This window comes from Enterobacter sp. RCC_40, assembly GCF_041360735.1.
Taxonomy (GTDB): domain Bacteria; phylum Pseudomonadota; class Gammaproteobacteria; order Enterobacterales; family Enterobacteriaceae; genus Enterobacter; species Enterobacter ludwigii.
Map to the genome: position 1 here is coordinate 114889 of NZ_JBFUPR010000008.1, position 57671 is coordinate 172559.

Sequence of the window (57671 nt, forward strand, 5' to 3'; positions counted from 1 at the left end):
ACGCCGCAGGAGACGGTGCAGATTAAGGCGCTGACGACGCTGGAGCTGGCGGTCTGTGTCGCACCCGGCAAAGGGACCTTCCCGACACGGCTTATCGCTCCGCAGGATATCGACGCGCAGGCGCGTGGCAAAGGCCATAACCAGCGCTACGTGCACAACATTCTGCCGGAAGATCAACCCGCCGACAGCCTGCTGGTGGTTGAGGTCTGGACCCACGAAGGCTGCACCAGTTCATACCCGAGCCATAAGCACGATACGGATAATCCACCGCAGGAAACCTACCTGGAGGAGACCTACTATCACCGCCTCAATCCCGGGCAGGGGTTCTGCATGCAGCGGGTCTATACCGACGACAGGTCGCTGGATGAGTGTATGGCCGTTTATAACCGCGACGTGGTGATGGTGCCGAAGGGGTACCATCCGGTGGCGACGCTGGCTGGTTATGACAGCTACTATCTCAACGTGATGGCCGGTCCGGTGCGAAAATGGATGTTCACCTGGGAAGACGATCACGCGTGGATCAACCGCGACTATCCACGTTGACGTTGCAGAAGCCCGCACCCCGCGGGCTTTTTTATCACCCTTATCCTGTCTTGCGCGTTACCCACCAGAACACCAGCGCCACCAGGCTCACCGCTGCGCCAGTCAGGCAGACGCCCTGCCAGCCCGCGATGGCATACGTCATCGTGGTGCTCAGCGCGCCCAGACCGCTGCCGACGGCATAAAACAGCATGTAAAGCCCGACCAGCCGGCTATGCGCCTCGGGGCGGGTACGAAAGATCAGGCTCTGGTTGGTGACATGCAGCGCCTGCCCGCCCAAATCGAGCAGCACGATGCCAATGAGCAAAATGCCGAGCGAACGATCCATCAGTGAAATCGGCCACCACGCCAGGAGTAACATGACCAGTGCAGCCGCGCTGGTGTGCCGGGCATATCCTCGATCGGCCCACTCTCCGGCCCGGGTTGCCGCTAACGCGCCTGCCATTCCGGCCAGGCCAAAAGCACCAATGGCGGTATGCGATAAGTTATAGGGTGGGGCACTTAACGGCAGCACCAGAGCGCTCCAGAAAATATTGAACGCCGCGAACATCAGTAAAGCCAGTACGCCGCGCACCTGCAGGACTTTTTCTTCCCGCAGCAGGGTCAGCATTGAGTGAATCAGGCGCGGGTAACTCATCGTTTCAGGCACCGCAGGCAAGCGGGGCAGCCTCCACCACAGCGGAAACGCAATAATGACCATCAGCCCGGCGGCAGAGAGATACACGCCACGCCAGCCCGCGATATCACTGATGCCTCCGGAGACGACGCGGGCCACTAACAGGCCCATAAATACCCCGCCTTGTGCCGCACCAATAACGCGGCCTTGCTCATGCGGCGACGCGGCGTTGGCCGCATAGGCGATAAGCCCTTGCGTCATGGCCGTTCCTGCCATGCCGGTGGCGAGCATACCCGCCAGCAGCATCGTTGACGTCTGCGCCATGCCGACCGTGACCAGTGCGGCGATCAGTACGACAAGCTGTAGCGCCATCAGGCGCCGGCGATCCACTTTATCCCCCAGAGGAACCACGAACAGCAGAGCCAGAGCACAGCCAATCTGCGTGGCGGTGACCACGCCGCCAATGGCACCCTGGCTGATGCCAAAGTCTCTGGACAACGCGTCAAGCAACGGCTGTGCGTAATAGACGTTGGCCACGCTTAAGCCGCTGGCGAGGGCGAACAGCCACACCAGGCTACGCGGCATGTCGCCTGAGCGGACGTGCCCGGTTTTTCGATCTGACGGTAGTGGTGACGCGTGTGACATGTTCAAATCCTCGCCCTGGGTAAAGTGGTTTTAAAAAGAAACCAGTTGAAGGCTAGGCTATGCGGTTTTAAAATGCAACCAGTTATTGTTGACTGACCTGCCGGGGTAACGCTGTGCCGTCTCGTAAACCGATTGAACAGGAATTTTGTCCCGTTGCCCGCAGCGTCGATCTGATTGGCGATCGCTGGTCGCTTCTGATTGTGCGTAATGCTTTTGACGGCATGCGCCGTTTCGGGGATTTTCAGCGGGATCTCGGGGTTGCGCGTAACATTCTGGCTGACCGGCTGCGCAAGCTGGTCGACGCGGGCATTCTCGCGATGCAGGGGGCGTCAGACGGTACGTCGTATCAGGAATATGTCCTGACGGACAAAGGCGAAAGCCTGTTTCCCATCGTCGTTGCGCTTCGCCAGTGGGGAGAGCAGCATCTGTTTGAACGCGGGGAGCGCCACTCGCTGTTGATCGACAGGCGTACCGGCAAGCCGGTTCCCCTGATGGCGCCAGCAGCGCAGGATGGAACGGCGCTGAAGGCGCAAGATACTGACGTGCAGAAAGTGAAGTAACCCGACGCTCTGCAAGCCCGCGCTACGCGGGCTTTTGTTGCATTCTTAATGGTTTATTATTGCCTGCTCAATCGTGCGGGCAATATCATCCGGCTGACTCACCATCGACACGTGGCTTGCTGCCACTTCCGTGGTTTTCGCGTGGATCGTTTTCGCCATCGCACGTTCAAGCTCCGGGTTAATCATCCGGTCATTTTTGCTGACCACAAACCAGCTTGGCTTTTCATGCCAGGCCGCATGGCTCACTTTTTCCGCAAACGCGTCGGCCTTGATCGGCCCCTGAGTGGCTGCAATGGTCTGCTGTTCAACGGCGCCTACATCCGGTGCGAAGTCTTTCATCACGGCTTCTGGCGGGAGATACAAATACCCGTCTGCCGTTTTTGCGATATCCGCACTCCCCGCTGGCGGTGGGTAACTTCCCGCCAGGTCCGCCGTCGACTGGCCGGAATCAGGCGCAAAGGCCGCTACGTACACCAGGGATTTTACCCGTGCATCGTTGCCCGCTTCGCTGATCACCGTTCCGCCCCAGGAATGACCTACCAGCACCACATCGCCCTGCGCCCGTGCAATGGCGCGCCGGGTGGCGGCAACGTCATCTTTAAGCGACGTGAGCGGCAGCTGGACGGCAATCACCTCGGTATGCTGTTTTTGCAGCCAGGTAATGACCTTGTTCCAGCTGCTGCCATCGGCAAACGCGCCATGGACCAGCACCACGCTGGTTTTGCTCTCAGCAAAGGCGCTGGCTGAAAGCGCCAGCAGACCCGCCGTCAGTACAGAACGTGCTTTCATTGTCTGGCTCCTTAAAAATGATGGACCGTTGCGTGAGGCGGTACGGTGAATTCAATGGTTTTATGGTCGATGGGTTTATGCGTGGGGTCGGCCAGAATTATGGTCACTTTATGCTTCCCGGCGGGTAACCCAACCAGAATGATTGGCTCTCCGCTGGTATCGGCCCAGTGCCAGGGGGCGTCATCCACCACAACATGGATATGGCCGATACGTGGTGTGACCTTCAGCGCATCGGGCCCGAATACCGGCTCGATGCGCAGGTTTTCAGCCCGGTATTGAATAAAGACCGCCCCCTTGCTCAGCGGGCCGGCAAGCGGTGGATCGACAATCAGCTTAGCGGCCGCCTGTGGATGTTCCAGCGGGGCAACAGCGGCAGGGCCGTTGACGTCGGCAGCGCTGAGGTTATCCAGCGGTGCGGCCCAGGAGCAGGTTGCTGACGCCAGAACAAGTGCAGGGAGCAGTAAATAACGACGGATCATCTGAGTCTCTCCTCAATCGGTTTCAAATTCGGTTTCAAACAATGACAGACACAGAAAACCATTTTTATGTATCCGGGATGTTTGCGGGGAACGGCGTTTTGTACCGGCTTGTCAGCGTGGCGCTCCGGATACAGTGGGATACATTTCATCATTCCGCGCGGGGTCGGCACTGCGCACAATCGCTATCGCCAGCCCGGCAATCACCAGCGTCAGCGCGGTGGAAACCCACATTGCGCCGGCGATCCCCAGCGTTTTGTTTAGCCACGCATAGGCAAACGGCGATGCCGCGGCCATAAGCTGTGCGGGAATGAGCAGCATGCCGGTGCGGCGGGCATAGCTTTCGGTGCTGAAAAGCGTCAGTGGCAGGGTGGCTTTTACTATCGTCATCAGCCCGTTGATGGCGCCGTAGCCCAGCACAAAACCGGCGGCACACCCGACAAACAGCGAGCTGCTTAACCCGATAACAAAGCAGAGCGGCATGGCGAGGGCGGTCAGGAGCGTGAGGTTGAGTGGGGTTAAGCGTGCACCCGCCAGCACCTCCGTGGCGCGTGCGCCCGTCTGGCCAACGCCCCACAACATGCCGATGGCGACCGGCAGGCCAAAACTGGCAATAAACTCTGGCAGATGGGTGGACGTGCCGTTAGAGACAAAGGTCATGAGGGCAATAAACGTGGCATACCGCCAGCCGTTACGCCGTTCCTGGCGCACGGGCGGCGCGGTAACGTGCGGGGGGGCCGCCAGCCGCTGGTGGGGAAGCGTGCGAATCAGTACCGTACTCAGCAGGCCAAAGAGGGCGTAGATCTGCAATGCGTGTTGCCAGCTCATCACTTTCAGCAGCCCATCACCCAGCGGCCAAAAAACCGCTGAGGCCAGCCCGCCTGCAAGCGTGATGCGCGAGATCGTTCTGCGTGCCTGCTGGCCGTACAGGTTCACCAGCGCGGCGAACAGCGCATCATACAGCGAGAGCCGCATCCCGATACCGGCAACCAGCCAGGCACTGTACCAGCCGAACAGCGTCTGTGTATATGCCATGCCCGCGCAGCTTGCGGCAATCAGTAACGTTCCGCTCATCACCACGTTCTGCCCGCCAGCGTACGCCAGCAGTCGGGCGACAAAAGGGGAGACCATCGCCATTACCAGCATCGCCAGCGTCAGGCCGAGGTAGAGCTGCGGTGATGACCACCCCCTGTCGGCCACAATGGCCTGGGCAAAGGTCCCGGGCATATAAAACGAGATCCCCCAGTTGATAAGCTGATGACAACCTGCCCGGAGGGCGAGGTGACGGGGAAGGGCAGGTGTTTTCATTGTTTTTCATTCCGTTATGCAGTTGTCCTGAGCATAGCGAGCGCGCTATTGTGCTGGCAGGTCAGCCACCTTATGCGCTGTATAAGAGAAACTTTGAATGACAACGCTCAACCTGGGCTATCTCGCGACGTTCCGTCTGGTTATCCAGCGCGGCAGTTTTTCCGCGGCGGCGGACCTGCTGGGCATTTCCCAGCCGGCCGTCAGCCTGCAAATCCGCCAGCTGGAGCAGTTTCTGCAAACCCGGCTGGTAGAGCGTACCGGGCGGGGTATCAAACCCACGGCTGCCGGGCAGGCGTTGCTGGTGCACGGGGAGCGTATTCAGCAGGCGGTGGATGAAGCCATTCGGTCCGTGAGTGAGTTCAGCCACGACGTGAGTGGCACTATTACGCTTGGCACGGGCGCAACGGCCTGCATTCATCTTCTGCCGCCGCTGTTGCAGCAGCTCGGACGTGACTATCCGCTTCTCAAAGTGGGCGTGACGACCGGCAATACGCTTGACATCGTCCGGGCAATTGAAGAAAACCGTCTTGATATGGGGCTGGTGACGTTACCGGTGAGCGGAAGAGCGCTCGACGTTACGCCGGTGATGGACGAAGAGTTTGTTTTTATCGCGTCGCTGGACCAGCAGGACGGTTTTCAGCCGTTGACGCCGGCTGCGTTGCACGCGCAGCCATTCATTGCTTTTGAATCAGGCAGCGGCACCCGGGCGCTGATCGACGGCTGGTTTGCGGCCGAGGGGCGAATCCTCACGCCGGTGATGCAACTGGGCAGCATCGAGGCGATCAAGCGGATGGTACGTGCGGGGCTTGGCTACAGTATCGTGCCGCGTATGGCCGTAGACCTGGCGGCTGACCGCGAAGGGCTATGCGTGATGTCGCTCACGCCCGTGCTGCAGCGACAGCTGGCTGTGGTGATGCGCCAGGATAAAATCCTGAGCAAAGGAATAGCAGGGATAATTCGGATATTACAAAATCCTTCGACGCGTTAGCGATCGGCTGAATCAACGGTCAGGCTGGATTGCTGTGACTGGGCCTTGTCCTGATGGTGATACCAGGCGCCAATAGAGGAGTAAACGAAGCGGCCGAAGAAAAACAGGAAGCTGATAAGCAGTATGATGCGGGTCATCCGGGTGTTGAACTGATGTCGTTTTCGCATACGCGTGGCCTGACTCACTGTGTTTTTCCTGGGCATGCCCTTTTGGGCGACAGGGATATTAAGGCACAGCGGGAAGAGAGGGTCAATTCGCAAATGTGTAAATAACCGTCAATAGTTACATTAATTAATGTTATTGAAATTAATAATTGCATTTACCATATTGATAATATGAAGAAAACTATTTCAAAAAAAATGTAAGAAAGGATCGTTTGAGTAAATTAGTTTGATTTAAGTCAACGGTTTCCCTGGCCTGGTATTTAAAATCCCACCTCCATACTGTTCGCCCCGCACGTTGTCGGGCGGCAGGTACGTCAGGTTGGATGCCTGTCTTCATTTCCCTCTGGAGCGAAAGGGGTTTAAACGGGCATCTATGAACATTATTTCTTTCCTGAAAAACAATAAAGACCGCTGGTGGGCTTTACCGCTTATTTTACCGGTGGGTTTACTGCCTGTATTAAGCGTTGCCAATACCTTTACCCGATTGGGCGATGGTCTGGTGGCACTCTATTATTTACCTCTCTCCTTTCTGCTTTCGGTGATGATGTTTTTTGGTCTGGAAGCGCTGCCCGGCATCGTATTGTCACTGTTCATCCGCTACTACCCGTCGGTTGGGTTGTTCGAAACCATCGCCGGCATTTTTCATTTTATTGTCCCTGTTGTGCTCAGCTGGGGGGGGTATCGGGTGTTTGCGCCCAGACGCAGCATGACGGCTTACGGGGATGTCAGACTGATGGCGCAGCGTATCTTCTGGCAGGCCTTTTGCCCCGCGACGCTGTTTCTGGTGCTGTTTCAGTTTGCCCTCTATCTGGGGGTGTATGAGAGCCGTCAGAGCCTAGAGGGGTTGACCCCGCTTAATATTCGCACGCTGATTAACTATCAGGCGCTGCTGGTCAGTGGGCTGACGGGCGTGCCGTTAAGCTATTTATTGATCCGTCTGATTCGCCATCCGCGGTATATCAGAAGTCTTGTCTCGCAGGTGCGAATGCAGATAGACAAAAAGGTGACGGTCATTGAATTTCTGCTGTGGGCCATTGCGCTTGGCGGGCTGCTTACCCTCCTGCTGCTCCCGATGAATGAAAACAGCTCGATTTTCACCACCAACTACACCCTGTCGTTGCTGATGCCGGTGATGTTGTGGGGAGCGATGCGGTTTGGCTATAAGCTGATGTCGCTTATCTGGACCCCGGTGCTGCTGGTGTCCATCCACTATTTTTACCGCTATATCCCTCAACAGTCCGGGTATGACATTCAGCTGGCAATTACCTCTTCCAGCTATCTGGTCTTTTCGTTTGTGGTGATTTACATGTCGATGCTGGCCACCTGCCAGCGCGCCGCGAATAAACGTTCCCGCAGGCTGGCGCTACTCGACCCGGTTGTCCATATGCCGAACCTGCGGGCCTTGTCGCGCGATCTTGCTAAAAACCCGTGGTCGGCGCTCTGTTTGCTGCGCATTCCGGAGCTGGAGGTGCTGGGCCGAAATTACGGGGTGTTGTTGCGGATCCTGTATAAACAGCAGCTGGCGCAATGGGTCAATGGCACCTTGCAGCCCAGTGAGCGGGTCTATCATCTTACCGGCTGTGACCTGGCGGTTCGCCTTAACGCGGAATCGCACCAGCAACGCATTGAGGCGCTGGACGAGCATATTAAACAGTTCCGCTTTGTCTGGGATGGGATGCCGCTGCAGCCTCAGGTGGGCGTGAGCTACTGCTATGTGCGCTCACCGGTGACCCATCTCTATCTGGTCCTCGGTGAACTGGGGGTGATTGCCGATCTGTCGATTTCGACCAACCATCCGGAAAATCTGCAGCAGCGCGGTGCTGTCCATCTCCAGCGTAGCCTGAAGGACAAGGTTGCGATGATGAGCCGTCTGCAAAGTGCGCTCGACAGTAACGCGTTTACTCTGCTGGTCCAGCCGGTTTGCGGCGTGCGGGGCGATTGCTACCACGAAGTGTTGCTGCGGATGTCAGATGCAAACGGGGCGTTGCTCTCTCCCTTGCAATTCCTGCCCGTCGCCCAGGAGTTTGGTCTGTCGTCGCGGGTTGATTTGTGGGTACTGGAGAACACGCTACGCTTCCTGGCAGAGCATCGGGTACATCTGCCCGGCCAGCGTTTTGCCATTAATCTGGGCCCTTCCACCGTGTGCCGTGCGCAGTTCCCGGCTGAGGTGAGTCGTCTGCTGGCGAAATACGCCGTGGAACCCTGGCAGCTGATATTTGAAGTGACCGAGTGCAGCACCTTCGGCAGTGGAGAGCAGGCGCTCCATACCCTCAGGCAGTTGCAAAAAATGGGGGTACGCATTGCGATTGATGATTTCGGTACCGGCTATGCGAGCTATGCGCGGCTGAAAAGCGTGGACGCCGATATCCTTAAGATAGACGGAAGCTTTATCCGCAATATCGTCAATAACAGTCTGGACTATCAGATAGTGGCCTCGATTTGCCATCTGGCGCGAATGAAGAAAATGCTGGTAGTCGCGGAGTATGTCGAAACAGAAGAGATACGTAGCGCGGTTCACGCGCTAGGTATCGATTATGTGCAGGGTTATCTGATTGGCAGACCGGTGGCGCTTGAGTCACTGCTGGAAGCAGAGGCGTCGCCGGTCGAGACCTGAGCCGTTACGCCGCGACGTCTGAGCTCTCTTCTTCGATTTTGAGTAGCCAGCCGGTGACCGCTTCCCAGTACTGCTGCTCTTTTTCCAGATCCAGCAGCACCAGCGCATTCTGGCTAAACCAGTCTGGCGGGAAGCTCAGGGTCCAGTGGTTGTCATCCGTTTTGAGCTTCAGCGTGGGCGGGGTGGTCGTGGCCTGACGCTGGTTATTGAGCAGGACGCCGAGACGCAGCAGCTGGATAAGCGGCAGGAATTGCTTCTTCTTAAACAGCGTGAAACGCGGCAGATCGTCAAGCTTGATGGCTTTACGATGGTAGCGCACCAGGGTCGCCATCATGGTTTGCTGCTCCTGGTTGAAGCCAGGCAGATCGCTGTTTTGCAGGATATAGGCTGAGTGGCGGTGCATTCCGCTGTGGTTAATATTCAGTCCCACTTCGTGCAGCATCGCTGCCCATTTCAGCAGGGCGGCAAGCTGCGGATGCGCCAGCTTAGGGTTCTGCTCCTGCCACTGGTCGTATATCTGAACGGTTGTTTCCAGCACGCGCTTCGCCTGTTCACGGTCGATATTGTACTGGTTTGCCAGGCTTTGCGCGGTGCGGCTACGAATATCCTGATGGCGGAAACGGCCTTCCATTTCATACAGCACACCTTCACGCAGCGCGCCGTCGGAAAGACGCAGCTCTTTAATTGCCAGCGCATCAAATACGCCGCACAGGATAGCCAGCCCCGGTACGAATACCGCTTTGCGCTCGTCGGAAAGACCCGGCAGGCTTAAGGCGTCAAAGCTTTTATGTTTCAGCACCTCTTCGGTCAGCAAGGTGAGGCGCTCAGGGGTGATAAACCCATCTTTTTCACCCATCGCCAGCAGCACTTCATGTGCCGCTTTGATGGTGCCCGATGCGCCCAGCGCTACGTTCCAGCCCTGAATACGGTACTGCCAGGCCAGGTTCTCCAGTTTCTGGATAGCGGCCATGCGCGCGCGCTGGAAGTTTTCGCGGCTGATTGTGCCACCCGGGAAATACATCTGCGCAAAGCTGACGCAGCCCATACGACGGCTTTCGACCAGACGCGGCTCAAAATCTTCGCCGATCACCAGTTCCGTAGAGCCGCCGCCGATGTCGATGACCAGCTTGCGTCCTTTTTCCGGCTGAGTGTGTTCAACACCCATGAAAATCAGACGGGCTTCCTCGTTACCGGAGATGATCTCAATGGGGTAGGGGATCACTTTTTCGGCCCGCTTGAGGAATTCAGGCGCGTTCAGCGCCTGGCGCAACGTGTGGGTGCCCACAATGCATACGCTGGAGGGGGAGAAGCCCTGCAGGCGTTCAGCAAACAGCGACAGGCAGTTTAAGCCTCGCTCCATTGCCTCTTCGCTGAGCATGCTGCGCTCATCAAGACCATCCGCCAGGTGTACACGCTGCTTCAGACGACCGATGATCTGCAACGCGCCATCCACCTCACGGGCGATGACCATGTGGAAACTGTTAGAACCAAGATCGACCGCGGCGAATTCCTGCGGGCGTGGGGTCTTATCATTTATCGGCATAGGTTAATCGGGTTGCTCGAGTGATTTGATATAGTCGTAAATCGCCAGTTGCGACCGCACTTTACGGCGATTGCCGCGCGGTACATAGCGGTTACTGAGTTCTTTGTCGATATAGCGTGCTTTCACCGTATCGCTGAACAGAATCTCGATGATATCGAGGATCTGCTGCTTCAGCCGCGGATCCAGGAGCGGTGTCGCGACTTCAATTCGGTAGTCAATATTGCGCGTCATCCAGTCTGCAGAAGAGAGATAGACCTGTTTATCACCCGCATTATCGAAAATATAGACCCGATCGTGTTCCAGGTAGCGGTCAACAATGCTGATCACGCGAATATTGTCGCTGATGCCTTCGAGTTCAGGGATCAGTGAGCACATACCGCGTATCAACAGATTGACCGGAACGCCGGAGCTGGACGCCGCATACAGACGATCCACCAGTCCTTTGTCGACCAGGTTGTTGAGTTTCAGCGTAATGCCCGACGACAGCCCTTTCTGGGCATTGGCGATCTCTTTATCGATCATGTCGTACAGCAGGCGGCGTGAGTTCTGCGGCGAGACCAGCAGATAATCGAAGCTGACCGGGCGGTACGGGTTCTCAATAAAGTTGAACACCCGGCGAACCTCGTTAGTGATGCGCGCATCGGCAGTCAGCAGCGAGTAGTCGGTATAAATTCGCGCGGTTTTTTCGTTAAAGTTCCCGGTACCAATGTGGGCATAACGCACCACGTCCTCCCCCTCTTTACGGGAGATAAGGAACAGCTTGGCGTGAATTTTCAGCCCGGGCGCTGAGAAGATAACGTGGACACCGGCTTCCGTCAGACGGCGCGCCCAGTGAATGTTTGCCTCTTCGTCGAAGCGTGCCTGCAGCTCAACCACCACGGTCACTTTTTTGCCGTTGTGCGCGGCATGGATCATCGCGTCGATGATGCGGGAATCTTTTGCCACACGGTAGATGTTGATTTTGATCGCCAGTACGTTCGGGTCGAACGAAGCCTGACGCAGCAGTTCCAGCACGTGTTCAAACGTATGATACGGATAGTAGAGCAGGACATCGCGCTCGCGAATGGCGTCGAAACCGTTACGGAATTTATCGAACCAGAGATGGCGCAGACGCGGCAGCGGTTTGTTCACCAGATTGGCCTTGCCGACGTTCGGGAAGCCAATAAAGTCTTTAAAGTTATGGTAACGACCGCCCGGCACGATGGAGTCATAGCGAGAAATGGTCAGCTTGTCGCGCAGCATTTCCACCATGGCATCTGGCATATCGCGCTGATAAACAAAGCGCACCGGCTCCGCCGTCAGGCGCTGTTTCAGGCTGGATGACATCAGCTCCATCAGGCTGGCTTCCATCTCGTGCACCAGATCGTATTCGGCGTCACGGGTCATCTTCATAGAGTAGGCGTTTAACGCGTCGTAATCGAAGAAGCCCTTGAAGATGTCGTCCAGGCAGTAACGCAGGATGTTATCGAGCAGGATCATTGGCTTGCGTCTGCGCGGGGTTTCCGGCGGCAGGTTCACAAAGCGCGGCACCTTATCGGACGGGATCTCAAGCAATGCGTAACGAATCGTGTCGCCACGAATAATTTCCACCGCGAGGTAGGTGTAGTCATCTTTCAGGAACTGTACCAGATCGGTTTCGCGGTTGATCAGAATAGGGGTAATGTGCTGGCGCAAGTAATGTTTGAAATAGTGACGCAGCCAGGTTTGTTGGTTAACAGAAAGCTGACGTTCGTTAATCAGGAAGATTTGATTGCGTGCCATTTCCAGCAGCAGTTCGTTATACAGGCCGTCAAACTCCTGATCGGCTTTCAATACGCGCGACTGAATTTTGCCCAGCAGATGGCGCGAGTGAGAGTTTAAGCCCTGTTCTTCGCTGATGATGATTCGCCGTTTCAGTTCGGCAAAGCGAACCTTGTAGAACTCATCCAGGTTGTTGGAATAAATCCCCAGAAAACGCATACGCTCGATAAGCGGGTTACTTTTGTCTGCCGCTTCCTGGAGTACACGTTCGTTGAATGCTAACCAGCTTAGCTCTTTCTCGATATATAACTTTTCCTGACCCATTACAGCTCACACTCCAGTTCAATCACAGGACGTGGTAAATCCGTCTCGTCCTTATTATGGCGAGCATTTCCACGATATGTCCAACAGTGCCAGAAAAGTATGACAGTTATTTTTTTTCTGGGGGATTTTAGAGGGTTGGGGGAAGGGCATGTCGGGAAGCGCGGTGCTCACCCGACAGTGAAGACCACAGGCCCGTGCAGGCGTCGCGCCGCCGGGCACATCAAACAAACTACTCGTCAGCGGCATAACCCTGTGCAGGGAGCCTGACGCCGTCCAGCCAGGCGGCACCGTCGCGCATCTGAAGACGCCCGTCAACAAACCAGCTTACCACCAGAGGATAAATGGCGTGTTCCTGCGTCTGCACGCGTTCGGTAACATCGTCTTCGCTGTCACCTTCAAAGACCGGCACTTTTGCCTGCAGGATCACCGGCCCGCCGTCCAGCTCGTCGGTAACGAAATGCACGGAGGTACCGTGCTCTTCATCGCCGTTTTCCAGAACCTGACGATGGGTGTGCAGGCCGGGATACTTCGGCAGGAGGGAAGGGTGGATATTCAGCAGACGACCAGCGTAGTGCCCGACAAAGGCCGGGCTCAGGATACGCATATACCCCGCCAGCACGACAACGTCAGGCGCGTAGGCATCAATCTCCTGAACCAGTTCCCGGTCAAACGCTTCACGTCCGGAGAACTGGCTGGCTTCCAGCGCGTGCGCGGGAATGTTCTCTTCCCGGGCACGTTCAAGGCCGAACGCGTCGGCCTTATTGCTGAATACTGCCCGAATGGTGCCGTTGATTTTCTTCTGTTTGCAGGCGTCAATTATTGCCTGCAAATTGCTTCCGTTACCGGAAATGAGCACCACAATGTTTTTCATTCAATGACCACACGCTGTTCGGAATCGGATGCTTTGATAATACCGATTTTCCACGCGTTTTCACCTTTGTCGGTCAGCAGCGTAATCGCCTTATCCGCTTCGCTTGCTGGCAGCGCGATAACCATGCCCACGCCACAGTTAAAGGTGCGGTACATCTCGTGTGAACTCACGTTGCCCGCAGTCTGCAGCCAGTTAAAGACGGACGGCCACTGCCAGGACGATTCGTCAATCACCGCCTGGGTGTTGTCCGGCAGTACGCGCGGAATGTTTTCCCAGAAGCCGCCACCGGTCAGGTGGGCAATGGCGTGAACGTCAACCTTCTCAATCAGCTCCAGCACGTTTTTCACGTAGATGCGGGTCGGCGCCAGCAGATGGTCAGCCAGTGGCTTGCCATCAAGCTCGGTGGTCAGTGGATCGCTGCCGCTCACGTCGAGGATTTTACGCACCAGAGAGTAGCCGTTCGAGTGCGGGCCGCTGGAGGCCAACGCGATCAGCACATCACCATCAGCCACTTTACTGCCGTCGATAATTTCTGATTTTTCTACTACGCCAACGCAGAAGCCTGCGACGTCATAATCTTCGCCGTGATACATACCGGGCATTTCGGCGGTTTCACCACCGACCAGCGCACAGCCAGACTGCAGACACCCTTCGGCAATGCCGTTAATGACGCTTGCTGCGGTATCCACGTCCAGTTTTCCGGTCGCGTAGTAATCCAGGAAGAACAGCGGCTCTGCACCCTGAACCACCAGGTCGTTAACACACATCGCGACCAGATCGATACCGATCGTGTCGTGACGTTTTAAATCCATCGCCAGGCGCAGTTTCGTCCCTACACCATCAGTACCCGAGACCAGAACAGGTTCACGATATTTTTGCGGCAGTGCGCACAGTGCGCCGAATCCACCCAGACCACCCATCACTTCCGGGCGGCGGGTTTTTTTCACCACACCTTTGATTCGGTCAACCAGCGCATTACCTGCGTCAATATCAACACCGGCATCTTTGTAGCTGAGAGAAGTTTTGTTGGTCACGGCTCAAGTCCCCACGCGATTGCATAGCTAGTAAGAAAAATCGGCGCAATTCTAACAGTCCAGGCAAACGTTTGCGAGCCTATTCTCGGCGAGAGGATTTTTTTTTCAGCAGGCCCTGCGAATGCGCCCAAAGTTGAGTCTGTTCACGAAAATGAAACCGGTTTCGGTTTTCTCCTTGCAACAGAAAGCCCCTTTGCACATCATCAGGATGAAACCGGTTTCTGTAATTGTTTTTGCAGAAAATAACGCAGAATGAGGGAAAGTGTATGTCTGGATTCAAAGCAGATTTTCTGTGGGGCGGTGCGGTCGCAGCGCATCAGCTGGAAGGGGGCTGGAACGAGGGCGGTAAAGGGATCAGCGTTGCCGATGTGATGACCGCCGGCGCGCACGGCGTGCCGCGTGAAATCACCAACGGCGTGCTGCCAGGGAAAAATTACCCTAACCATGAAGCCATCGATTTCTACCATCGCTATAAAGAGGACATCAAACTCTTTGCCGAGATGGGCTTCAAATGCTTCCGTACCTCCATCGCCTGGACGCGTATCTTCCCGAAAGGGGACGAGCTGGAGCCTAACGAAGCTGGCCTGAAATTCTATGACGACCTGTTTGACGAGTGCCTGAAGTATGGCATCGAGCCGGTTATTACCCTTTCCCATTTCGAGATGCCGTTCCACCTTGTCACCGAATACGGTGGCTGGCGTAACCGTAAGCTGATCGACTTCTTTGTTCGCTTTGCGGAGGTTGTGTTCAGACGTTACCAGCATAAAGTGAAGTACTGGATGACCTTTAACGAGATCAATAACCAGGCCAACTTCCACGAAGACTTTGCACCGTTTACCAACTCCGGCCTGAAGTACGAGCCGGGCGAAGACCGCGAACCGGTAATGTTCCAGGCGGCACACTATGAGCTGGTGGCCAGCGCCCTGGCGGTGAAGGCCGGGCGCGACATTAACCCGTCGCTGCGGATCGGCTGCATGATTGCCATGTGTCCAATCTATCCGCTGACCTGTGCCCCAGACGATATGATGATGGCGATGAACGCCATGCACCGTCGCTACTGGTTCACCGATGTCCACGTGCGCGGCAAGTACCCGCAGCATCTGCTTAACTACTTTGCTCGTCGCGGTTTCACGCTGGATATCACAGAAGAAGATAACGCGGCGCTGACGCAGGGGTGTGTCGATTACATTGGCTTTAGCTATTACATGTCTTTCGCCACCAAAGCGACGGCGGATAACCCGGAGCTGGATTACGATGAAAGTAAGAGCCTGGTCTCCAACCCGTACGTGCAGAAATCTGACTGGGGCTGGCAGATTGATCCGGTGGGCCTGCGTTACTCCCTGAACTGGTTCTGGGATCACTATCAGCTGCCCCTGTTCATCGTGGAGAACGGCTTTGGCGCCATCGACGTGCAGGAGAGCGACGGTTCGGTGAATGACCAGTACCGTATTGATTACCTTGCCGCGCACATCCGCGAAATGAAAAAAGCGGTGGTCGAAGATGGCGTTGATCTGATGGGGTATACCCCGTGGGGCTGTATCGACCTGGTGTCTGCCGGAACGGGTGAAATGAAAAAACGCTACGGCTTTATCTTTGTCGACAAAGACAATGAAGGTAACGGCACCCTGAACCGCAGTAAGAAGAAGTCGTTTGACTGGTATAAGCAGGTGATAGCCAGCAACGGCGACACTCTTTAATTCCAGCAGAGTAAAAACGCAAAAAGCCGGAGCTTGCCCTCCGGCTTTTTTGCCTCTAAAACACTTTGCTTGATGTACGTCAAGCAAGTTGGGTATGGTGCAATCCGAAAAAAGCGGTATAATCCCGCGATTTTTTTGCGGTTGCCCCCTCAGAGGAGAAAGAGAATGAAGATTGTGGAAGTGAAGCACCCACTCGTTAAACACAAGCTGGGCCTGATGCGTGAGCATGACATCAGCACGAAGCGTTTTCGCGAACTGGCTTCTGAAGTCGGCAGCCTGCTGACCTATGAAGCGACCTCTGACCTGGAAACGGAAAAAGTGACCATCGAGGGCTGGAACGGCCCGGTTCAGGTTGAGCAGATCAAAGGTAAGAAAATTACCGTTGTGCCCATCCTGCGTGCCGGCCTCGGCATGATGGAAGGCGTGCTGGAGCACGTGCCAAGCGCGCGCATCAGCGTGGTCGGGGTTTACCGCGACGAAGAGACCCTGGAGCCGGTACCGTACTTCCAGAAGCTGGTGTCTAACATCGACGAGCGTATGGCCCTGGTGGTTGACCCGATGCTGGCGACCGGCGGTTCAATGATTGCCACCATCGACCTGCTGAAAAAAGCCGGTTGCAGCAGCATCAAAGTGCTGGTGCTGGTTGCCGCACCAGAAGGTATCGCGGCGCTGGAAAAAGCGCACCCGGACATCGAACTCTATACTGCGTCTATCGACCAGGGGCTGAATGAGCACGGGTACATCATCCCGGGGCTTGGCGATGCCGGCGATAAGATTTTTGGTACTAAATAATCGAATAACGATAATGAAGCCGACTTTGATAGTCGGCTTTTTTTTGAATAAAACGCCAACAACAATACTACTCAGAGGAAAACACTATGACGCGCCGTGCTATCGGGGTGAGTGAAAGACCGCCGCTTTTACAGACAATCCCGCTTAGTCTGCAGCACCTGTTCGCCATGTTTGGCGCAACCGTGCTGGTGCCAATCCTGTTTCACATTAACCCGGCTACCGTGCTGTTGTTCAACGGTGTGGGTACGCTGCTTTACCTCTTTATCTGTAAAGGCAAAATCCCTGCCTATCTCGGCTCAAGCTTCGCCTTTATTTCACCGGTTCTGCTGTTGCTGCCGCTGGGGTATGAAGTGGCGCTGGGCGGCTTCATTATGTGTGGCGTCCTCTTCTGCCTGGTCTCTTTCATTGTGAAGAAGGCCGGTACCGGCTGGCTGGACGTTATGTTCCCGCCTGCCGCAATGGGGGCCATTGTCGCCGTCATCGGTCTGGAGCTGGCGGGCGTGGCGGCCAATATGGCTGGCCTGCTGCCTGCTGACGGGCAGTCACCGGATTCCAAAACCATCATCATCTCGATGGTGACACTGGGCGTAACGGTATTTGGTTCCGTGCTGTTCCGCGGTTTTATGGCGATTATCCCGATCCTGATCGGTGTGCTGGCGGGGTACGCGCTCTCCTTCGTGATGGGCGTTGTTGATACCACGCCTATTGCTGAAGCGCACTGGTTCGCACTGCCAACCTTCTATACCCCGCGCTTTGAATGGTTTGCCATTTTCACGATCCTGCCCGCGGCGCTGGTGGTTATTGCTGAGCACGTAGGTCACCTGGTGGTGACGGCAAACATCGTTAAACGTGACCTGATCCGCGACCCGGGTCTGCACCGCTCGATGTTTGCCAACGGCCTCTCTACCATTATCTCCGGTTTCTTTGGTTCTACGCCTAACACCACCTACGGTGAGAACATCGGCGTGATGGCGATTACCCGTGTCTACAGTACCTGGGTCATTGGCGGCGCGGCAATCATCGCCATCCTGCTCTCCTGCGTGGGCAAACTGGCGGCGGCTATTCAGATCATTCCGGTACCGGTAATGGGAGGCGTCTCTCTGCTGCTGTACGGTGTGATCGGCGCATCCGGTATTCGCGTGCTGATTGAATCTAAAGTGGACTACAGCAAAGCGCAAAACCTGATCCTCACCTCCGTGATCCTGATCATCGGCGTGAGCGGCGCGAAGGTGCACATCGGTGCGGCTGAACTGAAAGGCATGGCGCTCGCGACCATCGTGGGTGTGGGCCTGAGCCTGATCTTCAAACTGATCTCCGTCCTGCGCCCGGAAGAAGTGGTGCTGGATGCCGAAGACAGCGAAAAAGCGTCACATTGATCGTAAAACCGGGCGGACGATCCGCCCGGTTCTCTCCTTGCACGTTCCGTGCTAAACTCACCGCCGATTTTATGTAAGATCTGGTTGAGGTACTTCTGAACGGACCGGCACAGCTCTCTCTGCCACTCTATCTCCCTGACGACGAAACTTTTGCGAGTTTCTGGCCGGGTGATAACCCCTCTTTACTGGCTGCACTGCAAAACGTGCTGCGTCAGGAACACAGCGGATACATCTATATCTGGTCACGCGAAGGCGCGGGGCGCAGCCACCTGTTGCATGCCGCCTGTGCGGAGCTTTCCGCGCGGGGTGATGCGGTAGGCTATGTGCCGCTGGATAAACGTACCTGGTTTGTGCCTGAAGTCATGGAGGGAATGGAACATCTCTCACTGGTCTGCATCGATAATATCGAATGTGTGGCGGGGGATGAGCCATGGGAAATGGCGATCTTTAACCTCTATAACCGCATTCTGGAGTCGGGGAAAACCCGGCTGCTGATCACCGGCGATCGTCCGCCGCGCCAGTTGAATCTGGGGCTGCCGGATCTGGCTTCCCGTCTGGACTGGGGGCAAATCTACAAGCTGCAGCCGCTGTCGGATGAAGACAAACTTCAGGCGTTACAGCTGCGCGCAAGATTGCGCGGCTTTGAACTCCCGGAAGACGTGGGGCGTTTCCTGCTCAAGCGCCTGGACCGGGAAATGCGCACGCTCTTTGATACGCTCGATCAGCTCGATCGCGCTTCGATTACCGCGCAGCGCAAGCTGACCATTCCTTTTGTGAAAGATATTCTGAAGCTGTGATGCGATTTTCTCCCTCTGCCTGGCGCAGAGGGAGAACCAGTGCCACTGGCCAAAACTCACCTGTCTTCCAGCAAATGCTCAACCAGAAGTGGAATGGGTCTGCCCGAGGCCACGCTTTTTCCGTTCTCACGCCACAGCGCCGTGCCGCTAATATCCAGATGGGCCCATGGAATGGTCGGCGGGCAAAAATGGTGTAACAGCCAGGCCGCCGATGCGCTGATCGCCGCATTATTGGGTGGGGTATTGCACAGGTCGGCGATGGCGCTGTCGGTCTGTTTTTTTAGCCGTGCATCCAGCGGCAGGGACCACACCTCATCACCGCTCCGTTTCCCCGCGTGGGTGAGCGCCTGACGCAGCGCTTCGTCCTGCGTCATTAACCCACTCAGCTCGTACCCCAGCGCCTTCACGACGGCACCGGTTAAGGTCGCCATATCAATAATATAGCGAGCCTGCGGATGACGCTGGCTGGCCCAGGCGATTGCATCCGCCAGTACCAGCCGGCCTTCGGCATCGGTATTGTTGATTTCAACCGTGATACCGTTACAGGCGCTGGCCACCGTGCCCGGCTGCATCGCATCCGGTCCTATGGCGTTTTCCGCCAGCGCCAGTACGCCCATAATACGAACCGGCAGGCCGAGTTCTGCCACGCTCAGCATCAACCCGAGCACGTTCGCTGCCCCGCACATGTCATATTTCATGGTGTACATGCCCGCGCCTTCCTTCAGCCACAGGCCACCGGTATCAAACGTTATGCCTTTGCCCACGTAGCAGCGTACCGGGCCATCAGCGATGCCGTTATAGTGAATGGCCAGCAGCCGCGGTGGACAGGTCGCGCCTTTACCGACGGCATGCAGAAGCCCCAGACCCTGTTCAATAATTTGCTTTTCATCAAGCACTTCACACCGCAGGGCGGGGAAGGCGGCGCACAGCTTTTGCGCTTCGTCGACGACATACTGCGGCGTACAGCGATCGGACGGCATATCCGCCAGACGTCGCGCGGCGACCATTCCTCGGGCAATAGCCTGCTGTTGCTGGAAGAGAGCGTCCAGCCTTTCACGCTGTTGCGGATGACACAGGGCGGTGACATGGCGAAGGCGAACGCTTTTGCCATCGGTTTTCTTAAGCTGCAGATCGCGAAGGTCATACGCCTGGTTAAAGAGAAAACGCAGAACCTGCGTCAGCACCACCTCGTCAATATCCGTGACATCCAGTACCACATCGGCGCTGACCGGGGCTGCCAGCAGTGGACGGAGGGCGGCGAGTAACCCTTCTGTCAGACTGTCCTGCCAGAGCGCATCCGGCAGCAGCGTGATTCTGGCAAACGGAGCACAGCCAAAGCGGGTATCCGCGACGGCGTTTTGTTCACGCATTTCAGCGATGAGTGCGGTGTCCGGCAGTAACGCGCAGGCGGCCCGGGCAATAAGATGACTCTGGGGCTTTGCGTCTGCAAGGTCGGTGATAAGCTTAAAGGTAATCATTATGACTCCTCAACTGGCGCGCGGATCCGCGCGGCATAGGCCTGCATCCATTCCTCATCCACGGGCTGATAGTGCGTTTTTTCCCGCAGGCGCTCGGCGCGAAATACGGTGAGAGGCTGGCGGGCCGTTGCCACCACAAATGAGAAGGTTTTGATGTTGGTTGCGGCGCCGAATTCGCCTTTATTATTCATGCACACCACCGAGAGATCGCCCGCGCGGCCAAAGCGCGACATCAGTTTGTCTTCCAGTTCGAAGACCACCGAGTCCGCCGCCTGCTGGGGTGACATGCCCTGTGCCATGCGGCGAACAATCTCGTAGCTGGTGCAGCCTTTCATCAGGTCTTCCCCCACGCCGGTGGCGGTGGCGGCACCGGTTTCACTGTCGCAGTAAAAGCCGGAGCCGATAATCGGCGAGTCGCCAATACGGCCGCGCTTTTTCATAAACAGACCGCTGGTGGAGGTCGCCACGCTCATTGACCCCCTTTTGTCGAGGCCAATAATCCCGACGGTGTCATGCCCATCGTACGGGCTTAAGCCTTTGTCCAGCGTCTCCCGGCAGCGCTTACGGTAATGCTGCATCGCGCGGTCGGTAAGCATGGTTTTGTTGGCAAAACCCTGACTCAGCGCCCATTCACGCGCGCCCTGGCCGACCAGCAGGCTGTTATAGCGCTGGCGGCTTAGCGCATGGGCGACACGCACCGGGTTCGCAATATCAACCAGATCTCCCACGGCCCCAAACGCAAGCGTATCGCCATCCATATACGCCGCGTCCAGTTCAACTTCGCCATTTTCGGTTGGCAGCCCGCCGTAGCCGACGGATTTATACAACGGGAAGTCCTCGACGGCAGCAACGGCATCGACCACCGCTTCTGCTACCGGTTTCCCCGCAGCCAGCGCAGACGCAGACTCCGTGACCCCTTCAAGCGCCATTCGCCAGGTTGCGATAATTCCCCACATGCTTTACTCCTGTTTTGCAAGGGTTGGGTCGGTTTGCGTCACGGTGGCAATCTCCGCGGCGCGGTATTGTTTATCCACGATACGCATGAAAGGCAGATACAGCATGGCGCCAATCAGCAGATTGATAAGCTGCATCACGCTGCCGCTGAGATGCCCCGTGACGATAAACCCGCTGATCACCGGCGGTAACGTCCAGGGGATAAACACCCCGGTGGTCACAGCCACGGCACCCATTTTCATCGCGGCATATTGCACGGTAACCAGGACCAGCGGCACCAGATTGAACGGGATCAGCATGATGGGGTTCATGATAACCGGCAGGCCAAACAGAATCGGCTCGTTGATGTTAAACACCGAGGCCCCCGCGCCGAGACGCGCCACCTCGCGCATATTTTTGCTGCGGGCAAAAATCAGCATCGCAATCACCAGCGAGAGCGTTGCCCCTGCGCCACCCATCCAGATCATGTCAAAAAACTGTTCGGTGATAATGTGCGGCGGCGTCGTACCCGCCTGAATGGCGGCGATGTTATCGGTCTGGTTCTCCATCCACAGCGGGCGAATGATGCCGTTGATCATTGAGCCGGAGTTAATGCCCACAGACCACAGAATGGTGATGCTGAACACCGTCATCAGCGCGCCGAAATAAGAGGTCCCGTAGTGGCGAACCGGCGTGGCGACCACTTCGTAAATAAACTGGTGAATGGTGTTGTAGTGAGTATTTTCGAAAATGATGCGGATAATAAGCACCAGAATCATTACCAGCAGGGCCGGGATCAGCGCGGCGAACGACTCCTGCACCGCCGGCGGCACGCCATCAGGCATTCTGATGACCAGCTTTTTGCGCTTCAGCCAGCAGAACAGCTCCGTCCACAGCAGAGAGCCAATCATCGCCACGAACAGCCCTTTGCTGCCAATCCACTCCACCGGCATGACCGTGATACCGCCGTTTTCGGCCACTTTGATAAAAGGTGTCAGGATTAAAAAGGCGACCAGAGCCAGAATGCCGCAGGAAATGCGATCTTCGCCGTAGTGTTCGGCCAGGCGAAACGCCACCAGGAAGCTGATAAACAGCGACATGGTTGAGAAGACCGCGTTGAACGGAATTTCAATGATGGCACTCCAGCTTTCACCAAATGCCTGAGACATAAACTGCTGATAGGTTTGGTTCGGAAAAGAGGAGATGACCAGCAGAATCGAGCCGACGATGATAAACGGCATGAAGGAAACATAGGCCCCGCGTATGGCGCCCAGATGCCGCTGTTGCGCGGTTTTGGCCGCCAGCGGCATCAGTTTTGCTTCAAGAAATCCCAGAACATTGTTCATTGTGAACTCCGTACAAGATTGAGGGGTGTTGTTATGTTATGTCTGTGGATTATCAGTGAAGCGCGGTGGCTGAAAGGTGAAACAAGTCACAAAGCACTCGCTAAGATATTATAAATCTCATGAGATTGGTTATGGAGTTACAGCGATGGAAATCAAATTGCACGCCAATGCCACCACCACGCCGCGGATCCGTCGCTATCTGCAACAATCCAATAAAAGCGACAGAGAACTGGCTACGGAGCTGGGTATTTCCGTGACGACCGTGCGGCGATGGCGCAATCGCGATCGGGTTTCTGACAACCATACGATCCCAAAAATGATACACAAAGCGATGAGACAAGAGCAGGTTGACCTCGTCAATGCGCTGCGTGATATCACGGGTGCACCGCTGGATGAACTGCTGCTGCTGGTTAACGCGGTGCTGGGGATTTCCGTTTCGCGGGCGACGCTGAACCGTTATCTCCGTCCCGCTCCTGCGAAACGCAAAGGCGTTGAACTTCAGGGGAGAAAAGCGCTAAAGGCAGGCGTTTTACCCACAAAACTGCTGGTGCATCACCAGCCTTTATCGCTCCATATGGATGATGGCGGGGAGCAGCATCTGCTGTGGGGGCGCGAACCGGTGAGCGGCTGGTGTTATGCCCGGCTCTATGCGGGAATTTCATCACAGCTGCTAAACAACTGGATGCGTGAGTTGCTGAACGCCTGTCCGGCTGATATCCAATCTGTTGAGACTTTCGGTTTTGAACCCGACTTGCCCGCGGGTGAACCTGTCGTAAAAGTACAGCCGACCAGGCACAAGGCCGTGCAGGTTGCGGTACCGCTCGGCGACATCATTCCACGAGTGAATGCTGTTCCGTTAGGGCAGGTGTTGATCGAGATGTGCGAGTTTTACAATCGGGGCAAAGCGCAGAAAAAGCTGGGAGAGAGCACGCCGCAGGCCTTTCTGGAATCGCTGCGGCGTAAGGATTAGAGAATTTCGAGCACCTCTTCCGGCGGGCGTCCAATACGCGCCTGACCGTTTGCGACCACAATGGGGCGCTCAATCAGTTTCGGATTTTCAACCATCGCCTGAATCAGCTCAGCCTCGGTTAGACGACTGTCATTCAGATTGAGCGACGTATACAGGTCCTCTTTCTGGCGCATTAGCTCTCTGGCACTGCCCATTCCCAGCATGTGCAGCAGCTGACGAAGCGTCTGTGCATCTGGCGGTGTCTCCAGATACAGCACCACTTCCGGGTCAATGCCGTTCGACTTCAGCAGGCTAAGGGTGTCGCGGCTCTTCGAGCAGCGTGGGTTGTGGTAGATTTTTACCGCGTCTGTCATGACCTGAATTCTCCTTTATTACATCTTCTCGTACGGCTTAAAGCGCTGCTGCAGACCGCGAAGCTGATCGATACGCGCATCGTAACGGGCCTGCTGCAGACTGCCGAGCTTAACCTGTGAACTGGCACTGCTCAGGAGGGAAATCGCCTGGTCAAGACGTCCCACCAGGGCAAAGCCTTCGGCGCGTGCCGCAAGCTCCTGATCGCGGTTACCCAGCTGCGCTTCTGCCTGGGCAAGCAGATCCCAGCCGTTCTGATCGTCTTTATTGTTAAAGGTGTAGCGGTTCAGAATGTTCGCCGCTTCAGCAGGCTGACCACCCTGTAAGTAAGCATTCGCCAGGTTAAGCTGCAGCACCGGGTTTGTCCGCACCTCTTTTGCCCCTTTCAGGCGATTAATCGCATCGGTGGCTTTTTTCTGCCCCAGATCGATATCCGTGGCGAGATCGAGATACCACGGGTTATTCGGATCGGCGGCGAGAAGTGGCTGCAGCGTTTTACGCGCTTCGTCATATTTGCTGGCTTCCATCGCCTGTAACGCCTGGCCATACTGAGCCGCGTTTTTCTCACGCACGTTGCCTTTCGCCAGCGCATCCAGCAGGTCGCTGGTCAGCTGGTTACGCCCGGAATTGTACATTCCAAGCGTTCGCACTTTTGCCATGTAGAAATCCTGCGACGACTGAACCACGACCGGGCGCATCTGGTTGGCACGGTTACGCGCATCCGACAGACGGCTTTCCGGTAAGGGGTGCGTCAGCAAAATTTCCGGTGGACGGGAGGAGTAGCGCGCCTGGTCGAGCAGCTTTTCGAGGAAGCTCGGCATGGCCTGCGGGTCAAAGCCCGAACGTTGCAGCACCTGAATGCCAATACGATCCGCTTCCTGTTCGTTTTGCTGGGTGAAACTGATCATCCCCTGACGTGTTCCCGCCAGCGTACCGGTTAACGCCGCCATCCCGGCCTGCGGGCTGGCCATTGCCAGCAGAATGGAACCCAATGCGCCAACCCAGGTCAGCGGAGCGTTACGCTTCTGGTCTTCCATTGCTCGGGCAAGGTGGCGCTGGGTGACGTGAGAGATTTCGTGCGCCATGACCGAGGCCAGCTGACTTTCGTTATCAGAGTAGCGGAATAACGCCGAATGCAGCACCACGTTGCCGCCAAAGAAGGCGAAGGCGTTGATTTCGTCATTATTGATTAAATAGAAGTGGAAGGGGGTTTTTACCGAGTTGGCGTGCGCGACCAGGCGCATGCCCAGCCCGTTAATGTACTGAACCAGCAACGGGTCGTTAATCAGCGGCGCGCTGCCACGCAGCTGACGAACGTAATAATCCCCCATCTGCATTTCCTGCCCAATGGAGAGCGTGCTTCCTGCTGTAGTGCCCATGTCCGGCAATGAATCGGACGAGTCAGCGAAAGCTGGCAACACCTGACCGACCGTCAGTGCGGCAATCAGTGTCGCAACCAGTGTTTTTCTCAACTGCCTGAACATAACCACTGTCCTGTATTTGGGATGTGCTAATTTGACCGATGAACCGGCATATCGTTCATCTCCACTGCCCTGCGAGTGTAGCCGTGTTGAGGCATGAAGAAAATCCCATTCATCAGGGTTTTGCGGATCGTGGCCGGGAGACAAAAAGCGAAAGTCTTTTTTGTGACAGTTAGATACAATTCACGTTCTCACTCCCGCCATCCGATTCAGGGAAGGGTTGTATGCTTGAAATGTTAATGCAGTGGTACCGCCGTCGGTTTAGCGACCCGGAAGCCATTGCTTTGTTGGTTATTCTCGTCGCCGGGTTCGGCATTCTGTTCTTCTTCAGCGGTCTTCTCGCCCCCCTGCTGGTCGCGATTGTGCTGGCGTACCTGCTGGAGTGGCCAACGGCGCGTCTGGAAAATATAGGCTGTTCCCGTCGCTGGGCGACCAGTATCGTCCTGGTGCTGTTTGTCGGCATCCTGCTGTTAATGTCGTTTGTCGTTATGCCTGTGGCCTGGCAACAGGGGATTTACCTTATCCGCGATATGCCCGGCATGCTGAATAAGCTTTCCGATTTTGCCGCCACGCTGCCGCGCCGATATCCCGCCCTGATGGATGCCGGGATCATTGATGCGATGGCCGAAAACATGCGCGCCCGCATCATGACAATGGGCGATTCCGTGGTGAAATATTCCCTGGCGTCGCTGGTAGGGTTGCTCACGCTGGCCGTCTACCTTGTCCTCGTTCCGTTAATGGTTTTCTTCCTCGTCAAAGATAAAGAGCAGATGCTGAACGCGGTGCGGCGCATTCTGCCGCGTAATCGCGGGCTGGCCGGGCAGGTGTGGGAAGAGATGAACCAGCAGATCACCAACTACATTCGCGGCAAAGTGCTGGAGATGATTGTGGTGGGTGTGGCTACCTGGATTGGTTTTTTAATTTTCGGGCTTAACTACTCGCTGCTGCTGGCGGTGCTGGTGGGGCTGTCGGTGCTCATTCCCTACATCGGTGCCTTTGTGGTGACCATTCCGGTTGTCGGCGTTGCGCTGTTCCAGTTTGGTCTGGGGACCGAGTTCTGGAGCTGCTTCGCGGTGTACCTGATCATTCAGGGACTGGATGGCAACCTGCTGGTGCCGGTGCTGTTCTCCGAAGCGGTGAACCTGCATCCGCTGGTGATTATCTTATCCGTGGTGATTTTCGGCGGGCTGTGGGGATTCTGGGGCGTGTTCTTTGCCATTCCGCTGGCAACGCTGATCAAAGCAGTGGTTCACGCGTGGCCGGATGTGCCCGCGGTTGAGGATAAGTAGATAGTTGTGCGGCCTGATACCCTCTCCCGTGGGGAGAGGGGCAAATATCAAAAACGGTAACCTGCGTTACCGTATTGCATTTACCGCGTAGGTCGGGTCAGGCGAAGCCGCGTCCCAACGATCAGGCGCTTTGTTTGAGCCAGTTCAGTACCACGTCGTGGTGATTGCTGGTTTTGAAGTCATCAAACACATGTTCAACTTTACCGTCAGCGTCAATCAGGAAGCTGATACGGTGAATGCCGTCGTAGGTTTTGCCCATAAAGGTCTTCTCGCCCCAGACGCCAAACTGCTCGCATACCTGGTGGTCTTCGTCAGAAAGCAGCGTGAAGTTAAGCAGCTCCTTTTCAGCAAATCGTGACAGCTTTTCTGGCTTATCGGTGCTGATACCCAGCACTTCCACGCCGACTTTTTTCAACTCGTCCATGTTGTCGCGTAAGCCGCAGGCCTGTACGGTGCAGCCCGGGGTCATGGCTTTCGGGTAAAAATAGACCAGAACACGCTGTCCCTGGAAGTCGGTCAAATTTACTTGCTCACCATCCTGGTCAGGTAAGCTAAATTTCGGTGCGATGTCACCGGCTTTCAGTGGGTTCATTACTCAACTCCATCCTGTTCATGCTGCGAATAATTGACGACGCTTATACTGCCTTGCGCGTTTAATTCTGTACAGAGGGCTTTGAACGCTTGCTCGATATTTGACGCATCCTGCGAGGCAGGGCTGTGTGCGGTAATCTGAATAAAAAGGGTGGGAATGGCGCTGCCGTCACCCGGCTGCGTTCGGGAAACGAGTTCGGCAATATTCATCTGATGGCTGTCAAATAACGCGGTGAAGCGCTCAATCAGATGGGGTGAATCGGGGACTTCAACCTGCACCCAGACGGTCGCGGGCAGGGCCGGACGTGGGCGAGCAGTGGTGCGTTTCATCACGATCAGCAAATCCAGCTCCGCACCTTTGAGCGGCAGGGTCGATTCGATAAGGGTAATGGCATTCCATGTCCCGGACAGCAGCATAATAAACGTGAACTCTTCGCCCAGCATAGCCAGACGACTGTCCTCGATATTACAGCCGCAGCTGCTCACATGGCGGGTGATGGTGTTCACGATACCCGGCCTGTCAGCACCCAGCGCAGTGATAACCAGGTAATGTTGTGATGAGGTTGTCAAACCTGTTCTTCCTTTGCATGGTTAAGTCTTCCTAAGGAAAGCATAAAAAAAACATGCATACAACCGCCTGAGGGCCTCACGTCGCTTGCTTTTATTACAGTTCCAAACGTACCATTGAGGCTCTTGTTCGCACAGAGGATGGCTCATGTTCACGGGAAGTATTGTCGCGCTTGTTACACCGATGGATGAAAAAGGTAATGTCTGCCGGTCAAGCATGAAGAAGCTGATTGATTACCATGTCGCCAATGGAACCTCGGCGATCGTTTCGGTAGGGACTACCGGTGAATCTGCAACGCTAAGCCACGAAGAGCACGGCGATGTGGTGATGCTGACCCTGGAACTGGCTGACGGGCGTATCCCGGTCATCGCAGGGACAGGCGCTAACGCCACGGCAGAAGCTATCAGTTTGACCAAACGTTTTAACGACAGCGGCATCGTGGGCTGTCTGACGGTGACCCCTTATTACAACCGTCCTACTCAGGAAGGTCTGTTCCAGCATTTCAAAGCCATCGCAGAACATACTGACTTGCCACAAATTCTGTATAATGTGCCGTCCCGTACTGGCTGCGATATGCTGCCGGAAACCGTTGGTCGTCTCTCGAAAGTAAAAAATATTATCGGGATTAAAGAGGCGACAGGGAACTTAAGCCGCGTTCATCAGATCAAAGAGCTGGTTTCAGACGACTTTATCCTGTTGAGCGGCGATGATGCGACCGCACTGGACTTTATGCAGCTTGGTGGCCATGGCGTGATCTCCGTAACGGCGAACGTTGCGGCCCGCGATATGGCTGAAATGTGCAAACTGGCGGCTGCCGGTCACTTTGATGAAGCTCGCGTGATTAATCAGCGTCTGATGCCGTTGCATAATAAATTATTTGTCGAACCCAATCCGATCCCCGTGAAATGGGCGTGTAAGGAGTTGGGACTTGTAGCAACCGATACGCTGCGTCTGCCAATGACACCGATTACCGACCACGGTCGTGAAATTGTCACAGCAGCGCTGAAGCATGCCGGTTTGCTGTAGAGTTTAGGGAGATTTGATGGCTTATTCAGTACAGAAGTCGCGCCTGGCGAAGGTTGCGAGTGTTTCGCTTGTTATGCTGCTCGCTGCCTGTAGTTCAGACTCGCGCTACAAGCGCCAGGTGAGCGGTGATGAATCCTATCTGGATGCGACCCCGCTTGCTGAACTTCACGCACCGGCTGGTATGATCCTGCCGATTCAGAACGGCGATTACAATATTCCCGTGACCAACGGCAGCGGCCTGGTCGGTAAAGCGCTCGATATTCGTCCGCCAGCACAGCCTCTGGCGCTGGTGAGCGGGGCGCGTACCCAGTTCACCGGTGACACGGCGTCGCTGCTGGTTGAAAGCGCCCGCGGTACCACCCTGTGGCCGCAGGTTGTGAGCGTCATTCAGGCGAAGAACTACACCATCGATAAACGCGATGATGCCAGCCAGACCTTAACCACCGACTGGATCGAGTGGAACCGTCTGGACGAAGATCAGCAGTACCGTGGGCGTTATCAAGTCTCCGTTAAACCTCAGGGTTATCAGCAGGCGGTTACCGTTAAGCTGTTGAACCTGGAGCAGGCGGGTAAACCGGTTGCGGATGCCGCATCAATGCAGCGTTACAGCACTGAAATGCTGAACGTGATTGCCGCGGGTCTGGATAAGAACGCCAGCGACGCCGCTAACGCAGCGCAGAGCCGCAACGGCGCGACGTTTGACGTTCAGAGCGGTGCGGATGACACCGGTCTGCCAATGCTGGTTGTGCGTGCACCGTTTAACCAGACCTGGCAGCGCCTGCCAGCGACGCTGGAAAAAGTGGGCATGAAAGTGACCGACAGCACCCGTTCAACCGGTAGCATGACGGCAACCTATAAGCCGCTGTCTGACAGTGCATGGCAGGAACTGGGCGCCACCGATCCACAGCTGGCTTCCGGCGACTACAAGATTCAGGTAGGTGACCTCGATAACCGCAGCAGTCTGCAGTTTATCGATCCGAAAGGCCACACGCTGACCCAGTCGCAGAACGATGCGCTGGTGGCCGTGTTCCAGGCTGCATTCAGCAAATAAATACGAGGGCTGGTTAATCCAGCCCTTTTTATTTTCGTGCTACGCAAACGTGTGCGTGGCATAATATCCCCAGTTTTGAACACCAATCATCACACCAGGAGTAATGAAGATGCAGAAGCAAGCTGAGTTGTATCGTGGCAAAGCGAAGACCGTATACAGCACGGAAAACCCGGATCTGTTGGTGCTCGAGTTCCGCAATGATACGTCAGCAGGGGATGGCGCACGCATTGAGCAGTTCGATCGTAAAGGCATGGTGAACAACAAGTTCAACCACTTCATTATGACCAAACTGGCCGAAGCGGGTATCCCGACCCAGATGGAAGCACTGTTGTCCGATACGGAATGTCTGGTGAAAAAACTGGATATGGTTCCGGTTGAGTGCGTCATTCGTAACCGCGCAGCAGGCTCCCTGGTGAAGCGTCTTGGTATTGAAGAAGGTATTGAGCTGAATCCACCGCTTTTTGACCTGTTCCTGAAAAACGATGCCATGCACGATCCGATGGTCAATGATTCTTATTGCGAAACCTTCGGCTGGGTGAATAAAGAGAACCTGGCGCGCATGAAAGAACTGACCTACAAAGCCAACGACGTGCTGAAAAAACTGTTTGATGACGCGGGTCTGATCCTCGTCGACTTCAAACTGGAGTTCGGCCTGTTCAAAGGCGAAGTGGTTCTGGGTGATGAGTTCTCTCCGGACGGCAGCCGTCTGTGGGATAAAGAAACGCTGGATAAAATGGACAAAGACCGTTTCCGTCAGAGCCTGGGTGGCCTGATTGAAGCGTACGAAGCGGTTGCTCACCGTTTAGGCGTTAAGCTCGACTAACTCCCTCATCGCCAAAGGATATGTATATCCTTTGGCGTCTTACCCTTGTTTCCTATGGTAATCTTGCCGTTAACCGCCTACGATCATAGCTATTATTAATGGAATAGTTCGAGGTGGTTATGCGCTGGCAAGGGCGTCGTGAAAGTGACAATGTAGAAGACAGGCGCAGCGATAGCGGCGGCGGTCCTTCAATGGGTGGGCCTGGCTTCCGGTTACCCAGCGGAAAGGGCGGTATTATTCTGCTGATTGTGGTGCTGGTCGCGGGGTACTACGGTGTCGATCTGACCGGTTTAATGACCGGCCAGCCTCTGCAGCAACAGCAGCATTCTGAGCGCTCAATCAGCCCGAACGAGGATGAAGCGGCCAAATTTACCTCCGTTATTCTCGCCACCACAGAAGAAACCTGGGGTCAGCTGTTCGAGAAAATGGGGCGTACCTATCAGCAACCCAAGCTGGTGATGTACCGTGGCGCAACCCGTACCGGATGCGGCACCGGACAGTCGGTGATGGGGCCGTTCTACTGTCCGGCAGACAGCACCGTCTATATCGATCTCTCTTTCTATGATGACATGAAACGCAAGCTTGGCGCTGACGGCGATTTTGCCCAGGGCTACGTCATTGCGCATGAAGTCGGGCACCATGTGCAAAAACTGCTGGGGATAGAACCCAAAGTACGCCAGCTTCAGCAAAACGCCTCTCAGGCTGAGGTAAACCGTCTTTCCGTACGCATGGAACTGCAGGCGGACTGCTTCGCGGGGGTCTGGGGGCACAACATGCAGCAGCAGGGCGTGCTGGAATCCGGTGACCTGGAAGAGGCGCTCAATGCCGCGCAGGCTATCGGTGACGATCGTCTTCAGCAGCAGAGCCAGGGCCGCGTCGTCCCCGACAGCTTTACTCACGGCACATCACAACAACGATACAGCTGGTTCAAACGCGGTTTCGACAGCGGTGACCCGGCGCAGTGTAATACCTTCGGCAAAGCCATGTAATGGTGGCGTTTGAACATCTGATTCGCGAGCTTGAGCACAAAGGTCATCGTCGGCTGGTGGTGCTCAGCGGCGATGAGCAGTGGACATTCACGCAGGCATCAGCCCTGCGTGATGCCTTGCCCGGAGACTGGCTGTGGCTGGCGGATAACGCGTCCAGAGCCATCAGCGGGCTGCTGGGACGCGAGTTCCGGCACGCAATTTTTGATGCCCGCGCCGGGTTTGACGTCTCAGCCTTTGCGGCCCTGAGCGGGACGCTGCGTGCCGGTAGCCTTCTGGTGCTGCTGGTACCGCCCCCTGACGTGTGGGCGGAACAACCTGACAGCGATTCACTGCGCTGGAGTGACAGCGCCGAACCCATCGCCACACCAAATTTTATTCACCACTTTTGCCGGACGATTGCCGAGGATCCTGAGGCGATAATCTGGCTTCAGCACCAGCCTTTATCGCTTCCTGCACGATCCGACGCCCCTGACTGGCAGCCCGCCAGCGGTGCGCCGCAGCGCGAGCAGGCTGAGATACTGGCAGCACTCCTGGCCATGAAACGCGGCGTTGTGGCCGTTACGGCCCCGCGCGGACGCGGGAAGTCTGCGCTGGCGGGCATGCTGTTGAGCCGCACGCAGGGCAGTGCCATTGTCACTGCGCCATCAAAAGGGGCGACGGAGGTTATCGCCCGTTTTGCCGGCGAACGTTTTCACTTTATGGCCCCGGACGCGCTGCTGGCCTCTGAAGAGCAGGCCGACTGGCTGATTGTCGACGAAGCCGCTGCCATCCCCGGACCGCTGCTTGAAAAGCTGGTCGACCGTTTCCCACGCGTCCTGCTGACCACAACGGTGCAGGGTTACGAAGGAACAGGAAGAGGCTTTCTGCTTAAGTTCTGTAGCCGGTTCAGCGGGTTGCAGCGGTATACCTTATCAACCCCGGTACGCTGGGCTGCAGGATGTCCTCTTGAGCGGGTCGTTGCCAGCGCACTGCTGTTTGACGATACGCTTATCGATCGCAGCCCAACAGGCGCCATACAGTTGACCTCTCTGGCCCCGGAAGCCTGGACGAGCAACCCGGCGCTGGCGGCGAGTGTGTATGAGCTGCTTTGTGCGGCACATTACCGCACCTCACCGCTTGATTTACGCCGCATGATGGACGCGCCCGGCCAGCACTTCGCCGTCGCCCAAACGGACTCTGTCATTGCCGGGGCGCTCTGGCTGGTGGAAGAGGGGGGATTAACGGCGCAGCTCAGCCGTGCCGTCTGGGCGGGGTTCCGCCGCCCTCGCGGGAACCTGGTGGCGCAGTCCCTTGCCGCGCATGGCGGCTCCCTGCTGGCGGCAACGCTCAAAGGCCGACGGGTGACCCGAATAGCGGTACATCCTCGTCGTCAACGGGAAGGCATCGGACAGGCACTGATCCGCAGCGCAAGCGGCGAGGATTACCTGTCGGTGAGCTTTGGCTATACCGATGAACTGTGGCGTTTCTGGCAGCGATGCGGCTTTGTGCTGGTGCGCATGGGCAGCCATCGCGAAGCCAGCAGCGGCTGTAATACCGCAATGGCCTTGCTGCCGCTCAGCGACGCGGGGCGACAGCTGTGTGAGCAGGCACATCAGCGACTGCGCCGCGATGCGCGCGTGTTATCGGCCCTGAACGGTGAAAAGATCCCGGTGGACGATGGCTGGGAGGCTACCCTTAATAGTGACGACTGGCTGGAGCTGGCGGGGTTTGCCTTTGCCCATCGCGCATTTTCTACCTCCGTCGCGGCGTTAACGCGGTTGCTGCTAAGCGTGGACATGCCGCTGCCCGCCCTGCGCGGGAAAGTGGAGGCGAGAAGTGATGACGCCCGGCTCAGCGCTGAACTGCTTCTTTCGGGGCGAAAAGCGTTACTGGCCAGGCTTCGCAGTGAAACGGCGCAAGCGCTTGAAAGCCTTGAACCTGCACGCTGTCAGCAGCTGAAAGACGACATTTTGCAATGGCAATTTTTTCAATGACTTCTTCAGTAAAGTGGCATGGTCATTCCTCCTGAGAGGCGTAGAATCCAGGCCATCAAATAAGGAGACCGCCATGAAACACGATCATTTTGTTGTTCAAAGCCCTGATAAACCGGCTAAACAGTTACTGCTTCTGTTTCATGGTGTTGGCGATAACGCCGTCAATATGGGCCAGATTGGCAGCTGGTTTGCCCCGATATTTCCGCAAGCGCTGATTGTCAGTATTGGCGGGGTGGAGCCGTGTGGTCCGAACGGACGGCAGTGGTTCTCCGTTCAGGGCGTAACGGAAGAGAACCGCCAGGCACGTATTGACGCCGTCATGCCTGTCTTTATCGACACCGTGCGTTACTGGCAGCAGCAGAGCGGCGTTGGTGCCGATGCGACCGCGCTGATTGGCTTTTCGCAGGGGTCTATCATGTCCCTGGAGAGCGTAAAAGCGCAGCCAGGCCTGGTGTCGCGTGTGATTGCTTTTAACGGTCGCTTTGCGACGTTACCGCAACGCGCGACGACGCAGACCACGATCCATCTGATCCACGGTGGTGAAGACCGCGTGATTGAACTTTCGCATGCGGTTGCCGCGCAGGAAGCACTGATCCGCGAAGGCGGGGATGTGACGCTGGATATTGTAGACGATCTGGGGCACGCGATTGATGACCGCAGCATGCAGTTTGCGCTCGATCATCTGCGTTATACCGTACCGAAGCACTACTTTGATGAAGCGCTCAGCGGCGGCAAGCCAAATGACGATGATATCGTCGAGTTTATGTGATGTAGCCCCCTCTCCCGCAGGAGAGGGGACAGAGAATCACTTCTTCTGGTCTTTCTTCTGCCAGTCGTCATCATCGTCCCACTTATCGTTAAAATCACGATGCGGTGGAAGATCCGGTTTGTTGGCGAGAAACTTTTTGTGATCAACGCGCTTAAGATCTTTAATGACGTTAAGTAACACGCCGACCAGAAACACTAACACCAGAATCCACCAGTACTTTGAAAGCCAGTCCATTCGCTATTCCTCTCAGAGCGTTCGTCAGGCGACGAGTTGCTCCATAATTCGTTGATACATACGGGCCAGCAGCTGCAAATCAGCAGCATTCACACATTCATTGATTTTATGAATGGTTGCGTTCACCGGCCCCAGTTCGACAACCTGGGCCCCCATCCGGGCAATAAAACGTCCGTCTGAGGTGCCACCTGTCGTCAGCAGTTGTGGCTTAATTTCATTATAGTGCTCGATGGCGTTCACTACCGCATCCACCAGTTTGCCGCGCTGGGTCAGGAACGGCTGGCCGGAAAGCCACCAGTCCACGGTGTAACGCAGATTGTATTTTTCCAGCAGCGCGATAACGCGCGCTTTGATCATCTCATCGGTCAGTTCAGTGCTGAAGCGGAAGTTAAACTGGACAAAGAAATCACCCGGGATCACGTTGTTGCTGCCGGTACCGGCCTTCAGGTTTGCAATCTGCATGCTGGTCGGCGGGAAGAACTCATTGCCTTTATCCCACTCGATGGTCACCAGTTCGTTCAGCATCGGTGCCGCGCGATGGACCGGGTTATCGGCCAGGTGTGGATAGGCAACGTGCCCCTGAACGCCATGAAGGGTCAAATTGCAGGTCAGCGACCCACGGCGACCATTTTTGACGACGTCTCCCACCACTTCCGTACTGGACGGCTCGCCGACCAGGCAGTAGTCGAGACGCTCATTGCGGGCCATCAGCGCCTCAACGACCTTCACGGTGCCGTTATGGGCGCTGGCTTCTTCGTCAGAGGTGATCAAAAACGCGAGGCGGTTTCTGTGGTTCGGATGTTGGGCAACGAAGCGCTCTGCCGCCACGACCATCGCCGCCAGCGAGCCTTTCATGTCTGCCGCACCGCGCCCGAACAACATGCCATCGCGGATGGTCGGTTCAAACGGCGGGTTGATCCAGCGATCCGCATCACCTGCGGGAACGACGTCGGTATGTCCGGCAAAGGCCAGCGTTTCGCCCTGACCGCGCCACGCCCAGAAGTTCTGGGTATCGCCAACGTCCATGCGTTCAACGGTGAAACCGATGGCACGCAGGCGCTCAATCATTAATGCCTGACAACCTGCGTCGTCCGGGCTAAGGGAGGGACGGCGAATAAGCTGCTGAGTCAGCTCAATGACCGGGCATGACATAAACTACACCTCAACGAAAAAAGTCGGAATAAAGGGTTTCACTGAAACCCAGCAGCATAGGCTGCCCGGGCGCGCAGAGCAATGGGCGTTTGATGATTGCCGGCATTTCGAGCATCAGTTTGGCGGCACTGTCGGCGTCGTTGATGCCAGCCCGGACGGCTTCATCCAGTTTACGCCAGGTGGTACCACGGGTATTCAGCAGCGCCTCCCAACCCAGTTCCTTGATAGCGGTATGCAGAAATTCTGCATCAAGCCCGTCAACGCGATAGTCATGGAAACGGTACTCCACGTTGTTCGCTTCCAGCCAGCGGCGTGCTTTTTTGATGGTGTCGCAATTTTTAATGCCGTACATCACAACCATGGTGAATCCTTTTGTTCTTATGATGATTAAATGTTCAGTAATTTCGAAGATATATCCTTAAGTGGAATATAACACATTCAGGAATTGTCTTGATTTACACTTCTTCTTAATTCAACTCACAACTGTACGCTGAATATTCTTTCATCATTTAAGCATAGATGTCCATAAGACCGAAAATGCTAATGAACTCAGGCGGTAATTTAAATCTCACCTGCCTGTATGGTTATTTCAAAATATTGCTGAGCGTCACACAAAATTTAAGGCCCTGCGTTCATATTTATCATAAATCCCTGACAGTAGCGGGGTACAATCACAGCGATAGGTTAGACGGTCTTCACAATGATGATACGTTTTCGTAGAATGCGCATAATAATAAGAGAGGTAGTTATGATTGAACGTGAACTGGGGAACTGGAAAGATTTTATCGAAGGCATGCTTCGTAAATGACATTCAGTAAGAATTGCAAGAGCACTTAAATAAGTAAAATAACCATAGTGTGAATTAATCACACACCCTAAAAGGCGGCCCTGAGAGCCGCCTTTTTTATTACGCACTGTTATTCAGGACGTTCCTTCAGCGGGAAGCGGCGACGCACCAGCACAAAGAACAGCGGCACAAAATAAATGGCCAGGACGGTTGCCGAAATCATGCCTCCCATCACCCCTGTACCTACCGCATGCTGGCTGCTGGAGCCCGCACCGGTGCTGGTTGCCATCGGTAATACCCCAAAGACAAATGCCAGCGACGTCATCAGGATCGGACGCAAGCGCTGACGGCAGGCGTGCAGTGTGGCCGCCATCAGCTCGTGGCCTTTGGCATTCATCTCGTTGGCAAACTCAACAATCAGGATCGCGTTTTTCGCCGACAGGCCGATCACGGTGAGTAGCCCAACCTGGAAGTACACATCATTCTCCAGACCGCGCATCCAGGTCGCCAGCAGCGCACCGATGACGCCAAGCGGCACCACCAGCATGACCGAGAACGGAACGGACCAGCTTTCATACAGCGCGGCAAGACAGAGGAAGACCACCAGCAGGGAAAGCGCGTAAAGCGCAGGCGCCTGTGCCCCGGAGAGCCGCTCCTGATAAGACATCGCCGTCCACTCCAGCCCAAACCCGGCAGGCAGCTGTTGCACCAGTTTCTCCATGGTGTCCATGGCGGTACCGGTACTGACGCCCGGCGCGGCTTCACCGACGATTTCTACCGCCGAATAGCCGTTATAGCGTTCCAGACGCGGCGAACCACTCTCCCAGTGCGACGAGGCGAACGCCGAGAACGGCACCATCCCGCCTGCGTTATTACGAACAAACCAGCGGTTAATATCATTCGGCAACATACGGAACGGCGCGGCGGACTGGACATACACTTTTTTCACACGCCCACGATCCATAAAGTCATTCACATAGCTTGAGCCCCAGGCCGTCTGCAGGGTGTCGTTAATGTCGTCGATGGAAACACCCAGAGCCTGCGCCTTACGCTGATCAATATCCACCTGCAGCTGCGGGCTGTCATCCAGGCCGTTATGACGAACGCGGGTCAGGTCAGCGTCTTTGCCCGCCAGCGCTAACAGCTTATCGCGCGCCGCCATCAGCGCCGTGTGGCCTGCACCGGCGTGATCCTGCAGCTCCATGTCAAACCCGGCAGAACTGCCCAGCCCGCTAATGGCCGGTGGGCTGCTGGCAAAGACGCGCGCTTCGTTGATCTTCGTAAACGCGTGGGTTGCGCGTTCAATGATGGCCGCCGCGGTCCCCGTTTTTGTGTCGCGCTCGTCCCAGTCCTTCAGGCGTACAAACATACGGGCGACGTTCTGCCCGTTACCGCCCGGGCCAGAGCCCACGGTGGAGAAGACCGACACCACATTATCTTTCTCCTGGGTAAAGAAGTACTGTTCGACTTTTTCGACCACTTTCAGCGTCTGCTGCTGCGTCGCGCCGCTCGGAAGTTGCACGGAGGTAGTGAACATTCCCCGGTCCTCCATTGGCAGGAACGAGGTAGGCAGATGCAGGAATAGCCAGACCATTCCGCCCAGCAGCACTACGTAAATCAGCATCCAGCGCAGGCTGCGGTGCAACACTTTACCGACGGCGGATTCATAACGCGCGGCATTGCGGTTAAACATGCGGTTAAACCAGCCGAAGAACCCTTTCTGACCATGCTGCTCGCCTTTGTGCAAAGGCTTAAGAAGGGTAGAGCAGAGCGCAGGGGTCAGGATCAGCGCCACCAGTACCGAAAGCACCATTGCCGAGACGATGGTTATCGAGAACTGGCGGTAAATGGCGCCGGTTGTGCCGCCAAAGAAGGCCATCGGGATAAAGACCGCCGAAAGCACCATGGCGATGCCGACTAACGCGCCCTGTATTTGCCCCATCGATTTACGCGTGGCCTGGCGCGGGGAAAGGCCTTCCTCGCTCATGATGCGCTCGACGTTTTCAACCACCACGATGGCGTCATCCACCAGAAGGCCAATTGCCAGCACCATTGCAAACATCGTCAGCGTGTTGATGCTGTAGCCAAACGCGTAAAGCACCGCGAAGGTGCCCAGCAGGACCACGGGGACGGCTATGGTCGGGATCAGCGTCGCCCGGAAGTTTTGCAGGAACAGGTACATGACCAGGAAGACCAGCGCGATGGCTTCCAGCAGGGTCTTCACCACATCCTCAATCGACGCTTTAACGAAGGAGGTGGTTTCGTAGGCGACTTTGTATTCAAGGCCGTGAGGGAAATAGTTCGACAGCTCGTCCAGGCGGTCTAACACCAGTTTCGCCGTCGCCATTTCATTTGCGCCGGAGGCCAGTTTAATCCCCAGGCCGGAGGCGGGATTACCGTTAAAGCGGCTCAGGTAGTCGTACTTTTCCGCGCCCATTTCCACCGTGGCGACATCGCCCAGCCGCACTTCTGAACCGTCCTGATTCACGCGCAGGGTGATGTTGCGGAACTGCTCCGGAGTCTGAAGCAGCGATTGCGAGTTAATGGTGGCATTCAGGGCTTGTTTTTCGACGGAAGGCGTTCCTCCCAGCTGCCCTACGGCAATCTGGGCGTTCTGCGATTTGATGGCGTCCGTCACGTCAGTCGCCGTCATCTGGAAGCTGTTCAGCTTGTCAGGATCGAGCCAGATGCGCATTGAATATTGTGACCCGTAGGCGTCGATATCCCCTACGCCGTTAATACGGCTGAGCGGGTCCTGAATGTTACTGGCAACGTAGTCCGCAATATCCTGCTTATCCATGGAACCATCGGTGGAGACAAACGCGATGGTCAAAATATTGGTATCCCCCGTTTTACGTACGGTAACGCCCTGATTTTGCACTGCCTGCGGCAGTTTTCGCATGGCTGACTGCAGCTGGTTTTGTACCTGTTGCACCGCTTCATCCGGGTCAGTCCCGGCCGTAAAGCTCAGGGTCACCGTCGCCTGGCCCGTGGCACTGCTTTGTGAGGACATGTACATCAGGTTATCCAGACCCGTCATGTTCTGCTCGATAACCTGCGTCACGGTATTTTCCAGCGTCTGTGCCGAGGCGCCGGGGTAGTTTGCTGTGACACGCACGTTAGGGGGTGCCAGATCGGGGTATTGCTCAACGGGAAGTGAAGTAATGGCCAGGACACCTGTCAGACACAACAGAATGGCAAGTACCCAGGCAAAAATGGGGCGATCGATGAAAAAATTCGCCATGAAAAATTGACCTCGTTTTGCTGCACGTCATTATTGTTTATTGCCCGCACCACTTTAGCGGCAAGACGAAGACCAAACGTGGAGAAATAAAGGAGATAATGTAAATTATCATGCGCGTTTCTCTGCGCTGCCCCCTTTACGGTTATTTACCTGTTAACGCCAGCGACGAAGGGAATGTCACGCTAACCTGCGTTCCCCCATTTTGTGGCTGCGAAAAGTGCAGGGTACCGCCGAGCCGTTCCGCGCGTTCACGCATAATATTCAGCCCGTAATGTCCCGGCGGCTCGCTGGCTTCGCCAATCCCGATGCCATTGTCGCGAATGCTCACGCTGTGCGTGCCGTCCACGGCGGTGATACAGCTTACGGTGATCTCGCTGGCCTGCGCGTGCTTGATTGCGTTCAACACCGCTTCACGCACGATCTGCAGCAGATGCACCTGCTTTTGTGCGTCAAGGGCCAGCGAGGAGAGGCGACAATCAAGATGCAGCTTTGCCTGCGTCTGGCTCTGCAGACCGTCGAGTGACTCCTGAAGGGCCGCCGGCAGGTTAGCGTGGTTGAGCGTCAGGCGGAAGGTGGTGAGCAGCTCGCGAAGCTGATGCCAGGCATTGTTAAGCTCGCGGGAGAAGTCGGTGATGATGGTCTGCGCCGGGGCATTCTCTTGCGGTACGGCACGCTTAAGCAGCGCAAGCTGGATCCGCAGATACGACAACACCTGCGCGAGGGAATCATGCAGTTCGCGGGCAATCGTCGCGCGCTCTTCCATCAGCAGCAACTGCTGGTAATGCTTTTGCGCCTGGTTGAAGTAAAGCCCGCGCCCGAGCATTGTCGCCACGCTTCTCATCAGCGGAAGCGGGACGCTGTCCGTCTCGCTCTGCCAGCGCAGCTCGCCGTAGAGCGTGTCCTGCATCAGCACCGGCAGGTTTTGCAGCGGCATGTCGGCTGCCTCACTCCCTTCACACAGACGCCAGTCGTCGCTGGTCCGTAACTCCAGATAATTCATCCGGGTGTATTCATGGACGATTTGCAATATATGCCGGAAACAGTGACTGTCTATCTGTCCGGTGTTGAGCGCCTGCGAACATTTGAACAGCATTTCGAGCTGCTGATGCGCCTCGTTCAGGTGCCGGGTCTTTTCCGCAACCGAATCTTCAAGCGAGCGATAGAGGGTGTGTAACTCCGCCGACATATGGTTAAAGGCCCGGGACAGCTGACCGAGTTCATTCGGCAAAGCGGTATCCGGTGCCGGGGTATCAAATTGTCCCCGTTCAACGCGTTCGCTTGCGGCGACCAGATTGTTGAGCGGCAAGACCACCTGACGACGGATGCGTCGCAGGGTAAACACCGTCAGCAGCAGGATCCCCAGCGCGCCAGCCAGAGAGAGCAGGGTCACCGTCTGAATTTTATGTTCGGTATAGTGCTGAAGGGCGAGCACAAAGGCATCAATACGGCCAACAAAATCTTCGATATGGGTTTGTTACCACGCGAGATCGCCGCGGGCGATGTGCGTATCCATCTCCTGCCAGGCCAGATGCAGCTGCTGGTAGCGCTGTTTGACATCGTCCGGCACGTACCAGCGGTTCAGCTTTTGGAGTGCAGGTGCGCTCAGGGTGTGTTGCCAGTGTTGGCGATGCTGTGTCAGGGAAGGGCTGTTGCGCTGCATCTCATAGCCCAGCCGGTAACTCTGCATACGCAGTGAACCCGCAATATTGATGGCTTCGGCGTCACGCTGGCTGCTGGCAAGCGTCAGCAGCGCGACGGTGCTGGTCAGAACGGATAACACAATCATCGAAAAGAAAGCCCAGGCCAGGCTTGCGGAAACAGGGCGTTTAACGGTCACAGAACGGCTTCCTGAATAAAATTGATCTGCCACAGGTTCACTGGAAATAGTTTGGCATTCCGGGCAATTGAACATTGCCTGACGACGCTGTGATGAGTAAATACCATATTCATACAAAGAATAAGGTTATTGAACCAAAAACAGGTGTCGTTATGAATCGTTTTATTATGGCTAACAGCCAGCAATGTATTGGGTGCCATGCCTGCGAAGTTGCCTGCGTAATGGCGCATAATGATGAGCAACATGTCCTGAGCGAGCGCCATTTCCATCCCCGTATTACGGTCCTTAACTCTGGCGCGCAGAACAGCCCCGTCACCTGTCACCACTGTGAAAATGCCCCGTGTGCACTCAGTTGCCCGAACGGCGCCATCAGCAAACGCGATGACAGCGTACAGGTGAATCAACAAAAATGCATCGGTTGTAAAGCCTGCGTGGTTGCCTGTCCCTTCGGCACAATGGAGATTATCGTTACGCCGCTCGACAACGGCAGTGCAAAAGCCTCGGCGTATAAATGCGATCTCTGCCTGACCCGCCCGCAGGGCCCGGCCTGTATTGAAAATTGCCCGGCAGATGTGCTGACGCTGGCGACGCCAGACGTGCTGGATAAGCTGGCAAAATCGCGCCGTCAGCGCACCGCCAGGCTGGAGGCGCAGCCCTGGCACAGTGAGGCAGTCAGCGAGGAGACGGCACCCACCAAACTGCAGCAGATGCAAAACACACCACCACGCGGCGAGCCCGACAAACTGGCTGCCGAAGAGCGGGTTGGCCATTTCAATGAAATATACCTGCCGTTTCGGACCGAACAGGCCAGACGCGAGGCATCGCGCTGCCTGAAATGCGGGGAGCACAGCATATGTGAATGGACCTGCCCGCTGCACAACCACATTCCGCAGTGGATTGAACGGATTAACGCCGGTGACATCCTCGGCGCGGTCGAACTTTCTCATCAGACCAACTGTTTACCTGAAATTACCGGCCGGGTCTGCCCGCAGGACAGGTTATGTGAAGGTGCCTGCACCGTGCGCGATGCGTCAGGGTCGGTGACCATTGGCAACCTCGAGCGCTACATCTCTGACCAGGCGCTGGCGCTGGGCTGGCGACCGGATATGTCTGGCGTTTCTTCGGTGGGAAAACGCGTCGCGATTATCGGCGCGGGGCCTGCCGGACTGGCATGTGCGGATGTGCTGGTGCGCAGCGGGGTGAGCGTGACGGTCTATGACAGGCATCCCGAAATCGGCGGCTTGCTGACCTTCGGCATTCCGGCCTTTAAGCTGGATAAATCCCTGCTCGCACGACGCAGAGAGATTTTTACTGCGATGGGGGTTCACTTCGAGCTGAACTGCGACGTGGGCAGCGATGTGTCGTTGTCTCAGTTGCAAACAGATTACGACGCCCTGTTCATTGGCGTGGGAACCTATCGTTCGATGAAAGCGGGCATCCCCCATGAAGATGCGCCGGGTGTCTACGATGCGTTGCCGTTCCTGGTGGGGAACACGCGCCACGTCATGGGGCTGGACGCGACGGCCAACGAACCGTTTATCGACACCCGTGGACTCAATGTGGTGGTGCTGGGCGGGGGCGATACCGCAATGGACTGCGTGCGCACCGCGTTACGTCACGGCGCGGCAAAAGTCACCTGCGCCTATCGCCGGGATGAAGCCAATATGCCGGGCTCGAAAAAAGAGGTGAAGAATGCGAAAGAAGAGGGAGCCGCATTTGAATTTAACGTCCAGCCCGTTGAATTGACCCTTGCTGCTGACGGCAAGGTTAACGGCATCCGGATGCTGCGCACCCGGATGGGAGAGCCGGATGCGCAGGGGCGTCGTCGACCCGTCCCGGTGGAGGGCAGCGAGTTTGTCATGCCGGCCGATGCGGTGATTATGGCTTTTGGTTTTAACCCACATGCCATGCCCTGGCTGGAGAGTCAGGGCGTCAACACCGATGACTGGGGGCGAATCATTGCCTCGGTGGAAAGCCGCTATCGTTACCAGACGTCTAACCCGCAAATTTTCGCCGGCGGTGATGCGGTGCGCGGCGCTGATCTGGTGGTGACGGCGATGGCGGAAGGGCGTCATGCGGCGCGGGGGATCCTTGACTGGCTTGAGGTCAGTGTGCCGAAAATGCACTAAACCAGGCGGGCGACAAAGCGGGTTTCACGGCGTACTATAGGAAGACTCATTGTGTCGTGGAGCCCGTATGACCCTGAAAATTGACGTTATCAAAGACAAAATCCTTTCTGAAAACTACTTTGTTCTGCGTAACATCACTTACGATTTAACCCGTAATAACGGTGAAGTGATCCGCCATAAACGCGAGGTCTATGACCGCGGCAATGGCGCCACCATTTTGCTCTATAACCGTGAAAAGCAGAGTGTGGTGCTGATCCGTCAGTTCAGGGTAGCAACATGGGTCAATGGCAACCCTGACGGCAGGTTGATTGAAACCTGTGCGGGCCTGCTTGATGACGACGAGCCGGAAGTGTGCATCCGCAAAGAGGCCGTCGAAGAGACTGGCTTTGAAGTGGGAGAGGTCAAAAAGGTCTTCGAGCTGTTTATGTCGCCTGGCGGCGTGACGGAAATCGTCCACTTCTTCATCGCGGAATACAGCGATGCGCAGCGTACTCACCGCGGCGGTGGCGTGGAAGATGAAGATATTGAAGTGCTGGAGTTGCCGTTTTTCCGGGCGCTGGAGATGATGCATGCCGGGGAAATCAGGGATGGTAAAGCTGTGATATTACTACAGTATCTTCAAACGACCGGGCTGATGAACGCCTCTTTCGAACGGTGATAGATTGTATTTCGGATAAATCTATCCGATAAATCCGATTGAGCAACCCGGGCGGGAACACGAAGATACAGCCCAGTTAAGCGTTTTCGTTCCGGGATTGTGCCATTCATGCGCTATTGCGTCTCTCTTCTCTGCCTGTTTTGCGTGCTCACCTCCTCGCAGGTGTGGGCTGCGCCTGCCCAGCAATTATTTTCTGACTGGCAGGTGACCTGCAATAACCAGAATTTTTGCCTCGCACGCAATACCGGTGAACACCGGGGGCTGGTCATGACGCTCAGCCGCAGTGCCGGCGCGAAAACCGACGCTACGCTGCGTATCGATCTCGGCGGCCTTGCTGACCCTGCCGTGAAAGAAGCGGATATTGCGCCGCGGTTGTTGCTGGATAAGGTTCCTCTCAAGCTGGATCGGCAGCACTGGCAGTTAACCCCGTGGCATCTGAAAAGTGATGATGCCGCCACCATCACGGCGTTTCTGAAAAATATCCAGGAAGGAAAAGCCCTGACCTTGCGCGGCGGTGACCAGGTTATCTCCCTGAACGGCCTGAAAGCCGCGCTGTTGTTTATTGACGCGCAGCAGAAACGTGTCGGGAGTGAAACGGCCTGGATTAAAAAAGGTGACGATCCGCCGTTAAGCGTGCCGCCTGCACCCGCCTTAAAAAAGGTGGCGGTAGTCAATCCGACGCCGACGCCGCTTTCCCATGCCGAACTGAATGACCTGCTGGATTATGGCACCTGGCGGATGAACAACAGCCAGTGCTCGCTCGATCCTAACCGCCGGGAAGTGCGCGTCACCGCGTTAACCGATGAAAAAGCATTGCTGATTATTAGCTGTGAGGCAGGGGCGTATAACACGGTCGATCTGGCCTGGCTGGTATCGCGCAAAAAGCCGTTTTCTTCCCGCAGCGTAAGGCTGCGTCTGCCTTTCACCCCTGCAGACGATAGCAGTGAAATCGAATTGATGAATGCCCGCTTTGATGAGAAAACGCGCGAGCTGACTACGCTCGCGCTGGGGCGCGGTATTGGCGATTGTGGGGTCCAGACGCGCTGGCGTTTTGACGGCCAGCGTTTCCGCCTGGTGCGTTATGCAGAAGAGCCCAGCTGCGATAACTGGAATGGGCCAGATGCCTGGCCCACGTTGTGGATCACGCGCTAAATTACGCTCAGCGCCTTCTCAACCACATTCTCAACGGTAAAGCCAAAATACGGGAACAGCTTGTCGGCAGGCGCCGACTCGCCGTACCCACGCATCCCGACGATGGCACCTTTCAGCCCGACATATTTGTACCAGTAGTCGGCGATACCCGCCTCGACGGCCACACGGGCTGCGACGTTAGAGGGCAGGACCGATTCACGGTAGGCCTCATCCTGAGCATCAAAAATGTCGGTGGACGGCAGGGATACCACGCGTACCGCATGACCTTCGGCGGTCAGTTTTTCCGCGGCCTTCACGGTAATTTCCACCTCAGAACCGGTAGCAATCAGGATGACATCCGGTTTGCCGCCGCTGTCTTTCAGGATGTACCCGCCGCGGGCGATATTTTTTACCTGCTCCGGCGTGCGTTCAATCTGGGCCAGGTTTTGCCGCGACAGAATTAATGCCGTTGGCCCCGTGTGGCGCTCAACCGCGAGCTTCCAGCCAACCGCCGCTTCGACCTGATCGCACGGACGCCAGGTGCTGAAGTTTGGCGTCAAACGCAGGCTCGCCAGCTGCTCAACGGCCTGGTGCGTGGGACCGTCTTCACCCAGACCAATCGAATCGTGGGTGTAGACCATGATCTGCCGCGCTTTCATTAATGCCGCCATACGCGCCGCGTTACGGGCATACTCAACGAACATCAGGAAGGTAGCAGTGTAGGGCACAAACCCGCCGTGATGGGCGATGCCATTGGCAATGGCGGTCATCCCGAACTCACGCACCCCGTAGTGGATATAGTTCCCGGCAATATCCTCTTTCAGCGATTTTGAGCCAGACCAGATGGTCAGGTTACTTGGAGCCAGATCCGCGGAGCCGCCCAGCAGTTCAGGCAGGAGGGGGCCGATGGCGTTGAGGGTGTTTTGCGAGGCCTTACGGGTGGCAATTTTTGCCGGGTTAGACTGCAGATTTTCAATCAGCGCCTGGGTTTTCGCTTCCCAGTCCTCCGGCAGGCCACCGCTCATGCGGCGCGAGAATTCAGCGGCCAGTTCCGGGTGGGCTTTTTGATAGGCGGCAAATTTTTCATTCCACGCGTGCTGGGCTTTTTCACCCTCTTCGCGGGCGTCCCACTCGCGGTAGATCTCTTTCGGGATCTCAAACGGCGGGTATTTCCAGCCCAGTTTCTGCCGGGTCAGCGCCACTTCTTCTTCACCCAGCGCCGCGCCGTGGGCTTCCTCTTTACCCGCTTTGTTCGGTGAGCCGAAACCGATGGTGGTGCGACAGATGATCAGGGACGGTTTGTCCTTCACGCTTTGCGCTTCCTGAATCGCTTTTTTCACCGCTTCTGGGTCGTGGCCGTCAATTTCATGCACTACGTGCCAGTGGTAGGCCTCAAACCGTTTTGCCGTGTCGTCGGTAAACCAGCCTTTGGTCTCCCCGTCGATGGAGATACCGTTGTGATCGTAAAATCCGATCAGCTTGCCCAGCCCCAGCGTGCCCGCCAGCGAACAGACTTCGTGAGAAATCCCCTCCATCAGACAGCCGTCGCCCATAAACACATAAGTGTAGTGATCGACAATCTCGTGGTCTGGCTGGTTAAACTGCGCCGCCAGCGTGCGTTCGGCAATCGCCAGCCCGACCGCGTTGGCTAACCCCTGGCCGAGCGGCCCGGTGGTGGTCTCCACACCCGGCGTATAGCCTATCTCCGGGTGGCCCGGCGTTTTTGAGTGCAGCTGGCGGAAGTTTTTTAACTCGGATAGCGGCAGGTCGTAGCCGGAAAGGTGCAGCAGGCTGTAGAGCAGCATGGAGGCGTGGCCGTTAGAGAGAATAAAACGGTCGCGATCGTACCAGCTGGGATCGTTCGGGTTGTGCTTCAGGAAATCATTCCACAGCACTTCGGCAATGTCAGCCATGCCCATGGGGGCGCCAGGGTGGCCGGAATTGGCTTTCTGCACGGCATCCATGCTGAGGGCGCGAATGGCATTGGCTAGCTCTTTACGGGACATAATTCACTCCGTGGCAAGGTTAAAGTTTGGCGGCAAGAAGATCTTCAAGTTTGCGCTGGTCGACGGCGAACAGGCGGATGCCTTCCGCCAGTTTTTCGACGGCCATTGCGTCCTGATTGTGCTCCCAGCGGAATTCCGCTTCGGTCATGGCTTTAGGTTTGGGGAGAACGGTTGATGTGGGCACCAGTTTGCGGATAACCGTCTCCTCTTTGTCCTGCAACTCTTTAAGCAGGTTAGGGGAGATGGTCAGGCGGTCACAGCCTGCCAGGGCGAGGATCTGCTCGGTACGGCGGAAGCTGGCGCCCATCACGATGGTTTCGTAGCGGTGCTGTTTGTAATAGTCGTAGATATTACGCACCGATTTCACGCCCGGGTCCTCATCCACCACGTACGGATCCATCGGCTGTTTAGCCTGATACCAGTCATAGATTCGCCCGACGAACGGAGACACCAGGAAGACGCCGGCTTCGGCACAGGCGCGCGCCTGCGCAAAGGAGAACAGCAGCGTCAGGTTGCAATGGATCCCCTCTTTTTCCAGAACTTCCGCCGCGCGGATCCCTTCCCAGGTTGAGGCCAGCTTAATCAGAATGCGCGATTTATCGATGCCCTGCTCCTGGTAGAGCTCAACCAGGCGGCGGGCTTTCGTGATGCTCTTCTCCTGGTCGAAGGAGAGGCGGGCGTCCACTTCGGTAGAGACGCGTCCCGGGATGCTTTTCAGAATTTCCGCACCGAAATTAACGGCCAGCTTGTCGCTCGCTTCGGCGACCTGCTGCTCCTGTGTTTTACCGCGCTGTTTACCGTAGTCGATAGCGTCATCAATCAGATGACTAAAATGAGCAAGACCGGCCGCTTTGAGCAGCAGCGAAGGGTTAGTGGTCGCATCTTCGGGCTGATAGTGACGAATCGACTCGATATCACCGCTGTCGGCGACCACGGTAGTGAATTGTTTGATGCCGTCTAGTTGGTTCATAAATAATTACTCCTTGGAAATAAAAGAGTTACTCGAGTGCGTTAGTTCACACTTCTGCGAAAATCATGATGGACTTAACAAAAAAGCATAGCAGACGGGGGAGGCATTGCTTTCTGAGACGGGTAACATGGCTGTTATAAATTGATAACAATTTTTATTCTGCAATGGTGAGAGTTTGGCAGCCTTCAAAGTTTATGTGGCTGCCTGCGGCGATACTAGGCGGCACACCAGGGTGTGCTTCAGGATCGCAAACGTCACCCTTTTGACCGATACGTGAAAGGAAAAATAAGATGGATGATCAGTTAAAACAGAGTGCTCTCGATTTCCACGAGTTCCCTGTCCCAGGTAAAATTCAGGTCTCCCCGACAAAACCGCTGGCGACTCAGCGCGATCTGGCGCTGGCCTACTCGCCCGGCGTCGCGGCGCCGTGCCTCGAAATCGAAAAAGATCCGCTGGCAGCCTATAAATACACCGCGCGTGGCAACCTGGTCGCCGTGATCTCTAACGGGACGGCGGTGCTGGGATTAGGCAATATTGGTGCGCTGGCCGGTAAGCCCGTGATGGAAGGCAAGGGCGTTCTGTTCAAGAAATTTGCCGGTATTGACGTGTTCGATATCGAAGTGGATGAGCTCGATCCTGATAAATTCATCAACGTGGTTGCCGCGCTGGAACCGACCTTCGGTGGGATCAACCTCGAAGACATCAAAGCGCCGGAATGTTTCTATATCGAGCAGAAACTGCGCGAGCGTATGAACATTCCCGTGTTCCATGATGACCAGCACGGTACCGCGATTATCAGCACCGCGGCCATTCTGAACGGTCTGCGTGTGGTTGAGAAAAATCTCTCTGACGTGCGTATGGTGGTCTCCGGCGCAGGCGCGGCGGCAATCGCCTGTATGAACCTGCTGGTGGCGCTGGGCATGCAGAAGCACAACATTGTGGTCTGCGACTCCAAAGGCGTTATCTACAAGGACCGTGAGCCGAACATGGCGGAAACCAAAGCGGCCTACGCGGTAGAAGACGACGGTAAACGCACGCTGGAGGACGTGATTGACGGCGCGGATATCTTCCTTGGCTGTTCAGGCCCGAAAGTGCTGACCCAGGAGATGGTGAAGAAAATGGCGCGTGCGCCAATGATTCTGGCGCTGGCAAACCCGGAACCGGAAATTCTGCCGCCGCTGGCAAAAGCCGTGCGTGAAGATGCCATTATCTGTACCGGTCGTTCCGATTACCCGAACCAGGTGAACAACGTTCTCTGCTTCCCGTTCATCTTCCGCGGGGCGCTGGACGTGGGCGCGACGGCGATCAACGAAGAGATGAAGCTCGCGGCCGTTCATGCCATTGCGGAACTGGCGCATGCCGAGCAGAGCGAAGTGGTCGCCTCGGCGTATGGTGACCAGGATCTGAGCTTTGGCCCGGACTACATCATTCCAAAACCATTCGACCCGCGTCTGATTGTCAAAATCGCCCCGGCGGTTGCTAAGGCGGCAATGGACTCCGGCGTGGCGACGCGCCCCATCAAAGATTTCGATGCTTACGTCGATAAGCTCACCGAGTTTGTCTACAAAACCAACCTGTTTATGAAGCCCATTTTCTCCCAGGCGCGTGCCGACGCGAAACGCGTGGTGCTGGCGGAAGGGGAAGAGGCGCGCGTTCTGCATGCCACGCAGGAGCTGATCACCTTAGGTCTGGCGAAGCCAATCCTGATCGGTCGTCCGAGCGTTATCGAGATGCGTATTCAGAAACTGGGGCTGCAGATCAAAGCGGGTGTGGATTTTGAGATCGTTAATAACGAATCCGATCCGCGCTTTAAAGAGTACTGGAACGAATACTACGCGATCATGAAACGTCGCGGGATCACCCAGGAGCAGGCGCAAAAGGCCGTGATCAGCAACACGACGGTGATCGGGGCGATCATGGTCCATCGCGGTGAAGCGGATGCGTTGATCTGCGGCACGATCGGTGATTACCACGAGCACTTCAGCGTGGTGCAGGAGATCTTCGGCTATCGCGAAGGGGTCCACACCGCCGGGGCGATGAACGCGCTGCTGCTGCCAAGCGGCAACACCTTTATTGCCGACACCTACGTCAACGACGATCCGAGCCCGGAAGAGCTGGCGGAGATCACCGTGATGGCGGCAGAAACCGTGCGTCGCTTTGGTATTGAACCGAAGGTAGCGCTGCTGTCGCACTCCAACTTCGGTTCGTCGAAATCAGCGGCGGCGTGCAAAATGCGCCAGACGCTGGAGCTGGTTCGCCAGCGTGCGCCGGAACTGATGATTGACGGCGAGATGCACGGTGATGCTGCGCTGGTGGAGAGCATTCGTAACGAACGCATGCCGGACAGTCCGCTGAAAGGTTCTGCAAACGTGTTGATTATGCCGAACGTGGAAGCGGCCCGCATCAGTTACAACCTGCTGCGTGTCTCCAGCTCTGAAGGGGTCACCGTAGGACCGGTGCTGATGGGCGTGGCGAAGCCAGTGCACGTGTTGACGCCGATTGCTTCGGTGCGTCGTATCGTGAATATGGTGGCACTGGCGGTGGTTGAAGCGCAGACGCAGCCGCTGTAAGCGCTGCGCCTGCCGGTATTACACCCAGTCCCGAATCGTAATAAAGTCTTTCAGGGCAGCCTCCGGGCTGCCTTCTTTTGGTTCGTAGCTGTACTCCCAGCGAACCAGCGGCGGCATTGACATCAAAATGGACTCCGTGCGCCCGCCGGTCTGCAGGCCAAACAGCGTGCCGCGATCCCATACCAGGTTGAACTCTACGTAGCGCCCGCGGCGGTAAAGCTGGAACTCGCGCTCGCGCACGCCGTAGTCGGTATCTTTACGCCGCGCCACGATCGGCAGATAGGCCCCGGTATACCCTTCACCTACCGCCCGCATAAAGCTGAACGCGGTATCAAAATCTGGCGTGTTGAGATCGTCAAAGAACAGCCCACCAATGCCGCGCTGCTCATCACGGTGCTTCAGATAAAAATAGTCATCGCACCATTTTTTAAATTTCGGGTAGATGTCGTCCCCAAACGGCTGACAGAGATCGCGTGCGGTGGTGTGCCAGTGCACGGCATCTTCTTCAAACCCGTAGTAGGGCGTTAAGTCAAAACCGCCGCCAAACCACCAGACCGGATCGGCCCCGGGTTTTTCAGCAATGAAAAAGCGCACGTTGGCATGGCTGGTCGGCACATACGGGTTGTGCGGATGAACCACCAGCGATACGCCCATTGCTTCGAAGCTGCGGCCTGCCAGTTCTGGTCGATGGGCCGTGGCGGAAGCGGGCATCGCGTCTCCGTGGACGTGGGAAAAATTGACGCCAGCCTGCTCAAAGATGCCACCGTTACGCAGCACGCGGCTGCGTCCGCCGCCACCGGCTTCGCGCTGCCAGCTATCTTCCTGAAATTCACCGCCATCTGCGGCGGCCAGTTTCTGGCAAATCTCATCCTGCAGCTGCAGCAGGAATGTTTTTACCAGCTGTGCATTGGGTTTCATCAACGTTTCCTGGAGTGCGCTTTCTGGTTATCGAACCAGTTGAAGTAACTGATTATGCCTGAGGCGATGGCGTTGGCGATCTTCTGGCGAAACGCGGTGGTGCCGAGCAGGCGCTCTTCCTCCGGGTTGGTGATGAACGACGTCTCCACCAGTACGGACGGAATTGACGGCGACTTAAGCACCACGAACGCCGCCTGTTCGGTGCTCCTGCTGTGCAGGCGATGCACCGGTTTAATCTTCTTCAGAATATGCGAGCCGAGCGTCAGGCTGTTTTTAATGGTGTCCGTCTGAACGAGGTCAAACAGCACCTGCTGTAACAGATGATCTTTGTCGGTGGCTTTTTTCCCCGCAACCTCATCCGCCCGGTTTTCACGATCGGAGAGATATTTCGCCATGGCGCTACTCGCCCCACGGTTGGAGAGGGCGAACACCGAAGCCCCCGCCGCCGACGGGTTGGTAAAACCGTCCGCGTGAATCGACATAAACAGATCGGCACCGTGCTGGTGGGCGATCTCTACGCGGTCGTACAGCGGAATAAACGTGTCGCCAGAACGCGTCAGGCGGGCGTCAATGCCATTGCTGCGTAAAATTGCGCGCACATTTTTTGCAATCGCTAACACGACATGCTTTTCTTTCGCACCGTTTTTACCAATAGCGCCGGTATCAATTCCGCCGTGACCGGGGTCCAGCATGACCAGACGCTTCGCGCCCGGCTTTTTCGATTTCGGTTTACTGTGTCCGTTACTGGTTTTGAGCGTGCTCTCTTCTTTAGCCTGAGCCTGCTGTGCGATGCCCGTTAACGTTAAGGCCGCCAGCCCCGCTTTGAGAACCTGACGACGCGATGTGAGTGCTTTTAATGGTTTGAATGTGCTCATGCGGCCTGAATTGTAAAAATTGGGGTCCTGGTGTTATATCGTATCGTGATTAGCGTTACGACAGTCCTTATTGAGAATTGTTTTACTTTTCATTTCAATACGTGACAAAGTGACATTATGCCAAATTTTGGCGAGTTTTTCCCCGGTTATTGGCTAAACGCGATGTTCACGCCATAATCACTGTTTTTAAACCCGAAAAGGCGGTTAATACCATGGAGATACGCGTTTTTCGCCAGGAAGATTTCGAAGAGGTGATCACCCTTTGGGAACGCTGCGATCTGCTGCGTCCGTGGAACGATCCGGAAATGGATATTGAACGTAAGCTGAATCACGACGTCAGTCTGTTTCTGGTGGCAGAAGTCAACGGCGAGGTGGTGGGAACAGTGATGGGCGGGTACGACGGCCATCGCGGCTCGGCCTATTATCTGGGTGTGCATCCGGAATTTCGCGCGCGCGGCATCGCCAATGCGCTGCTCAATCGACTGGAAAAGAAACTGATTGCCCGCGGCTGCCCGAAGATTCAGATCATGGTGCGGGAAGATAACGACGTGGTGCTGGGCATGTATGAACGTCTGGGTTATGAACACGCGGACGTACTGAGCTTAGGTAAGCGCCTGATAGAAGATGAAGAGTACTGAGATCCATCCGGCAGATTATGATGCGCAAGGGCGTGTCAGGCTGCCCTTTTTGTTCTGGTGCGTTCTGCTGCTGCTGGCCCGTACCTGGGTGCTGTTTGTGATGGCCGCCGCGTCGCGCGGGCAGGGCGATACGCTTCTGACGCTCTTTTATCCCGATCACGATGCCTTCTGGCTCGGCTTGCTGCCGGGCGTGCCGGCGGTGGTGGCGTTTTTATGCAGCGGGCGACGGCATACGATCCCGCGCCTGTGGGGTGCGCTTCGCTGGCTGCTGATCCTCGCTCAGCTTGCGCTGCTCGTCTGGCAACCGGTGCTCTGGTGGGGCGGTGAACCGCTTACGGGGATCGGTATTGCGCTGGTCGTAGCGGATATCGTGGCGCTGCTGTGGCTGCTGACGAATCCCCGCCTTCGCGCCTGTTTTACGCATCAGGAAGATTAACCTGGCACTTTTTGCCGATACCGCACTCCAACAAGCGTTGATTTAACATGTAAGGACGTTTCAATGAAATCGCTGCGTTTACTTTTATGCGCTCTCCCGCTGGCGTTAACCGGCTGTTCAACGCTCTCATCAATTAACTGGTCTGCGGCCTATCCGTGGAACTGGTTTGGCTCTTCAACGGAAGTGACCGAGCAGGGCGTGGGTAAAATTACCGCCGCGACGGCGCTGGATCAGGACGCCCTTCAGGATGCACTGGGTGGCGGTTATCGCCTGCGCAGCGGCATGAAAACAGAAAACGGCAATATCGTGCGTTATTTCGAAGCGCTGAAGGGTGACACGCTGGCGCTGGTGATTAACGGTGATAAAGGCACGGTAAACCGCATTGCTGTGATGGACGACGACATCCCAACCGAAAGCGGTGTGAAAGTGGGAACCCCGTTTAGCGAACTCTATAAACAGGCCTTCGGCAACTGCACCAGCGCCCCGTCTGACGACGGCGTGGCAGTGGAATGTAAAGCGCAGGGCAGCCAGCACATCAGCTATCTCTTCACCGGTACCTGGAGTGGTCCGGAAGGTTTAATGCCGTCCGACGACACGCTGAAAAGCTGGAAAGTGAGCAAAATTATCTGGAAGCAGTAATTTGCGCCTGGACAAACCGTCTCGCTGAAATACGGGTATAATAGCCGCCATCAATGCCACGCTGACGTGGCATCTTTATTTCAGGAGGAGCGATGTCTCAGGTTCAGAGTGGCATTTTGCCAGAACATTGCCGCGCGGCGATTTGGATTGAAGCCAATGTTAAAGGGGATGTGGATGCCCTGCGTGCGGCCAGTAAAGCGTTCGTTGATAAGCTGGCCACCTTCCAGGCCAAATTCCCGGACGCCCATCTGGGCGCGGTCGTTGCCTTTGGTCATAACGTCTGGCGTCAACTGAGCGGTGGCGAAGGCGCCGAAGAGCTGAAGGATTTTATCCCTTACGGTAAAGGCCTGGCACCCGCAACGCAGTTCGACGTGCTGATCCACATTCTCTCGCTGCGTCATGATGTGAACTTCTCCGTTGCCCAGGCGGCGGTTGCGGCTTTTGGTGACAGCATTGACGTTCAGGAAGAGATCCACGGTTTCCGTTGGGTGGAAGAACGCGACCTGAGCGGCTTCGTTGACGGAACTGAAAACCCGGCGGGTGAAGAGACGCGTCGTGAAGTGGCGGTGATCAAAGACGGTGTCGACGCGGGCGGCAGCTATGTGTTCGTCCAGCGCTGGGAGCACAACCTCAAGCAGCTGAACCGCATGAGCGTGCATGACCAGGAGATGATGATTGGCCGTACGAAAGAGGCCAACGAAGAGATCGACGGCGATGCCCGTCCTGTCACCTCTCACCTGAGCCGCGTTGACCTTAAGGAAGACGGGAAAGGTCTGAAGATTGTTCGCCAGAGCCTGCCATACGGCACAGCAAGCGGTACCCACGGTCTTTACTTCTGTGCGTACTGCGCGCGCCTGCATAACATCGAACAGCAGCTGCTGAGCATGTTTGGCGATACCGACGGCAAGCGTGACGCCATGCTGCGCTTCACCAAACCGGTGACCGGCGGCTACTACTTCGCCCCGTCCGTCGAGCGTCTTCTGGCGCTGTAAGTGCTTTCCACCCTCTCCCGCACGGAGAGGGCTGGGGTGCGGACCACGACGGGCTGCACCCTTATTCTCTTTTCTGCTTGTAAATCACCAAACGGTATATAAAACCGTTACTCCTTTCGTCCTCGTTATAAATATTATGACTATAAGATAGTCATCACATTTATAAGGGTGCGCAATGGCCGTTACTGTACTGAAAAAAGGATCGCTGGCACTGGCAGGTTTGCTGCTGGTGGCACAGGCGCAGGCTACTGAGCTGCTGAACAGTTCGTATGATGTTTCCCGCGAGCTGTTTGCCGCCCTTAACCCACCGTTTGAACAGCAGTGGGCGAAAGACAACAACGGCGACAAGCTGACCATTAAACAGTCACACGCAGGGTCGTCCAAACAGGCGCTGGCCATTCTCCAGGGGCTGAAAGCGGATGTGGTGACCTATAACCAGGTCACTGACGTGCAGATCCTGCACGACAAAGGCAAGCTGATCGCCGCTGACTGGCAGAGTCGTTTGCCGAACAACAGCTCACCGTTCTACTCCACCATGGGTTTCCTGGTGCGTAAGGGCAACCCGAAAAATATCCACGACTGGAATGACCTGGTGCGTTCCGACGTGAAGCTGATTTTCCCGAATCCAAAAACCTCCGGTAACGCGCGCTATACCTATCTGGCTGCGTGGGGCGCGGCGGACAAAGCTGACGGTAACGATAAAGCGAAAACCGAGCAGTTCATGACCCAGTTCCTGAAAAACGTCGAGGTGTTTGATACCGGCGGTCGCGGTGCGACCACGACCTTTGCAGAGCGCGGCCTGGGCGATGTGCTGATCAGCTTTGAGTCGGAAGTGAATAATATCCGCAAACAGTACGACGCGCAGGGCTTCGAGGTCGTTATCCCGAAAACCAATATCCTCGCCGAGTTCCCGGTAGCGTGGGTAGATAAAAACGTGCAGTCCAACGGCACAGAGAAAGCGGCAAAAGCTTACCTCAACTACCTGTACAGCCCACAGGCGCAGACGATCATTACCGATTACTACTACCGCGTGAATAACCCGGAAGTGATGAACAAACTGAAGGATAAATTCCCGCAAACCGAGCTGTTCCGCGTGGAAGACCATTTCGGCTCCTGGCCTGATGTTATGAAAACGCATTTTGCCAGCGGCGGTGAGTTAGACAAATTGCTGGCTGCGGGGCGTAAGTAATGTTTGCAGTCTCTACCAGACGTGTGCTGCCGGGCTTTACCTTAAGCCTCGGGACCAGCCTGCTGTTCGTCTGCCTGATCTTATTGTTGCCGCTCAGCGCGCTGGTGATGCAGCTTGCGCAAATGAGCTGGGCGCAGTACTGGGAAGTGATAACCAACCCGCAGGTCGTCGCAGCCTATAAGGTGACGCTGCTGTCGGCGTTTGTGGCGTCCATTTTTAACGGGGCCTTTGGCCTGCTGATGGCGTGGATCTTAACCCGCTACCGTTTCCCGGGCCGTACGCTGCTCGACGCGTTAATGGACCTGCCGTTTGCGCTGCCGACGGCGGTGGCGGGCTTAACCCTCGCCTCGCTCTTTTCCGTGAACGGGTTTTACGGTGAGTGGCTGGCGAAGCTTGATATCAAAGTGACCTATACCTGGCTCGGTATCGCGGTCGCGATGGCGTTTACCAGTATTCCTTTTGTTGTACGCACCGTGCAGCCAGTGCTCGAAGAATTAGGCCCTGAATACGAAGAAGCGGCGGAAACACTGGGTGCCACGCGCTGGCAAAGCTTCCGCAAGGTCGTCCTGCCTGAGCTTTCTCCGGCGCTGCTGGCCGGTATCGCGCTGTCGTTTACCCGTAGCCTCGGTGAGTTCGGCGCGGTTATTTTCATTGCCGGGAACATTGCGTGGAAAACCGAAGTCACCTCGCTGATGATTTTTATCCGCTTGCAGGAGTTTGATTACCCGGCGGCGAGCGCGATTGCCTCGGTCAT

At 56.1% G+C, this 57671-nt stretch carries 51 protein-coding genes and 1 pseudogene (2 of these 52 only partly in view); 27 read left to right on the plus strand and 25 right to left on the minus strand.

Going from position 1 to position 57671, the window contains the following annotated elements:
- On the plus strand, window positions 1-543 hold the 3' portion of the coding sequence (gene iolB / locus AB6731_RS20615; RefSeq protein ID WP_284942915.1) for a 5-deoxy-glucuronate isomerase. Its footprint begins 270 nt before the window's first position; only the last 543 of its 813 coding nucleotides appear in the window; its start codon lies beyond the left edge, outside the window; its stop codon occupies window positions 541-543.
- Between the two features lie 40 nt (window positions 544-583).
- Here iolB and AB6731_RS20620 read toward each other — a convergent pair whose 3' ends face one another.
- Window positions 584-1801 carry an MFS transporter gene (locus AB6731_RS20620; protein WP_371006755.1) on the minus strand — a complete coding sequence of 406 codons (1218 nt, stop codon included), beginning with the start codon at window positions 1799-1801 and terminating at the stop codon, window positions 584-586.
- Window positions 1802-1914: 113 nt separating this feature from the next.
- On the opposite strand from AB6731_RS20620, the gene AB6731_RS20625 reads away from it, so the two are divergent.
- A complete protein-coding gene (locus AB6731_RS20625; RefSeq protein ID WP_014171141.1) occupies window positions 1915-2361 on the plus strand; it encodes a helix-turn-helix domain-containing protein in 447 nt (148 codons plus the stop codon).
- A 45-nt stretch (window positions 2362-2406) separates the two neighbouring features.
- Here AB6731_RS20625 and AB6731_RS20630 read toward each other — a convergent pair whose 3' ends face one another.
- The 3 genes from AB6731_RS20630 to AB6731_RS20640 all read right to left on the minus strand — a co-directional run bounded on the left by AB6731_RS20630 (window position 2407) and on the right by AB6731_RS20640 (window position 4934).
- Window positions 2407-3150 (minus strand): alpha/beta fold hydrolase, encoded by a 744-nt coding sequence (locus AB6731_RS20630; RefSeq protein WP_371006756.1) that lies wholly within the window; start codon window positions 3148-3150, stop codon window positions 2407-2409.
- An 11-nt stretch (window positions 3151-3161) separates the two neighbouring features.
- The gene (locus AB6731_RS20635) at window positions 3162-3629 is read right to left on the minus strand and encodes a DUF6130 family protein (protein WP_025203479.1); all 468 of its coding nucleotides are present in this window, start codon (window positions 3627-3629) and stop codon (window positions 3162-3164) included.
- A 111-nt stretch (window positions 3630-3740) separates the two neighbouring features.
- On the minus strand, window positions 3741-4934 hold the full coding sequence (locus AB6731_RS20640) for an MFS transporter (protein ID WP_371006757.1): 1194 nt from the start codon (window positions 4932-4934) through the stop codon (window positions 3741-3743).
- A gap of 97 nt (window positions 4935-5031) precedes the next feature.
- Between AB6731_RS20640 and AB6731_RS20645 the strand changes: the two genes are divergently transcribed.
- Window positions 5032-5922 (plus strand): LysR family transcriptional regulator, encoded by an 891-nt coding sequence (locus tag AB6731_RS20645; protein ID WP_371006758.1) that lies wholly within the window; start codon window positions 5032-5034, stop codon window positions 5920-5922.
- Here AB6731_RS20645 and AB6731_RS20650 read toward each other — a convergent pair.
- A complete protein-coding gene (locus AB6731_RS20650) occupies window positions 5919-6089 on the minus strand; it encodes a YfgG family protein (RefSeq protein ID WP_020883056.1) in 171 nt (56 codons plus the stop codon). The two genes, AB6731_RS20645 and AB6731_RS20650, sit on opposite strands and share 4 nt — an antisense overlap.
- Window positions 6090-6459: 370 nt before the next feature.
- Between AB6731_RS20650 and AB6731_RS20655 the strand changes: the two genes are divergently transcribed.
- Entirely contained in the window at window positions 6460-8700 is a 2241-nt protein-coding gene (locus AB6731_RS20655; RefSeq protein WP_040018113.1) for an EAL domain-containing protein, read from the plus strand.
- 4 nt (window positions 8701-8704) lie between these two features.
- On the opposite strand, the gene ppx is transcribed toward AB6731_RS20655, so the two are convergent.
- The 4 genes from ppx to purM form a co-directional block, all read right to left on the minus strand.
- The gene (gene ppx, locus AB6731_RS20660; RefSeq protein ID WP_014171134.1) at window positions 8705-10243 is read right to left on the minus strand and encodes an exopolyphosphatase; all 1539 of its coding nucleotides are present in this window, start codon (window positions 10241-10243) and stop codon (window positions 8705-8707) included.
- 3 nt (window positions 10244-10246) lie between these two features.
- Window positions 10247-12307, minus strand: coding sequence for a polyphosphate kinase 1 (gene ppk1, locus AB6731_RS20665; protein WP_014171133.1), 2061 nt, complete (start codon window positions 12305-12307; stop codon window positions 10247-10249).
- 229 nt (window positions 12308-12536) lie between these two features.
- Window positions 12537-13178 (minus strand): phosphoribosylglycinamide formyltransferase, encoded by a 642-nt coding sequence (purN, locus tag AB6731_RS20670; RefSeq protein WP_014171132.1) that lies wholly within the window; start codon window positions 13176-13178, stop codon window positions 12537-12539.
- Entirely contained in the window at window positions 13175-14212 is a 1038-nt protein-coding gene (gene purM / locus AB6731_RS20675; protein WP_014171131.1) for a phosphoribosylformylglycinamidine cyclo-ligase, read from the minus strand. Before purM ends, purN begins: the two co-directional genes overlap by 4 nt.
- A gap of 266 nt (window positions 14213-14478) precedes the next feature.
- On the opposite strand from purM, the gene AB6731_RS20680 reads away from it, so the two are divergent.
- The 4 genes from AB6731_RS20680 to AB6731_RS20695 all read left to right on the plus strand — a co-directional run bounded on the left by AB6731_RS20680 (window position 14479) and on the right by AB6731_RS20695 (window position 18874).
- A complete protein-coding gene (locus AB6731_RS20680) occupies window positions 14479-15909 on the plus strand; it encodes a 6-phospho-beta-glucosidase (protein WP_020883060.1) in 1431 nt (476 codons plus the stop codon).
- 165 nt (window positions 15910-16074) lie between these two features.
- Window positions 16075-16701 carry a uracil phosphoribosyltransferase gene (gene upp / locus AB6731_RS20685; RefSeq protein WP_020883061.1) on the plus strand — a complete coding sequence of 209 codons (627 nt, stop codon included), beginning with the start codon at window positions 16075-16077 and terminating at the stop codon, window positions 16699-16701.
- Window positions 16702-16787: 86 nt separating this feature from the next.
- Window positions 16788-18077, plus strand: a complete 1290-nt coding sequence (gene uraA, locus AB6731_RS20690; protein WP_014171128.1) for a uracil permease — start codon at window positions 16788-16790, stop codon at window positions 18075-18077.
- A gap of 95 nt (window positions 18078-18172) precedes the next feature.
- Complete coding sequence (locus tag AB6731_RS20695) at window positions 18173-18874, plus strand: DnaA inactivator Hda (RefSeq protein WP_212479862.1); 702 nt, start codon at window positions 18173-18175, stop codon at window positions 18872-18874.
- Between the two features lie 56 nt (window positions 18875-18930).
- Here AB6731_RS20695 and AB6731_RS20700 read toward each other — a convergent pair whose 3' ends face one another.
- Genes AB6731_RS20700 through celB form a run of 3 tightly spaced genes read right to left on the minus strand, consistent with a single transcriptional unit; the run spans window position 18931 to window position 22631 of the window.
- On the minus strand, window positions 18931-20352 hold the full coding sequence (locus AB6731_RS20700) for a M17 family metallopeptidase (RefSeq protein ID WP_371006759.1): 1422 nt from the start codon (window positions 20350-20352) through the stop codon (window positions 18931-18933).
- Window positions 20352-21308, minus strand: coding sequence for a N(4)-(beta-N-acetylglucosaminyl)-L-asparaginase (locus tag AB6731_RS20705; protein WP_153852984.1), 957 nt, complete (start codon window positions 21306-21308; stop codon window positions 20352-20354). Before AB6731_RS20705 ends, AB6731_RS20700 begins: the two co-directional genes overlap by 1 nt.
- 3 nt (window positions 21309-21311) lie before the next feature.
- On the minus strand, window positions 21312-22631 hold the full coding sequence (gene celB, locus AB6731_RS20710) for a PTS cellobiose transporter subunit IIC (protein WP_014171124.1): 1320 nt from the start codon (window positions 22629-22631) through the stop codon (window positions 21312-21314).
- Between the two features lie 145 nt (window positions 22632-22776).
- Between celB and AB6731_RS20715 the strand changes: the two genes are divergently transcribed.
- Window positions 22777-23601 carry an XRE family transcriptional regulator gene (locus AB6731_RS20715; RefSeq protein WP_371006760.1) on the plus strand — a complete coding sequence of 275 codons (825 nt, stop codon included), beginning with the start codon at window positions 22777-22779 and terminating at the stop codon, window positions 23599-23601.
- On the opposite strand, the gene arsC is transcribed toward AB6731_RS20715, so the two are convergent.
- Together arsC and bepA are read right to left on the minus strand one after the other, a co-directional pair.
- Complete coding sequence (gene arsC, locus AB6731_RS20720; protein ID WP_014171122.1) at window positions 23598-23954, minus strand: arsenate reductase (glutaredoxin); 357 nt, start codon at window positions 23952-23954, stop codon at window positions 23598-23600. The genes AB6731_RS20715 and arsC overlap by 4 nt on opposite strands.
- Before the next feature lie 18 nt (window positions 23955-23972).
- Window positions 23973-25436 (minus strand): beta-barrel assembly-enhancing protease, encoded by a 1464-nt coding sequence (gene bepA, locus AB6731_RS20725; RefSeq protein WP_020883065.1) that lies wholly within the window; start codon window positions 25434-25436, stop codon window positions 23973-23975.
- Window positions 25437-25657: 221 nt separating this feature from the next.
- Here bepA and AB6731_RS20730 point away from each other — a divergent pair, with 221 nt between their 5' ends.
- On the plus strand, window positions 25658-26722 hold the full coding sequence (locus AB6731_RS20730) for an AI-2E family transporter (RefSeq protein WP_014171120.1): 1065 nt from the start codon (window positions 25658-25660) through the stop codon (window positions 26720-26722).
- Between the two features lie 121 nt (window positions 26723-26843).
- Here AB6731_RS20730 and bcp read toward each other — a convergent pair whose 3' ends face one another.
- Together bcp and AB6731_RS20740 are read right to left on the minus strand one after the other, a co-directional pair.
- Window positions 26844-27314 (minus strand): thioredoxin-dependent thiol peroxidase, encoded by a 471-nt coding sequence (gene bcp, locus AB6731_RS20735; RefSeq protein WP_014171119.1) that lies wholly within the window; start codon window positions 27312-27314, stop codon window positions 26844-26846.
- Window positions 27314-27883, minus strand: a complete 570-nt coding sequence (locus AB6731_RS20740) for a glycine cleavage system transcriptional repressor (RefSeq protein ID WP_014171118.1) — start codon at window positions 27881-27883, stop codon at window positions 27314-27316. The genes bcp and AB6731_RS20740 overlap by 1 nt, the downstream gene beginning before the upstream one ends.
- Before the next feature lie 145 nt (window positions 27884-28028).
- On the opposite strand from AB6731_RS20740, the gene dapA reads away from it, so the two are divergent.
- The 6 genes from dapA (at window position 28029) to ypfH (ending at window position 34512) form a co-directional block, all read left to right on the plus strand.
- A complete protein-coding gene (gene dapA, locus AB6731_RS20745) occupies window positions 28029-28907 on the plus strand; it encodes a 4-hydroxy-tetrahydrodipicolinate synthase (protein ID WP_014171117.1) in 879 nt (292 codons plus the stop codon).
- 16 nt (window positions 28908-28923) lie between these two features.
- Window positions 28924-29958, plus strand: a complete 1035-nt coding sequence (gene bamC, locus AB6731_RS20750; protein ID WP_020883067.1) for an outer membrane protein assembly factor BamC — start codon at window positions 28924-28926, stop codon at window positions 29956-29958.
- A 109-nt stretch (window positions 29959-30067) separates the two neighbouring features.
- Complete coding sequence (gene purC, locus AB6731_RS20755; protein ID WP_008501631.1) at window positions 30068-30781, plus strand: phosphoribosylaminoimidazolesuccinocarboxamide synthase; 714 nt, start codon at window positions 30068-30070, stop codon at window positions 30779-30781.
- Window positions 30782-30900: 119 nt separating this feature from the next.
- Window positions 30901-31770, plus strand: a complete 870-nt coding sequence (locus tag AB6731_RS20760; protein ID WP_020883068.1) for a neutral zinc metallopeptidase — start codon at window positions 30901-30903, stop codon at window positions 31768-31770.
- Window positions 31770-33743 (plus strand): tRNA(Met) cytidine acetyltransferase TmcA, encoded by a 1974-nt coding sequence (locus tag AB6731_RS20765; RefSeq protein ID WP_371006762.1) that lies wholly within the window; start codon window positions 31770-31772, stop codon window positions 33741-33743. Before AB6731_RS20760 ends, AB6731_RS20765 begins: the two co-directional genes overlap by 1 nt.
- Window positions 33744-33816: 73 nt before the next feature.
- Window positions 33817-34512: an esterase gene (ypfH, locus tag AB6731_RS20770; RefSeq protein WP_020883070.1), complete on the plus strand. Its 696-nt coding sequence runs from the start codon at window positions 33817-33819 to the stop codon at window positions 34510-34512.
- 36 nt (window positions 34513-34548) lie between these two features.
- Here the strand turns inward: ypfH and AB6731_RS20775 are convergent, their stop codons facing one another.
- The 3 genes from AB6731_RS20775 to AB6731_RS20785 are packed head-to-tail and all read right to left on the minus strand — an operon-like array spanning window position 34549 to window position 36259.
- Window positions 34549-34746 (minus strand): YpfN family protein, encoded by a 198-nt coding sequence (locus tag AB6731_RS20775; protein ID WP_371006763.1) that lies wholly within the window; start codon window positions 34744-34746, stop codon window positions 34549-34551.
- 24 nt (window positions 34747-34770) lie between these two features.
- The gene (gene dapE / locus AB6731_RS20780) at window positions 34771-35898 is read right to left on the minus strand and encodes a succinyl-diaminopimelate desuccinylase (protein WP_014171110.1); all 1128 of its coding nucleotides are present in this window, start codon (window positions 35896-35898) and stop codon (window positions 34771-34773) included.
- A gap of 10 nt (window positions 35899-35908) precedes the next feature.
- On the minus strand, window positions 35909-36259 hold the full coding sequence (locus AB6731_RS20785) for an ArsC family reductase (RefSeq protein WP_014171109.1): 351 nt from the start codon (window positions 36257-36259) through the stop codon (window positions 35909-35911).
- 387 nt (window positions 36260-36646) lie between these two features.
- On the opposite strand from AB6731_RS20785, the gene ypfM reads away from it, so the two are divergent.
- Window positions 36647-36706: a protein YpfM gene (gene ypfM / locus AB6731_RS20790; protein WP_015572204.1), complete on the plus strand. Its 60-nt coding sequence runs from the start codon at window positions 36647-36649 to the stop codon at window positions 36704-36706.
- Window positions 36707-36815: 109 nt separating this feature from the next.
- Here ypfM and acrD read toward each other — a convergent pair whose 3' ends face one another.
- Window positions 36816-39929, minus strand: coding sequence for a multidrug efflux RND transporter permease AcrD (gene acrD / locus AB6731_RS20795; RefSeq protein ID WP_148576122.1), 3114 nt, complete (start codon window positions 39927-39929; stop codon window positions 36816-36818).
- Window positions 39930-40071: 142 nt separating this feature from the next.
- Window positions 40072-41766, minus strand: a pseudogene (gene narQ, locus AB6731_RS20800) (nitrate/nitrite two-component system sensor histidine kinase NarQ).
- A 152-nt stretch (window positions 41767-41918) separates the two neighbouring features.
- Between narQ and aegA the strand changes: the two are divergent.
- The 3 genes from aegA (at window position 41919) to AB6731_RS20815 (ending at window position 45705) form a co-directional block, all read left to right on the plus strand.
- Window positions 41919-43895 (plus strand): formate-dependent uric acid utilization protein AegA, encoded by a 1977-nt coding sequence (gene aegA, locus AB6731_RS20805; protein ID WP_151887781.1) that lies wholly within the window; start codon window positions 41919-41921, stop codon window positions 43893-43895.
- Between the two features lie 67 nt (window positions 43896-43962).
- Window positions 43963-44553, plus strand: a complete 591-nt coding sequence (nudK, locus tag AB6731_RS20810; protein ID WP_371006764.1) for a GDP-mannose pyrophosphatase NudK — start codon at window positions 43963-43965, stop codon at window positions 44551-44553.
- A gap of 108 nt (window positions 44554-44661) precedes the next feature.
- Window positions 44662-45705, plus strand: coding sequence for a DUF1176 domain-containing protein (locus AB6731_RS20815; RefSeq protein ID WP_020883076.1), 1044 nt, complete (start codon window positions 44662-44664; stop codon window positions 45703-45705).
- On the opposite strand, the gene tkt is transcribed toward AB6731_RS20815, so the two are convergent.
- Both tkt and tal read right to left on the minus strand, forming a co-directional pair.
- On the minus strand, window positions 45702-47690 hold the full coding sequence (gene tkt, locus AB6731_RS20820; protein ID WP_020883077.1) for a transketolase: 1989 nt from the start codon (window positions 47688-47690) through the stop codon (window positions 45702-45704). The two genes, AB6731_RS20815 and tkt, sit on opposite strands and share 4 nt — an antisense overlap.
- A 19-nt stretch (window positions 47691-47709) precedes the next feature.
- A complete protein-coding gene (tal, locus tag AB6731_RS20825; RefSeq protein WP_014171101.1) occupies window positions 47710-48660 on the minus strand; it encodes a transaldolase in 951 nt (316 codons plus the stop codon).
- Window positions 48661-48950: 290 nt separating this feature from the next.
- On the opposite strand from tal, the gene maeB reads away from it, so the two are divergent.
- Entirely contained in the window at window positions 48951-51230 is a 2280-nt protein-coding gene (maeB, locus tag AB6731_RS20830) for an NADP-dependent oxaloacetate-decarboxylating malate dehydrogenase (protein WP_014171100.1), read from the plus strand.
- Window positions 51231-51248: 18 nt separating this feature from the next.
- Here the strand turns inward: maeB and hemF are convergent, their stop codons facing one another.
- Window positions 51249-52148 carry an oxygen-dependent coproporphyrinogen oxidase gene (hemF, locus tag AB6731_RS20835; RefSeq protein WP_025203494.1) on the minus strand — a complete coding sequence of 300 codons (900 nt, stop codon included), beginning with the start codon at window positions 52146-52148 and terminating at the stop codon, window positions 51249-51251.
- Window positions 52148-53023: an N-acetylmuramoyl-L-alanine amidase AmiA gene (gene amiA / locus AB6731_RS20840; RefSeq protein ID WP_014171098.1), complete on the minus strand. Its 876-nt coding sequence runs from the start codon at window positions 53021-53023 to the stop codon at window positions 52148-52150. The genes hemF and amiA overlap by 1 nt, the downstream gene beginning before the upstream one ends.
- 212 nt (window positions 53024-53235) lie before the next feature.
- Here amiA and AB6731_RS20845 point away from each other — a divergent pair, with 212 nt between their 5' ends.
- The 6 genes from AB6731_RS20845 to cysT form a co-directional block, all read left to right on the plus strand.
- Window positions 53236-53661, plus strand: a complete 426-nt coding sequence (locus AB6731_RS20845) for a GNAT family acetyltransferase (protein WP_020883079.1) — start codon at window positions 53236-53238, stop codon at window positions 53659-53661.
- A complete protein-coding gene (locus AB6731_RS20850) occupies window positions 53648-54097 on the plus strand; it encodes a DUF2919 domain-containing protein (RefSeq protein ID WP_371006765.1) in 450 nt (149 codons plus the stop codon). Before AB6731_RS20845 ends, AB6731_RS20850 begins: the two co-directional genes overlap by 14 nt.
- Before the next feature lie 63 nt (window positions 54098-54160).
- A complete protein-coding gene (locus tag AB6731_RS20855) occupies window positions 54161-54736 on the plus strand; it encodes an RpoE-regulated lipoprotein (RefSeq protein WP_020883081.1) in 576 nt (191 codons plus the stop codon).
- Between the two features lie 92 nt (window positions 54737-54828).
- Window positions 54829-55728: a Dyp-type peroxidase gene (locus AB6731_RS20860; protein WP_014171094.1), complete on the plus strand. Its 900-nt coding sequence runs from the start codon at window positions 54829-54831 to the stop codon at window positions 55726-55728.
- Window positions 55729-55903: 175 nt separating this feature from the next.
- Window positions 55904-56917 (plus strand): thiosulfate/sulfate ABC transporter substrate-binding protein CysP, encoded by a 1014-nt coding sequence (cysP, locus tag AB6731_RS20865; protein ID WP_221717034.1) that lies wholly within the window; start codon window positions 55904-55906, stop codon window positions 56915-56917.
- Window positions 56917-57671 carry the 5' portion of a sulfate/thiosulfate ABC transporter permease CysT gene (cysT, locus tag AB6731_RS20870; protein WP_020883084.1) on the plus strand. 79 nt of this gene lie beyond the right edge of the window, so only the first 755 of its 834 coding nucleotides appear in the window; it begins with the start codon at window positions 56917-56919; its stop codon lies off the right edge, out of view. The genes cysP and cysT overlap by 1 nt, the downstream gene beginning before the upstream one ends.

Excerpts from the sequence above, each read along its gene's own strand:
- maeB (WP_014171100.1), top strand. The coding sequence starts at position 48,951 with ATGGATGATCAGTTAAAACAGAGTGCTCTCGATTTCCACGAGTTCCCT.
- dapA (WP_014171117.1), top strand. The coding sequence starts at position 28,029 with ATGTTCACGGGAAGTATTGTCGCGCTTGTTACACCGATGGATGAAAAA.
- dapE (WP_014171110.1), bottom strand. The coding sequence starts at position 35,898 with ATGTCATGCCCGGTCATTGAGCTGACTCAGCAGCTTATTCGCCGTCCC.
- tal (WP_014171101.1), bottom strand. The coding sequence starts at position 48,660 with ATGAACCAACTAGACGGCATCAAACAATTCACTACCGTGGTCGCCGAC.
- AB6731_RS20650 (WP_020883056.1), bottom strand. The coding sequence starts at position 6,089 with ATGCGAAAACGACATCAGTTCAACACCCGGATGACCCGCATCATACTG.
- AB6731_RS20815 (WP_020883076.1), top strand. The coding sequence starts at position 44,662 with ATGCGCTATTGCGTCTCTCTTCTCTGCCTGTTTTGCGTGCTCACCTCC.
- cysP (WP_221717034.1), top strand. The coding sequence starts at position 55,904 with ATGGCCGTTACTGTACTGAAAAAAGGATCGCTGGCACTGGCAGGTTTG.
- AB6731_RS20785 (WP_014171109.1), bottom strand. The coding sequence starts at position 36,259 with ATGGTTGTGATGTACGGCATTAAAAATTGCGACACCATCAAAAAAGCA.
- purC (WP_008501631.1), top strand. The coding sequence starts at position 30,068 with ATGCAGAAGCAAGCTGAGTTGTATCGTGGCAAAGCGAAGACCGTATAC.
- AB6731_RS20765 (WP_371006762.1), top strand. The coding sequence starts at position 31,770 with ATGGTGGCGTTTGAACATCTGATTCGCGAGCTTGAGCACAAAGGTCAT.
- AB6731_RS20700 (WP_371006759.1), bottom strand. The coding sequence starts at position 20,352 with ATGATTACCTTTAAGCTTATCACCGACCTTGCAGACGCAAAGCCCCAG.
- AB6731_RS20705 (WP_153852984.1), bottom strand. The coding sequence starts at position 21,308 with ATGTGGGGAATTATCGCAACCTGGCGAATGGCGCTTGAAGGGGTCACG.
- AB6731_RS20730 (WP_014171120.1), top strand. The coding sequence starts at position 25,658 with ATGCTTGAAATGTTAATGCAGTGGTACCGCCGTCGGTTTAGCGACCCG.
- AB6731_RS20640 (WP_371006757.1), bottom strand. The coding sequence starts at position 4,934 with ATGAAAACACCTGCCCTTCCCCGTCACCTCGCCCTCCGGGCAGGTTGT.
- uraA (WP_014171128.1), top strand. The coding sequence starts at position 16,788 with ATGACGCGCCGTGCTATCGGGGTGAGTGAAAGACCGCCGCTTTTACAG.
- ypfH (WP_020883070.1), top strand. The coding sequence starts at position 33,817 with ATGAAACACGATCATTTTGTTGTTCAAAGCCCTGATAAACCGGCTAAA.
- arsC (WP_014171122.1), bottom strand. The coding sequence starts at position 23,954 with ATGACAGACGCGGTAAAAATCTACCACAACCCACGCTGCTCGAAGAGC.
- AB6731_RS20645 (WP_371006758.1), top strand. The coding sequence starts at position 5,032 with ATGACAACGCTCAACCTGGGCTATCTCGCGACGTTCCGTCTGGTTATC.
- AB6731_RS20760 (WP_020883068.1), top strand. The coding sequence starts at position 30,901 with ATGCGCTGGCAAGGGCGTCGTGAAAGTGACAATGTAGAAGACAGGCGC.
- AB6731_RS20855 (WP_020883081.1), top strand. The coding sequence starts at position 54,161 with ATGAAATCGCTGCGTTTACTTTTATGCGCTCTCCCGCTGGCGTTAACC.
- AB6731_RS20680 (WP_020883060.1), top strand. The coding sequence starts at position 14,479 with ATGTCTGGATTCAAAGCAGATTTTCTGTGGGGCGGTGCGGTCGCAGCG.
- ppx (WP_014171134.1), bottom strand. The coding sequence starts at position 10,243 with ATGCCGATAAATGATAAGACCCCACGCCCGCAGGAATTCGCCGCGGTC.
- bcp (WP_014171119.1), bottom strand. The coding sequence starts at position 27,314 with ATGAACCCACTGAAAGCCGGTGACATCGCACCGAAATTTAGCTTACCT.
- AB6731_RS20620 (WP_371006755.1), bottom strand. The coding sequence starts at position 1,801 with ATGTCACACGCGTCACCACTACCGTCAGATCGAAAAACCGGGCACGTC.
- AB6731_RS20635 (WP_025203479.1), bottom strand. The coding sequence starts at position 3,629 with ATGATCCGTCGTTATTTACTGCTCCCTGCACTTGTTCTGGCGTCAGCA.
- upp (WP_020883061.1), top strand. The coding sequence starts at position 16,075 with ATGAAGATTGTGGAAGTGAAGCACCCACTCGTTAAACACAAGCTGGGC.
- AB6731_RS20630 (WP_371006756.1), bottom strand. The coding sequence starts at position 3,150 with ATGAAAGCACGTTCTGTACTGACGGCGGGTCTGCTGGCGCTTTCAGCC.
- hemF (WP_025203494.1), bottom strand. The coding sequence starts at position 52,148 with ATGAAACCCAATGCACAGCTGGTAAAAACATTCCTGCTGCAGCTGCAG.
- AB6731_RS20655 (WP_040018113.1), top strand. The coding sequence starts at position 6,460 with ATGAACATTATTTCTTTCCTGAAAAACAATAAAGACCGCTGGTGGGCT.
- bamC (WP_020883067.1), top strand. The coding sequence starts at position 28,924 with ATGGCTTATTCAGTACAGAAGTCGCGCCTGGCGAAGGTTGCGAGTGTT.
- tkt (WP_020883077.1), bottom strand. The coding sequence starts at position 47,690 with ATGTCCCGTAAAGAGCTAGCCAATGCCATTCGCGCCCTCAGCATGGAT.
- amiA (WP_014171098.1), bottom strand. The coding sequence starts at position 53,023 with ATGAGCACATTCAAACCATTAAAAGCACTCACATCGCGTCGTCAGGTT.
- purN (WP_014171132.1), bottom strand. The coding sequence starts at position 13,178 with ATGAAAAACATTGTGGTGCTCATTTCCGGTAACGGAAGCAATTTGCAG.
- AB6731_RS20850 (WP_371006765.1), top strand. The coding sequence starts at position 53,648 with ATGAAGAGTACTGAGATCCATCCGGCAGATTATGATGCGCAAGGGCGT.
- AB6731_RS20860 (WP_014171094.1), top strand. The coding sequence starts at position 54,829 with ATGTCTCAGGTTCAGAGTGGCATTTTGCCAGAACATTGCCGCGCGGCG.
- celB (WP_014171124.1), bottom strand. The coding sequence starts at position 22,631 with ATGAACAATGTTCTGGGATTTCTTGAAGCAAAACTGATGCCGCTGGCG.
- aegA (WP_151887781.1), top strand. The coding sequence starts at position 41,919 with ATGAATCGTTTTATTATGGCTAACAGCCAGCAATGTATTGGGTGCCAT.
- AB6731_RS20775 (WP_371006763.1), bottom strand. The coding sequence starts at position 34,746 with ATGGACTGGCTTTCAAAGTACTGGTGGATTCTGGTGTTAGTGTTTCTG.
- AB6731_RS20715 (WP_371006760.1), top strand. The coding sequence starts at position 22,777 with ATGGAAATCAAATTGCACGCCAATGCCACCACCACGCCGCGGATCCGT.
- acrD (WP_148576122.1), bottom strand. The coding sequence starts at position 39,929 with ATGGCGAATTTTTTCATCGATCGCCCCATTTTTGCCTGGGTACTTGCC.
- nudK (WP_371006764.1), top strand. The coding sequence starts at position 43,963 with ATGACCCTGAAAATTGACGTTATCAAAGACAAAATCCTTTCTGAAAAC.
- bepA (WP_020883065.1), bottom strand. The coding sequence starts at position 25,436 with ATGTTCAGGCAGTTGAGAAAAACACTGGTTGCGACACTGATTGCCGCA.
- ppk1 (WP_014171133.1), bottom strand. The coding sequence starts at position 12,307 with ATGGGTCAGGAAAAGTTATATATCGAGAAAGAGCTAAGCTGGTTAGCA.
- AB6731_RS20845 (WP_020883079.1), top strand. The coding sequence starts at position 53,236 with ATGGAGATACGCGTTTTTCGCCAGGAAGATTTCGAAGAGGTGATCACC.